Source organism: Chryseobacterium sp. FR048, from assembly GCF_056844665.1.
Genome location: NZ_JBXDSE010000015.1, coordinates 1 through 57,671, shown reverse-complemented (window position 1 = coordinate 57,671; position 57,671 = coordinate 1). Strand labels below are relative to the sequence as shown.

Here is a 57,671-nt window from a genome sequence, read left to right as displayed (position 1 = left end):
CTCCAATGATGATTGCCCACTCGTCTACTGTAATATCGTTAAGAACTTTGTGAATAACGTCAGTCATTGAGTGGTATTCACCTTTCGGGTCACGGGCTGTGATCAAACCGAAATCGTTCATGAATTTCATTAGCTTAGGAATGTTAGCCTGAGCTTTTTTATCCCAAACTGAAGCCGTGTGACATCCTGATTGGTAAGCACCGTCAACAACTGGAGAAATTACCGTAGCCGCCATAGATTCAAGCTCCTGAGAAGTCATAAGACCTGTCGTATCCTGAGATCCAACGATGTTTACCTGTACACGAACGTCAGAACCGGCGTGTAATACTTTTCCTGGTGTAGTTCCTACGGCATTTCTGTTGAAGATTTTTTCAACTGCTGTAAGACCTTGTCCTTCGTGAGAAATTTCTTTTGATGGAGCAAAAACAACCGGAGCTTCAACACCTAGAACCTGAGCAGCAAATGTCTGTAGCTTCTTACCGAATACGATAGCATAAGATCCTCCAGCTTTGATGAATTCCATCTTTTGTGGAGTAAATGATCTGGTAAGATCAATCAGTTCCTGGTCTCCGTTATATAATTTCTTTTCTTTTGTATTGATTGTTAAAACCGTTCCTGTAGCTACTGAATAAGCCTCTTCAAGAACTACCTCTCCAGCTTCATTACGAACAGGGTTTCCGTTTTCGTCTACTTTTTTCACCCAGTTTTTAAGGTCAATACCAATACCTCCGGTAACGTCAACCGTCGTAAGGAAGATTGGAGAAATACCGTTTGTACCTCCTACAATTGGAGCAATATTCACGAATGGTACATATGGGCTTGCTTGCTTACCTGTCCAAAGAGCCACATTGTTTACTCCTGACATTCTGGATGAACCTACCCCCATTGTTCCTTTTTCAGCGATAAGCATTACGCTTGCATCAGGATGTTGTGCCTGTAAAGCTTTGATTTCTTCCTGAGCTGCAGGAGTGATCATACATTTACCGTGCAATTCACGGTCTGATCTTGAGTGTGCCTGGTTACCCGGAGAAAGTAAATCGGTAGAAATGTCTCCTTCACCGGCAATATAAGTAACCACTTTGATTTCTTCAGCTACTTCAGGAAGCTTTGTGAAGAATTCAGCTTGTGCATAGCTTTCTAAAATTTCTTTAGCGATTGCATTTCCGCTGTTGTAGGCCTCTTTTAAACGGTTTGTGTCCGCTTCATAAAGGAAAACCTGAGTTTTAAGAACGTCTGCCGCTTGTTGAGCGATGGCAGAATCATTACCTAAAGCTAAGTCTAATAAAACTTCGATGGATTTACCTCCTTTCATGTGAGATAATAATTCGAAAGCAAAAGCCTGAGAGATTTCTTCTACTACAGATTCACCTAGAATGATCTCTTTTAAAAACTGAGCCTTTACACCAGCTGCGCTTGTTGTTCCCGGAAGGGTGTTGTAGATGAAAAACTTAAGAGAGTCTGCTCGATCTGCATTACCAGTGTCTTTGATTTGTGCGATGATTTCGCTTAGTAATTCAGCACCATCAATAGGTTTTGGGTGAAGCCCCTGGTTTTTTCTTTCTTCAATCTCTTTGATGTAATCCTTATAAATATTCATAATAGAAGTCTTTCAATATTAAAGGTAGAGTATTTCGCTGCTTCTTTACTGGTCTGTATAAAAATACAATTAATGACATTTTGAGATCTCGCATGTGATGCAACATTAACCCAATAAGGTCAGCATAATCTACGCTCTTTTTTAAAAGTTTTTTAAATTATTAAACAATTCAAAATGTTCCCCAAAATTACGAAATTTTACGATTTTATGAGAGTGAAATTATTTAGATTCTTTATAAATATGAATTTGATAATTTCTATTTTTGGTCTTAATTTTGCGGACAAATGATGAATATGAAAAATATCCTGAATGTTTTGTGCGTTTTTATTTCGATTTTCGTTTTCTCCCAGACCAGATCTGTGAAAAAAATCGGAGGCAAAAATGGGACGAAAACTACGATGAAAAAAGGGGCTGCGAAGACTCAGTCTAACCCTGATCTGGTCGTGATCAATAAAGATCTTCCTGTTTTGATTCCCAAAAAGAAGGGTGATCAGTTCGGGTATGTCAATCAAAACGGAAAATTCATCATTCAGCCGGAATATCACATTGCCGTATTTTTTTATGAAGACTGTAATCTTTTGAATTCACCCAACGTGAAAGTTCGGAAATTCGGAACGAAAGACTATGCTACCGTAGAAAAGGATATGATTTCGTATCGGGTAGACCATACGGGGAAAAGAGTGTATCAGTTCAAAGATTCCGATCTTGGGAAATGTAAGTTTGAAGAGTATAAACAGCAATTGTTCCAGGCTTATATTCTCAACGGATTCTACGGAATTATCGAAAAATCAAAATTCGTGAATGCTGCAGATTACAGACAATATCAGATCTATCCTCAATATCAATACCTGTACATTCTGGAAGGAGATGATGTGGCCGATCCTATGATTGTAGCATCCAATAATGATAAGTTTGGAGTGATTGATGTGAACAATAAGATTATTATTCCGTTTGAATATTCCAACATCAAGAGAAACTTCAGCTGGAAGCTCGGGAAGATGTTTGAAGTGACAAAAGATGGTAAAAACTACTATTATATTGATGCCAGTAATAAGACCTATTAGAGTAGGACGAATGATCAATGAAATACTTCAGAGGTAATTTTTCATACTTGAATATAGTGTGAAAAAGCAGTCTCTTGCTACTCCCAAACTCGGAATCCCGAAACTCGTATATTTTTTGTACTTTTGCCCCCGAAATAAAGGGGTGCTTTTACAGGCTGAGATTATACCCAATGAACCTGGAACAGGTAATGCTGTTTAGGGAATTTTGAAAATGTATCAATAGAACAGTATAACAACATACCAATTCTCATTGCTAGGCTGTTAAATCAGCAGATTGTTACATTATTTAATCCGCCCCTTTTATTCATTAAATGTAAAGATTTATAGAATGAAAGGATTATTTTTTTTAGGGCTTAGTATAGGCTCTGTAGCCTTTATCCAGGCTCAGAATAAAGATTCTCTGAAAATCAGGGAAATTGAAGCGGTCAGCTTTACCAAAAGACTTCCGGTGGCGAAGGAAATTATCAATGTTCAGAAAGATTTAGACGGAAGAAATTTAGGACAGGATCTTCCGATCCTTTTAAAGAATCAGACATCAATTATTTCCACTTCAGATGCCGGAAATGGGGTAGGGTATACAGGTTTTAGAATTCGTGGAGTTTCCGGAACGGCTATCAATGTAATGATGAATGGCGTTCCTTATAATGATTCTGAAAGCCAGGGTACCTTTTTTGTGAATGTCCCGGATTTGACAAGTTCTGCTTCGCAGATTGTTATCCAGAGAGGAGTAGGAACTTCTAATAATGGGGTTTCTGCCTTTGGAGCAAGTATCAATGTGATTTCAAGAGAGCCGGAAGAAAAGTTTTATTTTAAAACGGATGATAGTTATGGTTCTTTCAATACTTATAAATATTCGGCGGAGGTAGGTTCCGGAAAATTCTGGAAAAACAGACTGTCTGTAATGGGAAGATATACAAATATTCATTCTGATGGATATATAGACAGAGCTTCTTCTGATCTGCATTCTTATAATTTTACCGCTTTGTTTGAGGAAGGAAAAACAAAATTGCGTTTAATGGCTTTTGGTGGAAAAGAAAAAACGTATCAGGCGTGGAATGGAATCAGCAGAGAAATGTGGGAGACCAATCCAAGATTCAACAGTTCGGGGAAAATTAAAGATGCCAATGGAAATATTGCGGGTTTCTACGATAATGAAACGGATAATTACAGACAGAATCATTATCAGTTACTTTGGGAACAGAAATTCAATGACCGCTGGAACCTTGAGACCACTTTTCATTATACAAAAGGAAAAGGATATTACGAAAACTATAAACAGGCAAGTTCTTTCTCGAAATATCATCTGCCGGATATTATTGAAGGCGGACAAACCATTAAAAAATCAGATTTTATCAGAAAAAAATGGTTAGATAATGATTTCTATGGAGTCGTTTCTACCCTTTATGGAAAATTTGAAAACCTTGATTTGAATTTTGGAGCTGTAGCCAATCAGTACTATGGAAAGCATTACGGAAATGTTACCGGCGTATTTTATCCACAGATCAACGAAAGCGAATACTACAGAAACCGCTCCGTGAAGAACGAGGTTTCAGGTTTTGCCAAAGCTTTATTCAGAATGGATAATTTTGAATTCTTCGGTGATTTACAGCTTAGAAGTATCAATTACAATACGAAGATCATCATGGCAGGAGATGATGATGGTGCTGATCTGGACAAAAGCTGGCTGTTTTTCAATCCGAAAGCAGGGATGAATTATAAAATTAATAACGGGAAAATATTCCTGTCTTATGCACATGCTCAGAGAGAACCTAACAGAGCAGATATTATGGCCAATAATGATGTGAAGCCTGAAAAACTTCACGATTTTGAAGCCGGTTTTGAAAAGCAATTCGGATTTTTATCTTTAACGGCGAACGTTTATTACATGTATTATGTTAATCAATTGGTTTTGAACGGGCAACTTAACAGTGTTGGTGCATTTATCAGAACCAATTCAGGGAAAAGCTACAGACGTGGGGTAGAGATTGGTGTATTGGCCAAACTTTCAAAACAATGGGAGGTTTCTGGAAACCTGACTGTAAGCCAGAACAGAAACCAGGATTTTAATATAGAAGTAGGGAAAGTACCGGTAAGTCTTGGAAATACCCAAATCTCATTTTCTCCGAACATGATTGCTAATTTAGGCGTAAGATTTAATCCAAACAAAAATTTCCAGTTTGCATTAATGAACCAATATGTTGGAAAGCAGTACCTGGATAATACAGAAGATAAAAATTTAGAACTTAAAGATTATTTACTGACAGACTTTAACGCCCAGTATCAGTTTAAGATTGGTCATAATGATATTGCTTTAAAATTACTGGTGAATAATTTGTTCAATAAAAAATATGTTAACAATGGTTCTGTTACTGAAGATGGTAGTCCATTATATTTTTCACAGGCCGGGACTAACTTCATGTTCGGAATCAGCTGGAAAATACAGTAACAAGTAAAATGGCAAAAAGTAAAATTGTGAAAGGCCAGATGTATAAGCATTTAAATTTACAAATCAGTCTTTTTGCTTTTTAGCAATTTTGCCCTTCATTAAGCTTAAAAAAGGAGTTTAAATAAAGGTATTCCGGTTTTAGTACAGAATAATCAAAAGGCTGCTTCGGCAGTCTTTTTTTATGTACGTTAAATATCTTCAAAAGTCATGAAAAAGTTATAAATTTGCCGACAAATGAATATTTCAGCATATATTTTAGAATATTTAAAACAATTTGGAACTGCCACGGTTCCAGGCTTTGGCGTGTTTTCTCTGAAGAATTCTAAGGCAATTATCAATTCTGAAAACGGAAGCATCCTGCCGCCGGCCAGCCAGATCGAATTTGCAATTGATTATGAAGTACAGGCTGAAGAACTTACCGCTTTTATCGCTGCACAGAAACAGATGTCTTTAGAAGCTTCAAGAAGTGACCTGAAGATTCAGACTGATTTCTGGAAGAAAAAACTGCAGGCAGAGCAGGTTCTTGAAATTCAAAATCTGGGCACGGTTTTTATTGAAGAAGGGGAGACCCACTTCAAAGGAAAAAGAGTAGAAGCCGGCCATCCGGATTTTTACGGATTGGAAGAGATCAGGTTCTCAGATATTAATAATGGTGAAAAAGTAAATACATCAGAAAACAAGGAGAAAGATTACAAATTCAGTAAAACCATTCTTTGGATATTTCTGATTATGATTCCGGTTCTGGCCATTGTGTATTTCGCCTTTACTCAGGAAGAACTTCTTTTTGGAAAAAAATCTTTCACTAATGTTTCTGTACAGACTTCTACCCATAGAATCGTAAAAGATACAACCAAAATAGTAAAGCAGGAGCCAAAAGCACCTGTAGCAGATTCGTTGAAAAAAGATTCACTGGCAAAACCTGTCGGAAAAGTAACAAAACCAGCTCCGGCCGCTCCAATTAACACTAAGAATAAATGGCAAAAATAAAAACAGCGTCAGAATCCCTGACCATTATGACTAATATCGTTCTTCCGAACGAAACCAACTCTTTAAGAAATCTTTTTGGTGGTGAGCTTTTGGCAAAAATGGACCGATGTGCTTCTATTTCTGCAGCAAGACACTGCGAAAGACGTGTTGTTACCGCTTCTGTAAATCACGTTTCCTTCAATCACCCGATTCCGGAAGGCGGAGTAGTGGTATTGGAATCTAAAGTTTCCAGAGCATTCTCTACGTCTATGGAAGTATATGTAGATGTATGGTCAGATGATCCCATTAATCAGAAAAAAATTCATACAAACTCAGGAATCTATACTTTCGTTGCGGTAGATGAATTCAACCGACCGATTCCTATTCCTGATATGGTACCGGAAACAGAAGAGGAAAAAGAAAGATACGCTGCTGCATTCCGCAGAAAAGAACTTTCATTAATCCTTTCCGGAAGAATGAAACCACTGGAATCTGTAGAGCTTAAGAAATTATTCCAGGAGCCACAGGAACCAGAGGAACCGAAGAAAAATAAAAAGTAAAAATCTTATAAAACACAAATAGCACAAATGTCCGGCACAAATTTCCACAAATGATTGGTGCCCGATAGGATGGAAAAAATGAATGTTTCAGAAAATGAAATATCAAAAATCGTTTATGAGGCAGGTTATCTGGTTCATAAAGCTTTAGGTCCAGGACTTTTGGAAAGCGCCTATGAAGAATGTTTATTTTATGAGTTGAATAAACATGATATATTGGTAGAAAAACAAAAGTCAATGCCTCTGGTTTATAATGAAATTAAATTGGATGTTGGCTATAGACTTGATTTTTTGATTGAGGAAAAATTTGTGTTAGAAATAAAATCCGTTGAGTCATTAAATGATATTCATATGGCTCAAATACTTACTTATCTTCGTTTAAGCCATTGTAAACTTGGAATGTTGATTAACTTTAATACACTTCAATTCAAAAATGGTGTAAAAAGAGTAATCAACGGAACGTTATAATTTGTGTTATTTGTGAAACCATTAGTGTCATTTGTGTTTAAAAAATGAAAATTCTCCTTTTAGATAAAAACCACCCCCTTATCACCGAACAGCTTTTAGCAAAGAACTTTATATTGGAAGAAGACTTTACTTCCTCTTATGATGAGGTCTGTGATAAAATCGAAAATTATGACGGAATTATCATCAGAAGCCGTATTCCTTTAGATCAAAACTTTCTTGAAAAAGGAAAAAAACTGAAGTTTATTGCAAGAGTAGGTGCGGGAATGGAAAATATTGATATTCCTGTCGCTGAAAGACTGGGGATCCAACTGATCAATTCCCCGGAAGGAAACAGAGATTCCGTAGCTGAACATGTGGTAGGAATGCTGCTTGTCATTATGAATAGACTTTTTATTGCCTCTCAGGAAGTGAAAAACGGGATATGGAAACGCGAAGAAAACAGAGGCGATGAACTGTTGGGCAAAACAGTAGGGTTAATAGGGTATGGAAATATGGGGAAAGCTACAGCTAAAAGGCTTTCCGGATTTGGATGCAGAGTGATTTTCCATGATATTCTTCCCGGTCTTTCCGATGAATTTGCAACACAGGTTACGTTAGACGAATTAAAAGAATCTGCTGAGGTTTTAAGTTTGCATATTCCTCTGACTTCAGAAACTCATTATCTTATTGATGAAAAGTTTATTTCTGAGATGAAAAATGACTTCTATTTTGTGAATACAGCGAGGGGGAAAAATGTGAATACTAAAAGTTTAGTAGAAGCATTAAAATCAGGAAAGGTAAAAGGAACTTGTCTTGACGTTCTGGAATACGAAAAATCTTCTTTTGAGAATATAGAATCCGAGAATGAAGATCTGAAATACCTATTAGGTTCTGAGAAAGCCATTGTGACTCCGCATATTGCTGGCTGGACTCATCAGAGCAAAGAAAAGCTGGCACAGTTTATTGTGGATAAGATTGTAGCTACATATTGCTAATAAATAAAGCAGGAAAGAATAAAAAGGCAAATTTACAGAAAGTGAATTTGTCTTTTGTTTTCTATACTTCGCGCTCATTATGTTAAATTATTCATAATATCACCTTCATATTTATAATTTACTTTTGACTTTTACTAAATTGCCGCTCATTTTTGAATCTTATGAAGATGCGTAATTTAGTACTTGCTGTAACGGTCGCCTTATCCCTTTTTTCCTGTAAAAATAAATCTGAAGCCAAAGAGACTTCAGCTGAAAATACCACGAATCTTCCGAATTACGGGAATGTGGATTTAAGTCATGTTTTTACAAAAGAAGATGGGCAGCTTTCCAATAAAGAATCATTGGCTGGTTATATAGACCAGTACTATAAAAAAGTATGGGAAGGAGGAGACCTTAGCGGGGGAATTTTAGTAGCTAAAGGCGACGAAATTTTATATGAAAACTACAGAGGTTTCGGAAGGGAAGGCAATCAGATGCCAATCGATAAAAATACGCCGCTTCACGTAGCTTCAGTTTCAAAAACACTTACGGCTATGGCGATGATGAAGTTGGTGGAAGCTGGGAAAATAAAGCTGTCTGACCATCTTTCTCAATACTTCCCGGGGTTCCCTTATCCTAATGTTACAGTTCAGACTTTGCTGGACCAAAGAAGCGGGCTTCCGAAATACGAATACTTTATCACCAAAATACAGCCTGCACCGGCAGAACTTTCAAAACCGTTCATCACCAATCAGGATGTTCTGAATATGATCATCAAATACAAGCCTGATCTGGCAAGAGATACCGATACAGGTTTTATGTACTGCAATACGAATTTTGCTTTACTGGCATTGTTGATTGAGAAAGTAACAAAAACACCGTTTCCGCAGGCGATGAAAGAAATGGTTTTCACGCCGCTTAAAATGACCAATTCCTATATTTTCCAGGAAAAAGATATTCCTACCGCTTCACAGTCTTTCTATTACGGTGGAAATAAACTATACCCGTTGGATAGATTGGATCTGATCTATGGAGATAAAAATGTGTATACAACCCCTAGAGATCTATACAACTTTTCAAAAGCGATGTTCTCTAAGGATTTCCTGAAACCGGATCTTATGCAGATGGTTTTCACACCTTATAGCAATGAAAAGTCGGGAATGAATAATTACGGACTGGGATTCAGAATGAAGATATTTGATAACGGAGAAAAGCTAACCTATCACAACGGATGGTGGCATGGAACCAACTCAGTATTTGCGCACCTTCTCAAGTCTAAAGTGACCATTGTAGCGATCGGGAACAAATATTCAAACAAAGTATATACAGCATTGGCATTATCCGGATTATTCGAAGATTTCCCTTTACAGAAAGATAAACTTCATACGGTGATGAATGACAATAAAGATAGTTTGAATTCCGGACAGGAAGTTTTTGGAGAATAATGTTTACTTTTGCTTAAACATTTTCATGAAAAGGTTTCTTTTATTATTCGTTATCAGTTTTCTTGTACACTCCTGTGCAAGAGTAGGATCGCCTGTGGGTGGACCAAAAGATACACTGGCACCAAAATTTTTAAGTTCAAACATTGATACCACAAGGATTAATGTCAAAAGAGATATTCACGAACTCCGTCTGGATTTTGATGAGTATGTTACTTTAAAGGATATTAATAAAAACTTGATCATTTCGCCACCCATTAAAAATATCAAGAGGATTCTTCCGTCTAATATTGCCAATAAATTTGTCCTTATCCAATGGGCAGATACTCTTCAGGCTAATACAACCTATAATTTCAATTTTGGAAATTCAATTGTGGATAACAACGAGGCGAATATCCTCCGTTATTTCAATTTTGCATTTTCTACAGGAGATAAGCTGGATGATATGTATGTGAGTGGGGAAGTAAAAGATGCTCTGGCGATTAAAAAGAAGTCCGGAAATAACGAGAACAAACTTGTAGTAGGTCTCTATCAGCTGAAAGATACCATGAACTATAGACAAAAGCCATATTATATCACCAAAGTTGATGACGATGGCTATTATGAGCTGAATTATCTGTCACCGGGAAAATATAAGATCATTGCCTTTGACGATGATAATGGGAACTCGGTTTACGATCCAGGAAAAGAAAAAATAGGATTCCTGAAAGAGCCTATTGATGTTCAAAAATCGATCTCAGGATTGAACTTAAGTGTTTATCCTTCCAAAAAAGCCCTGAAATATTCTGAAATGAAAGAAACTGCAGGTGGAGTTGTAATGCTTTTTGAAGGCCATCCTGAAGAAGTGAAGGTGAAATCGCTGAGTGAAAAGCTGAAGGATATAAAAGTGACCCATAATCCGAAATCAGACTCTGTGAGAATATGGTTTGATGCGGTGAAAAGTGATGTAGGGCAGACCGCGAACGAGAAACTTATGTTCAGCCATAATATTGGTCCAAAAAAAGACAGTGCTTACAGTGTCTCTTTATTTTACAGGTATAACAAGAAGAATGTAATGGACCTTGACAGTGACAATGGTGGTGCTTCATTGCCTCCCAAAACAGATTTTAAAGTAGTGTCAAGCTATATTATTGATAAAATTGATCCGTCAAAATGGAAATTAAACGTTAAAGGAGACAGTTTAAATACAGTACCGTTTAAAGCCATTATTTCAGAAACCAATCCTTATCAGATTCAGGTTCAGTCAGACTTTATTATTGGTAAGAGTTATCAGTTGACAATTCCTAAGGAAACTGTATCTTCATTCTATACCAAAAATGTACAGTCAAAACGTTTTGATTTTGATATTGCTAAGGCAGATGAATTCGGAAGTCTAGAATTTACGCTGAAAAATGCTCCTGCTACCTATTACTGGATCCAGCTTCTGGATGATTCTGAGAAGGCTGTTTATCAGAAATATACAAAAGGGAGTGACGTGAAATTCAGTATCCTGAAGCCAGGTGAATATATTGTAAGAATACTTGTAGATAATAACGAAAATAAATATTGGGACGAGGCAGACTTTGCCAAAGAAACTTTTGCAGAAGATGCTTTTGTTTTCTATAAAAAAGCAGTGGTAAGAGGATTATGGGAAACCAGAGAAGAATGGGATCTGAAAGATACAAGAACATTTGATAATCCAAAAGGAACCCCTCCTCCCGCACCTGCAGTACCTCCGGCTGAGACTTCAAAAGAACCGGAAACAGTGAAGCAGGAAGCTAAAAAAGAACTGAAATCCAATACTGCAGTAATAACTCCGGTAAAATAAGTATAAGTAGATGAAGATGGTAAAAAAAATAATACTCTGGACTTTGGTAGCTTTCGCTCTGATCCAGTTTATACCTATTGACAGAGTGAATAAACCGGTTGATTCTGCCGTGAATTTCGTTGATTCGAGAAAAGCTCCGGAAAAGGTAAGGACCATGCTTAAAAATGCCTGTTATGACTGCCATTCCAATGAAACGGTTTATCCTAAATATGCTTTTGTAGCACCTATTTCATGGTCTGTAAAAAGCCATATCAATGAAGGGCGGGAGCATCTCAACTTTTCTATTTGGGGAACTTATAATAAGGAATTAAAAGAGAATATGCTGGATAGATCTATTGAGGCTCTTAAGCATAAGACAATGCCATTGCCAGGCTATATTGTTTATCATAAGGAAGCTAATCTTTCGGAAGCGGAAAGAACCTTGCTGATCCAGTATTTTGATGAAATGCTGAAGAACAAAACGTACTAGCTGTAAAAACAGTTTTTCTATTCCGAAAAAATAATAAATAAAACTCCCGCAGGATCTTCAGATCTGCGGGAGCTTTTTATTTACAAAAATTATTTCTTTATATACCCTTCAAAAAACCTCTTCTGAGAGTCAAAAGCAATCTCATCAAGGTCAAGTTCCTGTAAAGGGATCCATACCGCTTCTGAGATCTCTGAAAGTTCAAGATTGACCTCAAACTTCTCAGCAACATTATACTCGTAAAAGAGATCAATTGTGTTGTAATCAATTTCCTTATACTGGTAAACATTTGGAAGGCTTGTAAGGTATTTTAGGTTTGAAATATCAATATTCAGCTGTAGTTCTTCAAAGAGTTCTCTTTTGCAGGTTTCTTCCGCACTTTCTCTGGGATCAACAAATCCCCCGGCCAGATCCAGTTTTCCTTTTTTAGGATCTCTGTTTCTTCTGGTAAGGTAGATTTCATCACCACATCTGATGACAACGGCTACAGCACCTGCCACATTGTTGTACAAGGTAAAACCACATTCAGGACAGCTCCATTTCTTTTCACCGTCCCAATGTAAAGACTCTTTGCCACAGCTTGGGCAATATTTCAATAATTTCATCTGTTGATAGTATTTCTCAAAGATAAGACGAAACTTATCTTATTGAGCAATATTAATATTTCTAGGGTGATAACTCAAGATAACATCCCTTAGTTCTTCTGTCTTAAGATGCGTATAGATTTCCGTTGTGGTAATACTGGAATGTCCCAGCATTTCCTGAATATAACGAAGATCTGCCCCATTTTGCAGCAAATGCGTGGCAAAAGAATGTCTGAATGTATGTGGAGATATTTTTTTATTGACCCCTGCCTTATCAGTAAGTTCTTTAATAATAAGAAATACGATCACTCTGGACATGGAAGTTCCACGGCTGTTCAAAAACAGGGTGTCTTCATATTTCTTGTTGATCTTACCTTTGGAGCGTACCTCTTTAATATAGCTTTCTAATAATTCAGCTGTATAATCTGCCAAAGGAACAAAACGGGTTTTGTTTCCCTTTCCGTGTACTTTGATGTATTGCTCCTTGAAGTTGATATTGGAGATCTTCAGATCAATAAGTTCAGACACACGGAGTCCGCAACCATACAATACCTCGATAATGGATTGGTTTCTTTTTCCGAGATCTGTATTGACCTCAATGGCAGCAATAATCTTGTTGATATCAGGAAGGCTTAAGGTATCCGGTAAGTATAATCCGAGCTTAGGGCCTTCGAGTAGAGCTGCAGGGTTGTCTTCACGATATTCGTCCTCCAGCAGAAATTTGAAGAAGGCTTTGATGGAAGATATCCATCTTGCTTGCGATCGTTCACTGAATTTCTGTTTAGAAAGATTGAAGATATACTCCTGCAGGTTTTCGTAACCTATAGAATCCGGACCGACGTTTTCCAGATCCTCTTCTGCGTAATCTTTTAGTTTTTTAATGTCCCGAACGTAGGCGTCGAGCGTGTTGTCTGAAAAATTTCTTTCGAAACGAAGAAATATTTCAAAATCTTTGATCTTTTCATCCCAAGTCATTTGTGCTTATTTTTTTAGTTCACAGTCCGATATTTGTTCTATTTCAATATTATGGTTTCTCAGGAACGATATTCCATCGTCATCCGAATACTCATTAATGTACACCAGTCTTGTAATACCTGCCTGCAGGATCAGCTTGCTGCATTCCTTGCAGGGTGACAACGTCAGATATAACGTTGCACCTTTTGCAGATTGTGTGGAAGCGGCCAGCTTCAATATAGCGTTGGCTTCCGCATGCAATACATACCAGTGCGTTTTTCCCTCTTCATCTTCACAGCAGTTTTCGAACCCCATAGGAGTACCGTTATAACCATCTGAAATAATCATCCTATCTTTTACGATAAGAGCCCCTACCTGTTTTCTCTTACAGTAGGAGAGTTGTGCCCATTCCTGGGCCATTTTTAGATAAGCTTTGTCAAACTTATTCATACCGCAGCATTAGTTTTTTCGAAATAATTTGGATTAAAATCTTTTGAAAGATTAGAAGTTTGGCTTTCTTTTCTCAAGGAAAGCAGTCACTCCTTCTTTCTTATCTTCCATTTCAAAAAGCTCGCCGAAATACTTGATTTCAGTTTCAAAACCTTTATCCGTGTCAGATAAATTAACGGCATTAATAGCCTTGGATATTGCCATTGGTGAATTGTGGGCAATCGTGTTCGCTAATTCTTTCGTTTTGGTTAATAATTCTTCAATAGGGTATACTTCATTCACCAGGCCGATCTCTTTTGCTTTTTGAGCAGGGACCATTTTGGCAGAGAAGATCATTTCGTTGGCAATACCTTTTCCTACAAGCTTTGGAAGCCTTTGTGTTCCTCCGTATCCCGGGATTAATCCCAATGTTACTTCAGGAAGACCCAATCTGGCGTTTTCCGATGCATATCTGATATGGCATGCCATAGCAAGCTCTAAACCTCCTCCTAATGCAAAACCGTTTACGGCTGCAATGACAGGCTTAGATAGATTCTCAATTTTGTTGAACAATATATTCTGTCCGTTTCTTGCAAGTTCCTCAGCTTTTTCTTGTCCGAAATCACTGAATTCTTTAATGTCAGCTCCTGCTACAAAAGACTTTTCTCCGCTTCCGGTAAGGATAATTACCCTACAGGAATTGTCAGAAGCAAGCTCATCCAAAGCAGTACTGATCTCCTGAATTGTTTTTGCATTCAATGCATTTAAACTCTCAGGTCTGTTTATAGTAATGATAGATAATTTATCTTCCTTTTTTAATAATATATTTTCGTAACTCATTTTTCCACTTTAAAATATCATCCTTTGCAAATTATGAATTTTTTACAAAAAAAAGGAAAAAATATTATTTTTTTTTCCTTTTTTTTTATTTATTGTTCAATATGATTATTTGGAATGATTCATCATATTTGCATCAATATTCACGTTTAGCTGAGAAGCCACTTTCATGCCAAGCTCAATGTTGGCGCGGAAAAAGTGACATAACTGACGGTTGATAATTTCATCTTTTTTAGGCCCACTGATGCCTTTCATGCTTCCTACAATGTTTTGAATAAGTCTCTCTCTGTCTTCAGAATTCATTGCTTTTGAGTAAAGAAGCCCTGGTTGAGTGTAATGATCACTGTCGTTGTCATTCCTGTTGTAGTTGGCTACATGCGCACTGTCAAGCTCATATTCATAGTTTTTATAAGATGAATCCGGCTTGATGTCATCGAAACTGTTGGGGTAGTAATTCGGTTTATCCTGATACTCGCTGGAATCTGCCATATATCCGTCTCTCTGATAATTGTTAACAGCGAAAGGACATCTGTTTACTTCCAGTTGGTGAGCATTTACTCCTACTCTGTATCGGTGAGCGTCAGGATAAGAGAATAGTCTTCCCTGAAGCATTTTGTCCGGCGAAAAACTGATTCCATTGATCAGGCTGCTCGGTGAGAACGTAGATTGCTCTACGTGGGCAAAGTAGTTGACTGGAATTTCATTCAGTTCCATTTCCCCCACTTCAATCAATGGAAAATCATCGTGGAACCATACTTTGGTCACATCGAAAGGATTCCATCTGAAATCTTTGGACTCTTCTTCTGTCATCACCTGGATGTACATGGTCCATTTCGGGAAATCTCCGTTTTCGATTGCATTGCATAGATCTTCCTGAGCGAAGTCAGGATTTTCTCCTGCCATTTTTACCGCTTCTTCATCCGTAAAGTTTTTTACGCCCTGTTTGGTTTTAAAATGGAACTTTACCCATATTCTTTCGTTTTTATCATTGATCATAGAAAACGTATGAGATCCGAAACCATGCATGTGCCTGTAGCCGTATGGCGTTCCTCTGTCTGACATTAATATAAGAACCTGGTGAAGAGATTCAGGATTTAAACTCCAGAAATCCCACATCATGGTGGCGCTCTTCAGGTTGGTTTTCGGAACTCTTTTCTGAGTATGAATAAAATCCGGGAATTTTTTAGCATCCTTAATGAAGAAAACCGGAGTGTTGTTTCCTACAAGATCCCAGTTTCCATCCTCTGTATAAAATTTCAGTGCGAAACCTCTCGGGTCTCTTGCCGTATCTGCGCTTCCTTTTTCTCCGCCTACTGTAGAGAAACGGGCAAACATTCTGCATGAGTTTCCTACTTTTGAGAAAAGTTTTGCCTTGGTGTATTGGCTGATGTCATGCGTTACAGTGAAGGTTCCATAGGCTCCGCTTCCCTTGGCATGTACAATTCTTTCAGGAATTCTTTCCCTAACGAAATGTGCAAGATTTTCCTGAAGTACAAAGTCCTGCAGCAATACCGGGCCTCTTGGTCCTACCGTCTGGGAATCCTGATGCTCAAAATAAGGTGCACCGTTGCTTAACGTTAATTTTTTAGAATCCATATAATTGATGATTTGAATAATTGTTTTCTTTTTCTAAATCCAAGTGTAAAGGTAGTGAATATCAAATTTACCTGAATTTTTAATTGCTAATAACAAAAACGTTATATCTTTGTAATAGATAATATTAATCAAATGAACATTCAGCAACTGGAGTATCTTATCGCTGTAGATAAGTATAAACATTTTGGTAAAGCGGCTCAGGCCTGCTTCATTACCCAACCTACGTTAAGTGCCATGATACAGAAATTTGAAGATGAACTGGATGTGAAAGTTTTCGACAGAACTACTCACCCCATTCGTACTACAGATGTGGGGCTTCAGATCATTGATCAGGCGAAGGTGATCATAGAATCTGTCAATGAACTGAAAAACAAAGCCAACCTGTTGAATAATATTTTAGGAGGAACCATCAATCTGGGAATCATTCCTACCGTTTCTTCTTTCATTCTGCCTACGGAGATCTTTAAATTCCTTGAAGAAAATCCGAAGATTCAGATGAATGTAAAAGAAATGACAACGGATAATATTATTAAAGCTTTGAAAGCCGGGGAACTGGATGCAGGAATTATCTCTACTCCTTATGATACGGCTGACGAATTTTATCAGGACTTCCTTTTCAACGAAGAGCTGATGATCTATAGCTCCAATACTGAGGCGAACAAAAAGAATGCTTATATAATCCCTGAAGAGCTGAATGTAGAAAAGGTATGGTTACTTGAAGAAGGAAACTGCCTGAGAAATCAGTTTGAAAATATCTGTCATCTGAAAGAAAATACACTGAAACCTAAGAATTTAGATTTCCTGGCTTCCAATATCCAGACTTTGGTACATATGGTAGATAAAGTAGGAGGAATCAGTATTCTGCCTGAGCTTGCACTGAGCCAGCTTTCAGAAGAGCAGAAGAAGAATGTCTTCAGATTCAAAAAACCTTTCCCTTACAGAGAGATCAGTATTATTTATTACAAGCCTACCTTCAAGCAGAAGATCATTGATGAATTGGCACATTCTATCAAAAATTCTTTAGAGCTTAAGTTGAATTACCACGAAAGTCCGAAAGAATTTGTGAGCATCAAGCCACAATAATCAGAATGCTTTAAAGTGATATAAATCATTAATTTAAAGAAAAAAACAATTAGTAAACAAAAATTTTGAGTATTACAAAAATAGTGCTTAAATTTGCTGACGTTTATTACGAGGAAAAATTTGACCTGATTGCAACCTCTATAAAAAAATGCTAAAACAGTATTCTTTTTTCTGGGCAATTTTATTCATATTTTTCTTCAACACTATTTTTTTAATCTAAACAAAGAATAATATGTCTTATTTATTTACATCTGAATCCGTTTCAGAAGGACATCCGGATAAAATTGCCGATCAGATTTCCGATGCATTAATCGATCATTTTTTAGCATATGACAAGGATTCAAAAGTAGCTTGCGAAACTCTTGTGACTACTGGTCAGGTTGTATTGGCTGGAGAAGTAAAATCTGATGCTTACCTTGATGTACAGACGATTGCCAGAGAAGTAATCAACGGAATCGGGTATACAAAAGGAGAATATATGTTCAATGGAGATTCTTGTGGAGTAATCTCTGCGATCCATGAGCAGTCACCTGATATTAACCAGGGGGTTGACAGAGCTGTAAATGATGAGTCTTTTGAAGCGAAAGCAAATGCACAGGGAGCAGGTGACCAGGGGATGATGTTCGGGTATGCAACCAATGAAACGGCAAACTATATGCCTCTTGCTTTGGATCTTGCTCATACCATCCTTAAAGAGCTTTCTGCAATCAGAAGAGAAAATAAAGAAATCACTTACTTACGTCCTGATGCAAAAAGCCAGGTAACGATTGAGTACTCAGATGATCATAAACCAATCAGAATCGATTCTATCGTAGTTTCTACTCAGCATGATGACTTCGGAACAGAAGAAGAAATGCTGAACAAGATCCGTGAAGACATCAAGAACATCCTTGTTCCTAGAGTGGTTGCTTTACAGACAGAAGAGATCAAGGCGTTATTTAACGATCAGATCAAATATCACATCAATCCTACAGGTAAATTTGTAATCGGTGGTCCTCACGGAGATACCGGTCTTACAGGTAGAAAGATCATCGTTGATACTTACGGTGGTAAAGGAGCTCACGGTGGTGGTGCTTTCTCTGGAAAAGATCCTTCAAAAGTGGACAGAAGTGCTGCCTATGCAACAAGACACATTGCTAAAAACCTTGTAGCAGCAGGTGTTGCTGATGAAGTGTTAGTACAGGTTTCTTATGCGATTGGTGTGGCTGAACCTTGTGGTTTATACATCAATACTTACGGAACTGCAAAAGTTGATCTTCACGATGGTGAAATCGCTAAAAAAGTGTCTGCGATCTTTGATTTAAGACCTTATGCAATTGAGCAGAACTTAAAATTGAGAAACCCTATTTATCAGGAAACAGCTTCTTACGGACATATGGGTAAAGAGCATTATGTAGCTGATAAAACATTCAACAAAGGGCATAAGAATGAGCTTACGTTGGAAGGTCTTGAATTCTTCACATGGGAAAAATTAGACAAAGTAGAAGAAATTAAAGCCGCTTTCGGAATTTAATTTTTTCTTCTGAACAAATATTATGAACTGCTTTACCTTCCGGTAAGGCAGTTTTTTTTAATTTTACACCTTAATAAATTGAGAGATGATGAATTTTCGAACAGCAGTTGTAATTCTTTCCGTATTTTTTCTGAGTACGCTGGCAAAAGCCCAGTATACAATGCATAAAATGATCAGTGTAGGGTATACCTATCAGAATCAGAGTTTCGGTGAAATAGGCGGTAAATTGCTATTTCTTAAAAATGATGATGTCATTTACAGATTGGGGGGCTCTGCCTTGATGGGCTCTGCTGATTCCAAATTTGCCATTATGCCGAAGCTGCAGGCAGATGTATTGCTCAATTTTGAAAAGAATGTAGACTTCTATCATTCCTATTACTTCCTGGCAGGAGTAGAAGGGACTAATAAATACATTGCACCGAAAATAGGAGTTACCCTTTTTGGAATGCTGGACCTTACCGGAGGCTATGCTTTTCCTATCGGAGATACCCGATTGAACGGAAAAGAAATGAAAGGTCTGAATATTAATTTTACATTAAATATCCCTACTGTGTTTATTCATGACATGTTTAAGTGATTTTTTTTAAATTTTTCTTGTGAAAATTTAATAATAGGTTAACAGTTATTAAAAAATTATTATATTTACACCATAATATAAGTGTACCGCCTATTGATGAGACTCTACTCTGAAGAACTGTTTTGTATATACAGCAAAAGCCAGATGAAATATCTGGAGGAATGCCTGTCTGCAAATATTTATATTGAGAAGAGTTATGAAATCAAAATCGGATAGTTTACTAATTTCGCTTTACCAGAAAGGCGACGAGGGCGCATTGTCAACCCTTATTCATCGCCATCAGAGAGAACTTTTTACATTCATTTTTTACAAAATTAATGATGAAGATTTAGCCAACGATATTTTTCAGGATACCTTCATGAAAATTATTGTAATGCTGAAAGAAGGGCGTTATAACGAAGAAGGAAAATTTATTCTTTGGGCAAAAAGAATTTCCCACAATCTGATCATCGACCATTTCAGATCAAAAGCCAAAAATATCAAAGTTTCGGAAACAACATTTGAGACAGATGAATATTCTATTTTTGATCTGATCAGAGAGCCTTCAGAAAATATTGAAGATCAGTTGGTGAGTAACCAGATCCAGGAAGATCTGTTGAGGATGCTTCAGTTTCTTCCTCTGAATCAGCAGGAAGTAATCAAATTAAGATTTTTTGACGGGCTGAGCTTCAAAGAAATTGCGGACCATACGGATATGAGCATCAATACCACCTTGGGAAGAGTACGCTATGCTCTTATAAACCTGAGAAAAATCATGGATGAAAATAACATAATATTAACAAGATAGATAATATTTCGTAAAATTTCACGTTTTAAGGAAAACATACTTCGCTTATGAAAAAAAATGACTCCTTAAAAGTGAAAACTTTGAAACCTAAAAAACAAACAATTGATTTTTTGCTGAATTTTTCCAAAAGCCTTGAAATTGTGAAAAGCAAGAGCAAGAATTATCCTATTTCAAAAAATTAAAATGACTAACTTTGTGCTGTATGAAAATGCAGCACGTTTTTTTTGACCTGGACAACACGCTCTGGGATCATCGCAGAAATGCCTATCTCACCATCAAAGATCTTTTTGAGAAACAGGAAATCAGTTCGAAGTACCATATTGACTTCGAAGAATTTCATGCTGTTTATCACGATATAAACGAAGACCTCTGGGAGAAGATAAGAGATGGAATAATAGGCAAAGAGTATTTGAGAGAACACCGTTTTTATGATTCCTTCATGCATTTTGGAGTGGATGACAAGGAACTGGCACTTTATTTTGAAGAAAATTTTCTGGATAATATTGTCAGTCATAATGAATTGGTAGAAGGGGCAGAAGATGTTCTTGAATATCTGAAAGCTAAAAATTATACACTTCACATTATTTCCAACGGCTTTCAGGAAGTAACGGAAAGGAAATGTACCTTATCCGGTATTGCACCTTATTTTGAAACCATTACCAGTGCAGATGCAGTAGGCGTAAGAAAGCCAAATCCAAAGATTTTTGAATATTCACTTGGGTTATCTGATGCTAAAAAAGAAGAAAGCATCATGATTGGTGATGATTGGATTGCTGATGCTCTGGGAGGAAGAGATTTCGGTATGGAGTCTATTTTCTTTGATGTCTATAAAGAAGACAAAAAAGAAGTCGGCTTAAAGGCCATTACCCATCTTCAGCAGATTAAAGAATATCTGTAAACATTGAAGAAACAGTAAAGCTTGAATTAAAGCTTCAAAAATATTCTTATCCAGACAAACCACTAAAGAATGTACTTTGGTGGTTTGCTTATTTTTATAAGTATAGGTTTAAAGTTCTGATAGGTAGAAAAATTTTTGATGATTTTTAAGAATATTGATAAATAAAGCTATTTTTGAAAAAATCAAAAACTAATGCTATTTCTTTTCGGGACTGGAAAGTCCGTTTTAAAAAATCAATACCCATTACAGGGATGTACCTGCCCTAATTGTCATCAGACAAATACCATGACTGCAGGGACTATTGCAAGGTATTTTCATTTCTTTTTTGTTCCTGTTTTTTCAACATCTAAAGATAATATGGCGGTGTGTAACCATTGCAACGCTACATTTTCTTTTAATCAGTTTACAGATGGAATGAAAAACAGTTTCGAGTCACAGCATAACCTAAATCCGAACTCCCGACCTGTATGGCATGGCTGCGGATGTTTTATTATCCTTATTGCAATTCTCGGCTTTATCGGTTTGTTGATTGTAGGATGGTTTAAATCAAAAGATGAACCTGAAAAACCCAAAGATAAAAGAGAAGCGTATCTGAAGGCCGATATGGAAAAGCTGACCAATGATCCTAAAATGGAAACAGACAGTACTTCATTCCATATCAAAAACTATATGAATGATATTTTAGAGGGCGAGCTGGACAAAAGAAATATTAAATATTTTTCCAGAATTAATGGGAATAAGCTTCTTGTTATTCTTGATATAGATGATATTAAAAGGATCAAAGCGTCGGAAAGATATTATATTTTAAATTTTGTACAATCGGCTCTTGAGGAGCATGATGGATATAAAGATATGGAGAAATATATAGGTGTTGATGGGCAGTGGAATATGGTTTTGGCTATGGCACCTCATTATATGGATATTGATGGGAAGTTTGCAGATGAGAAAATTTTATATCCATTTTACGATACCCCTAAAAATTACAGTGAACCAATAGAATTAAAAGTAAAAGCCAATGATACTCATAGGAAAGGGGAGAAGTAGAAGGATTTCAGAATTGGTTAATCATATAAGATGTCCTCATTGTGGTGAAAACGGAAGTCTTCTAATGGAGGGGTATCAGGAATATCTGATTTTTGGATTACCGGTTTTTCCGACCTCTAAAACAGTAACAGTAACCTGTGCTGCATGTAAAAAATATTTCCGTCCCAGTGAAATTTCCAATAAAGTATTTGAAGGAGTTCAGTATATTAAAAACAAGATAAAACCTGCTGTCTGGATGTTTTTGCTACCCATTGTAATAGGAACAGTAATCTTTCTGAAACTGATGTCTACTTCAAATCCTGAACCTGAAAATGTTGATACAATTGATAATATACAGATAGGAGATATTTATACCCTGAGAATTGATGATCATCGTTATAACAAAATGAAAGTGCTTGATGTGAAAGACGGAGCTGTCGTTTTTCACAAAAGTGGTCATGCTTCTGTCAAATTAAGAAAGCTAAATCATATTGACAGCTTTGATGGGGATACGATTGTGTATTCAAAAGAAGATCTTATGAAATTGAAATCTGATTATAAGATTATAGATATTGCTAAAGAATAAGTCGTAGAAGTAAAAACAGACTATAGATTAAACCACTAAGATGATTCTTGGTGGTTTTTTGTATTGAATAAATGGGTATATATTTTCAAGCCAACTTTTTCCTGAAATAGTTTTTCCCAATTCTTTCCCAAATTGATTAGGAACTTTGCCTCATAATCATAACAGAGAAATATAATAGTATGAGAAATGTAAAGAAAATCACAGGAGTATTTATTTTAATGTTCTTATTAGCAGGAAATCTGATTCTCGCACAGGACAGAGCAATACATCCCAATCAATTACCCAAAACAACCAAGAACTTCCTTGCTTCCCATTTTAAGGGATTACCGGTAAGTTCAGTGATCGAAGATAGAGAAATCTACGGCGTTGATGAATATAAAATTTATCTGAATAACGGGATGAAAATGGAATTTGACAGTAGCGGGAACTGGAAGGAAATAGATGGCAAACGACAGAAACTGCCTTATGGCTTTATTCCGGTTTCAATCAGAAACTACGCTACAAGAAATTTTCCTAATACCTATATCACAAAGATTGAGAAAAAGAGATGGGCTTACAAAGCTGAACTTTCCAACGGTCTTGAATTGGAATTTGACAGAAACGGAAACTTTAAAAAAATTGATGACTAACAGATCATCGTAGTTTAACAATAAAAATTAGCATTATGGTTAACTGGAATTTAATAAGAAGCAGCGGAGGAACAGTTTCTTCTGCCGGGATTAGAAAAAATATTGTATCCTTTATTACAAGGCGTCATCCATGCAGTGTGGTTGAGTCTATTGAAAGAAAATATAACGCTTATAAAATCTGCCTGATGAACGGATTATGTCTGGTCTTTGATGCAGAAGGGCGCTATGTGAAAACCCATTAAAAACTGATGGAGAAAAACAGAAGAACTGAAGTCAGAGGATACCTATATATCATCGATATATTATGGGTTTTGTATCATATCAGTCTTGTATTGATCATATGTTTTTAGTCCTTTGGCTCTGTTTCTTTCCTTATCATTCCTCTATAATTTTATATATTTGATATAGCCTAAATGATATAACGGGCGAATAAAAGCAGCAGGTATGAAGATTTTAATCGTAGAAGATGAACCGGCATTAAAGGATACTGTACAGAAATTTCTGGAAGCAGAACATTTTATCGTAGAATATGCTCCTGATTATAGTTCCGGGCTAGAGAAAATTATTTCCTACGAATATGACTGTATCCTTCTGGATATTATGCTGCCCGACGGAAATGGAATCGATTTACTGAAAGAGATCAAGAAAATGCATAAAAAAGATCCTGTGATCATTCTTTCTGCAAAAGACTCTGTGGATGATAAAGTTGCCGGGCTGGAAATAGGGGCGGATGATTACCTGGCAAAACCTTTCCACCTTGCGGAGCTGATGGCAAGAATCAAATCTGTGATCAGGAGAAATCAACAGGACGGAGAAAATATCCTTAAGTATAAAAATATAAGCATTGACCCGGAGAACAGAATAGTAAAGGTAGGAGAAGAAGAACTTGCCCTGAACCGGAAAGAATATGATCTGCTGTATTATTTTGTGATCCACCCGGAGAAAACGTTGCAGAAAACGACGCTTGCAGAAGCCATCTGGGGAGATTATATCGATCAGGCAGACAGTCTTGATTTTATTTATTCACAAATTAAAAATCTTCGTAAAAAGTTAAAAATAGCGAATGCTGAAGCAGACTTTCAGGCTGTTTATGGAATAGGTTATAAATTTGTCTGATGAAAGTTTCGTTAAAATATTACACCATCAAATATTTGATCATGGTTCTGCTGCTGATTATTGCGGTATGGGCAGGGCTATTTTATGCTTATATTCTGGACGAAGTACACGATAATGTAGATGATGGATTGAGAAACAGAAAGATACAGATCATCAAAGCAGTATATCTGAATCCCCAGCTTTTAAATAATAATGATTTTGGATTTAATGAGTTCAAAATCAATCCCATTACAGCAAAAGATTATCAGAATAAAAGCAGGCTCTATCATAAAATGTATTATATGGAGTATGATGATAAAGACCAGCCTTATAGAGTCCTAGAAGCAGACTTTATCGATCAGTATAAAAATCACCAGAGACTTGTCATCAGAACTTCCACTGTAGAAGAAGATGAATTGATCTATGACCTTACCACAGCCTTGATTGTTCTTTACCTGTTTTTGGTGGTCAGTATTGTCGTAGTGAATGGCTATCTGCTCAATAAAGCTATGCGCCCGTTTTATAAGATTCTTGATAAGCTTAAAAAATATCAGTTTGGGGTTCCGGCCAATGAGCTTGAACAAAAATATCTGATCAAAGAATTTGATGAGCTGAATGTGGAAATAAATGAAATGATTGAGCGTAACGAGCTTGTTTTCTACCAGCAGAAACAATTCATTGAAAACGCCTCTCATGAACTTCAGACCCCTCTCGCGATTGTCATCAATAAGATAGATCTGCAGATTCAAAATGAAGAACTTGATGAAAAGAACATGAACTTGCTTTCTGAAGTGAAAAATGACCTGCGGAGAATGGTAGGACTGAACAAATCTTTATTAATGCTCTCCAAGATAGAAAACAGTCAGTTTAATAAAACAACCGGGGTTGATTTCAACACTATGATCACTAAGCTGGTCCAGAACTATGAAGATTTTATTGATTTTAAAAAAGTAACGGTCAACATCATAGAAAAAGGATATTTCATAGCAGACTTTAATCAGGATCTTGCCGATATTCTGCTCTCTAACCTTCTGAAAAATGCTGTGAAGTACAATCATGAAGACGGAACATTGAATATTATGATTGAAAACGACAGGATAACGTTTCAAAACAGCGGATCATCTGTAGCTTTAGATAAATCCCGAATCTTCAACCGTTTCTACAAACAGGGATCAGATCATACTTCTACCGGTCTGGGATTGTCTATCATCAAAACGATTATCAAACAGTATCCTGGCTGGGACATCAGCTACGAATTTGACGGAATGCATTATTTCATCCTTACAAAGAACAAAATATAATATTAGCCTCCAATTATAAAAATCACCAATCAAAAAAATCGTGCATTCGTGGCGATTATTTTTTTGCCACGAATACACGAATTTTTCACTATTCTAAGTTTATAAAAAATAACGGCTATCCCAAATGAGACAGCCGTTTTCTTATGTATATAACTCAGGATTAGAATCCTAAGCTTGTTCTTACTCTTTTAAGTGTTTCCAAAGCAATAGGTCTGGTTTTCTCAGCACCCTGCTGTAGTTTCGCTTCCAGTTCTTCAAGATTGTTCATATAATAATTGAAAACCTCTCTTTCCTTTTCAAAACGAGTCAGAATAAGATCTAAAAGTTCTTTCTTAGCATGTCCGTATCCGAAGTTTCCGGCAAGATATTTAGCTCTTAATTCTTCTGTCTGCTCAGGCGTAGCAATCAGTTGGTAGATGGCAAATACTTTATCCGTTTCAGGATCTTTAGGATCTTCTAAAGATTTCGAGTCTGTTTCAATGCTCATCACCTGTTTTTTCAGTTCCTTTTCAGGAAGGAATATGTTGATGATATTTCCTCTTGATTTTGACATTTTCTGCCCGTCTGTTCCGGGAACATATTTGGTGTCTTCCTGAAGCTCAGATTGTGGCAATACAAGAATTTCACCCATTTGGTTATTGAACCTTGAAGCGACATCTCTTGCAAATTCCAGATGCTGAAGCTGATCTTTTCCTACAGGAACGATCTCTGCGTCATATAATAAAATATCTGCTGCCATAAGGATAGGATAGGTGAATAAACCTGCATTCACATCCTGAAGACGGTCTGCCTTATCCTTAAAAGAATGGGCCAATGTTAATCTTTGATAAGGGAAAAAACATGATAAATGCCAAGATAGTTCACAGGTTTCAGCGATGTCACTTTGTCTGTAGAAAAATGTTTTTTCGGTATCCAATCCACAAGCAAGCCAAGCCGCAGCAATCTCGTAGGTATTCTGTCTTAAGGTCTGCGCATCTTTGATCTGGGTAAGCGTGTGAAGATTCGCAATAAATAAAAATGATTCATTTCCTTCCTGCTTAGATAATTCGATAGCAGGAATAATTGCCCCTAGTAAATTTCCAAGATGGGGGGTTCCGGTGGCTTGAATGCCGGTAAGAATTCTTGACATTTGTTTAAAATTTATATTTAAAAATTAATGAATTGCAAATTTACGAGGTTTGACGGGAATAATGAGTGAAAAGATCAAAAGATTATGGACTAAATTTCAATAGATGCACAGCTATATCAATAGAGGTGGGCTTTAGCCCGCCTTACCATAGAAAACTTTTTCCATCGGCTTTAGCCAAAACCTATCTTCCACACTCATCTGTAAAATTAAAGTGATTTGAAAGGTATAAAACTATGGAATCACAATCTTCTCCCCACCAAACTTAGGTTCTACTCCGAGAAGAAGATCCCAATATACTTTAGCCTTTGCGAAGTATTCCCTCAGATTGGTCTTTAAACCCGCATATTTATTCACATCTTCTGCATTATACCCAAAGGCATTCATGCCGTTTTTTCTGGCCAGAAATACCGCTCTTTCATGGTGGAATTTCTGTGAAATGATGATCAACTCAGTTTGCCCGAAAATGTCCTTGGCTCTTACTACAGAATCCAGTGTTCTGAAACCTGCATGATCCAGAATAATTTTGTCCTGAGGAATACCCTGCTGGACTAATGCTGCCTGCATATCTTCCGGCTCATTATAGTCTTTTGAGCTATTGTCACCACTTACGATGATATATTGAACCTTTCCGCTTTTATAAAGGTCTGTTGCGGCTTTAATTCTGTTATCAAAATAAGCATTGGGCATACCATTGCTCAGGGTTTTACCTGTTCCGAGCAATAAAGCTGTTTTAGCTTTGGGTACCTCAGCAATATGATAAGAAACATAGGCCTCGCTGTCTTTTTTGATGCTGTAATTTGCCCACGCTATAAAAATAATTCCTGCAACCAGAAGAAGCAGGAAAAATTTAAAAATATTTTTGATTATTTTTTTCATCCGAAAAATAGATCTTTTAAAATTCAAGGCCGTTCGGGAATGCTTTTTTTCTGAAAATTAACAGAAGTGCAGCCCCCACGGTAATCGCTGAATCGGCAACATTGAAGATATATTTGAAGAACTCAATATGTTTGCCTCCAATTAAAGGCCAGCTGTCTGGAACATACCAGTCTACAACCGGGAAGTGAAGCATATCTACTACACAGCCTTTCATAAAGGTAGAATATCCATGTCCGAAAGATACCAGTTTAGAAATTCCGCCATAGCCAATCCATCGGTCTGTACTTTCGTCATATACGGTTCCGCTATCGAAGATCATTCCATAGAACATCCCGTCAATAAGATTTCCTATAGCTCCGGCAAAGATGATCGCCATGGGTACTAAAAGATAATTGGAAGCGCCCTCTTTCAGCCATTTTTTAAACATATAGACCATTCCTCCAATCAGGAAAACCCTTAAGATCACCAGGAAGTATTTTCCGATGATGCCTCCGAAGTGAAAGCCATAAGCCATTCCTGGATTTTCAACAAAAGTTTTATTAAAAAAACCTTCGATCACAGGAACACTCTCGTTCAGCTCAAAGTGGGTCTTAACATAGATTTTTGAAGCCTGGTCTATTAACAATACCAAAAATGTGATAGCTAAGATCTTTTTCATTACTGCCCTTTAGGTTTTGACGGTTTCGAAGCTGGCTTTACATTTTTATTATCGCTGGCTTTCTTAACTACTTTCTGTCCATTATATGAACTTTTAACGTGAGCCTTTTCAAATTTAATGTTCATTTCTTTTAATACACTTTTCAGTGCGCTCAGCTCCATAGAATTTTTAGGATGTACTATGATAGATTCCATTTCTTATATTTAAATTTTACATTTTAGACAATTCATCAAGTCTTTTTCTGTCTTTTGCAGAAAGGTCATTGATGCCGTTCTTGCCCATCTTACTCAAAAGTCTGTCTATTTCTTTCTCCCTGTCACGTTTATCAGAATTAAACTGATCATCGATGGTGTAGTGGGTATGTTTCTCGGGAAAGAATCTGTTTTTGATCCATTCTCTGTTGAAAAATGCCAAAACTGCTGCAACGATGATGATTAAAATGAATACTTCGCTCATGGGTATACATTAAAAATTAGGTTTATAAAGTATCCGAGGATACCATATAAACCCAATATTATTTTACAAACCTTACGGTTATTTCTGCATATTTTTCGCTTCGATGCTCAGCGTAGCGTGAGGAACGGCTAAAAGTCTTTCCTTAGGAATAAGTTTCCCTGTTACTCTGCAAACACCGTACGTTTTGTTTTCGATTCTGATTAAAGCATTCTTAAGATCACGCACGAATTTTTCCTGTCTTCCTGCCAAAATAGAGTTCTGCTCTTTACTCAAGGTTTCTGCTCCTTCTTCAAATGCTTTGAATGTAGGTGAAGTATCATCCGTTCCATTGTTCTGGTCATTGATGAAACTTTCTCTGATCAGCTGAAGATCTTTTTCCGCTTTTTCTATTTTTTCTTTAATAATCGCTCTAAATTCCTGTAAATCAGCATCGCTGTATCTAACTCTTTCGTCTGACATATTCTTTCTCTTTTTTAATAAAATTATGAAATGGAATTTGAAATTCAATAACTACATGTTAATTTTTTTCAATATTTATCTTAAAATTAACCTCATCTATTTCGATTTCGTTAAAATTTAAAAGTGAAGATACAATTTCTATTTTATTTGACAAGACTTCAGAAGAAATATATTCCTCATTTTTCTTAATATCTTCAATAAATGGTGAATTCTCATCAATGGAGATATTGATTCTGTCTGTCAACTCAAAATCCTTCTCTTTTCGCAGATTCTGAATCCTGTTGATGAATTCTCTCGCGATTCCTTCAGATTTTAACTCATCGGTTAACGTCAAATCTAATGCCACAGTCGTTTTTCCATCAGAAGTCACTGTCCATCCCGGGATGTCTTTTGTTGAGATTTCCACATCATCAAGAGTGATCTCATATCCCTGAACATCCAGTTTTCCTTCTTTTTCAAGACTGGAAATCTGCTCGGCAGTAAGATTGGCGATCTCGGCGCCTACCACCTTCATGTCTTTTCCTAATTTAGGACCAAGCGCTTTGAAGTTCGGTTTTATCTGTTTTACAATTAAATGTGATGCTTCCTCAGCATTGATCAATTGTAGTTCTTTCACGTTGACTTCCTGCTTGATAAGATCTGCAACAGCAACAATCTGCTCTTCTGTTTTAGAATCCAATACAGGAACCAATACTTTTTGTAACGGTTGACGAACTTTCACATTCTCTTTTTTTCTTAAAGAGAAAACCATACTTGTGATGTTTTGTGCCAGATGGGTTTTTTCAACCAGATCCTGGTCGATTAAACTTTCATCAGCAACCGGGAAGTCTGTAAGGTGTACAGATTCATAGTTTTCTTTTCCTGTCACTTTATTTAAATCCTGATACAACTGATCCATAAAGAACGGAGCGATTGGCGCAGATAATTTAGCAACAGTTTCCAAACAAGTATATAGAGTTTGGTAAGCAGAGATTTTATCATCAGAGTAATCTCCTTTCCAGAAACGTCTTCTGCACAATCTTACGTACCAGTTACTCAAGTTGTCGTTCACGAAGTTACTGATGGCTCTTGCTACTCTTGTTGGTTCGTAGTCTTCATAGAATGCCTTTACCTCCTTGATCAATAAGTTCAGTTCAGAAAGAATCCATCTGTCGATTTCAGGACGGTTTTCCACTTCTTTTTCAGAATAATTGAATCCATCAACGTTTGCATATAAAGCAAAGAATGAATAGGTGTTATAAAGGGTTCCGAAGAACTTTCTTCTCACTTCATCAATTCCATCACTGTCAAACTTCAGATTTTCCCAAGGGTTTGCATTGGAGATCATGTACCAACGCGTAGCATCCGGTCCATACGTAGAAAGCGTCTGGAATGGATCCACTGCATTTCCTTTGGATTTTGACATTTTCAGACCGCTTTTATCCAGAACAAGACCGTTACTCATTACATTTTTATACGCAACAGAGTCAAAAACAGCCGTTCCGATGGCATGAAGCGTATAGAACCATCCACGGGTCTGGTCAACACCTTCTGCAATGAAGTCAGCAGGGAATGCTTTATGATTGTCAATTAATTCTTTATTTTCAAAAGGATAGTGCAGCTGTGCATAAGGCATAGATCCTGAATCGAACCAAACGTCGATCAGATCGCTTTCACGCTTCATTGCTTTTCCTGAATCAGAAACCAATACGATTTTATCCACTACATTCTTGTGAAGGTCCACAAGCTCATAGTTGGATTCAGCCATATTTCCTATTTCAAAACCTTTGAAAGGGTTTTCAGCCATCAATCCTGCAGCAATCGATTTCTCGATTTCGTTGTATAGCTCTTCTACAGAACCAATGATCTTTTCTTCCTTCAGATCCTCTGTTCTCCAGATTGGTAACGGGATACCCCAATATCTTGAACGGGATAAGTTCCAGTCGTTCACATTCTCCAGCCAGTTGGCAAAACGGCCGTCTCCTGTAGATTTTGGCTTCCAGTTGATTTCTTTATTCAGCTCTACCAATCTGTCTTTTACGGCAGTCATCTTTACAAACCATGAATCCAGCGGATAGTACAATACAGGTTTGTCAGTTCTCCAACAGTGTGGATAGGAGTGAACGTATTTCTCTACTTTGAAGGCCTTGTTCTCTGTTTTCAGCACAATCGCAAGTTCTACATCCCATGATTTTTCAGGGGCAGTTCCTTCATCGTAATATTCGTTCTTGATATATTTTCCTGAGAATACTTCAGGAACATTTTCTCCCTGAATAAATCTTCCCTGTAAATCTACCAATGGAACAAGACTGTCATTTTCGTCTTTTATCAACATTGGAGGAATCTCAGGTTGAGCCATTTTAGCAACTCTCGCATCGTCAGCACCAAAAGTAGGCGCTGTATGCACAATACCTGTACCATCCTCAGTAGTTACGAAATCCCCTAAGATTACTCTGAACGCATTTTCAGGGTTATCGTTCGGTGTAAACCAAGGAACTAATTGCTCATATCTTGTATCAATAAGTTTTTCTCCTGTGAATTCTTTTAAAATTCTGAACGGAATTACTTTTGTTTCCGGAGTATAGTTGGCAAAATCTTCATCTGTACCTTCAGCATATTTCTTACCGAATACTTTAGGTAAAAGTACTCTGGATAATACTACAGTTATCGGTTCAAATGTATATTGATTGAAAGTTTTAACCAAAACATATTCAATGTCTCTACCTACCGTTAGTGCAGTGTTGGATGGCAACGTCCAGGGAGTCGTCGTCCATGCAAGGATATGTACATCTCCATCAATATCACTGAATAAAGCAGATGAATCTTTTTTCACTTTGAACTGAGCTACAACCGTAGTATCAGAAACATCGTGATAAGTTCCAGGCATATTTAATTCCGCAGAAGAAAGTCCTGTTCCTGCTTTTGGAGAGTAGGGCTGAATCGTATAGCCTTTGTACAACAAGTCTTTGCAGTATAATTGCTTCAACAACCACCAAACCGTTTCCATATATTTTGACTTGTACGTAATGTACGGATCATCAAGGTCTACCCAATATCCGATTTTCTCCGTAAGGTTATTCCAGACATCGGTATAACGCATTACTGCCTCACGACAAGCTTTGTTATAATCTTCAATAGAAATTTTTTTGCCAATATCTTCCTTAGTGATTCCTAATTCTTTTTCTACGCCTAGCTCTACAGGAAGTCCGTGTGTATCCCAACCCGCTTTACGGAAAACCTGTTTCCCGTTTTGGGTCTGATAACGACAGAAAATATCCTTCAACGCTCTGGCCATTACGTGGTGAATTCCAGGCATACCGTTTGCTGAAGGCGGACCTTCATAAAAAACAAACTCAGGTTGCCCCTCACGAATCTCAACACTCTTATTGAAAGTTTTATTTTGTTTCCAAAATTCCGCTACATTCTCTGCTACGTCAATAAGGTTGAGGTTTTTGTATTCTTTAAATTGGCTCATTGTAAATATCTCAATATCGTTGATTAATTAAGTCTGCAAATTTACTAAATTTTGTCGGTTTATAATATATGTTTTTCTGTGGATATTTCTATTAAAAACTTCAATTTCAGAAATATAAACCGATAAAGTGTTAAAATGGGAGTGGAGAGTAGAGAATAAATGAGTTTTCGGTCTCTTTTTTATACCTGTTTTTGATCCTGTTTCCCGATTTATTCCATTCAATAGGAGCGGGCTTTAGCCCGCTTGAAAAATAGATTCAAAATCCATTGGCTTTAGTCAAAACCTAAATATAATCTCTCCCAGGTTTTACAGACCTCTTTTCCACAATCATCCGCGGTTAAAAATAAAAACACAGCCAATGATAGCAAATTAGCACGATCATTGCTAGAATTCTGTAGACATAAAACCCAAATGCTGTATGAAAACTTTCTCCAAACTGATGGTTGCGATCTGCCTGATAACGGCCATTATCACACAGGCTCAAAATTATCCCCAAAACTATTTCCGTAATCCACTGAATATTCCCATGCAGCTGGCCGCCAACTTTGGTGCAGTAAGGACGAATCATTTTCATATGGGGCTGGATCTGCGGACCAACAGCCAGGAAAACTTACCAGTAGTTGCAGCAGCAGATGGGTATGTAAGCCGAATCAAGGTTGAACGATATGGGTTCGGAAACGCCGTTTATATTACCCACCCGAATGGATATACCACAGTTTACGCCCACCTGAATAAATATTTCGATAAACTTGATGAATATGTAAAAGAAAGACAATACAAAGATGAAAAATGGGAGCAGGATATTACTTTCCAGCCAGGGCAATTTCCTGTAACGAAGGGACAGCTTATTGCATTGAGTGGAAATACGGGAGGCTCGGCAGGACCTCATCTGCATTTCGAGATAAGAGATACCAAAACGGAAGAATGCATCAATCCGTTGTTTTTTGGATTTAATATTCCGGATAATGTTGCTCCGGTTATCAGCGGACTCTATTGGTACGACAGAAGATTCAGTACCTATCAGCCCGGCGCGAACGGAATTGCCGTTAAAAAGGCAGGAAATACTTATACTACTGATGTTGTCAGAGTCAATTCTCCCATGATAAGCTTTGGAATTAAAGCAGTAGATAAAGCCAATCAGGGATTTAATCTTGGAATATATAAAGCGGAGTTATTAATGGATGGAAAGCTGGTATATGGTTTTTCAATTGATAAGGTGAGCTATGATGATACCCGTAATCTCAATGGCTGTATAGATTATACGAAATTCAGCAGAGATAAAATGAGCATTCAGCATTTGTCTGTTTTACCGGGGATGAAGCTTCAAAACTATAGTGTTCCCAATCTGACGGGAATCATCAATCTTCAGGATGAAGACATTCACAATATTGAAATTATTCTAAAAGATGTAAAAGGAAATACAAGCCATCTGGTCACAAAAGTTCAATTAACCAAAACAACGGACAAAGTTTCAACTACAGATAAGATTGTAATGCCTAATGAAGGAAAAACGATCAACACTGAAAATGCAGAGATCAGTTTCAGTAAAAACGCAGTGTATGATGCTGTAAATTTTAATGCTTACGAAAAACCGGATACAGATGCTAATGCCGCTTCCAATGCTATTGTTTTACATAGTCCATACATTCCTGTACATGATGATTATACTTTGAAGATAAAACCCAACAGAAAATTAACCAATGAAGAAAAGAATAAGGCTGTAATCATCCTTGACTATGGAAGTGACAGGACTTCCGTAAAAGGAAATTGGAATGGTGACCGTGTAGAAGGCAAGTTCAACAGATTGGGCACCGCAAAATTGGTCATTGACAATACCCTTCCATCAGTTTCACCAAACTGGAAAGAAGGAAATTTGATAAATGGATATTCATTACGCTTTAAAGGTGCCACTAAAGTAGGTGATATTGTTTCATTCCGTGCGGAACTGGATGGGAACTGGCTGCGGTTTGCCCGTGTAAAAGATGATTTTGTCTACGTTTTTGACGAAAAATGTTCCAAAGGTTCAGGAGAACATAGCTTAAGAGTAACCACAATCAATACTGCTGGAAATATAAATACTCAGACTTTTACATTCCGCAGATAGAACTGTAACCGAAATCATGCATACATTTTACATGAATACCTCCTACAATCGTGTAATTTTAAATAAATTTGCCTTTTAAAAATTAAAATCATTGGAATTTCATCCGTCAATAGAGAAAGCAGAGATTCAGGAAATCAAAAAATTTCAGGAAGAAAAACTTCATGAGCTTTTGGCTTATCTGGAAACCCATTCACCTTTTTATCAGAAACTCTTCAGAGAACATGAGATAAGGATCGGGGATATTCGTACGTTGGAAGATCTTCAGAAGATCCCGACTACCACGAAGAATGATCTGCAACAGCATAATCATGATTTTTTCTGTATTACACCGGATAAGATTGTCGATTACAGTACCACTTCCGGAACATTAGGAGATCCGGTGACTTTTGGGTTGTCAGACAGTGACCTTGAAAGACTGGCTTACAACGAAGCCATATCTTTTGCCTGTGCAGGAATTCAGAAAGGAGACGTTGTGCAGATGATTACTACGATAGACAAACGCTTCATGGCAGGACTTGCTTATTTTTTAGGCTTAAGAAAAATGGGTGCGAGTGTGGTCAGAATGGGTCCGGGAATTCCGGAGCTTCAATGGGACTCTATCTTCAGATACAAACCCAAATATCTGATTACCGTTCCGTCATTTTTACTGAAAATGATCGATTATGCCGAAAAGCATGGTCTTGACTATAAGAATTCAAGCGTTTATGGAGCAGTGTGCATCGGGGAAAGTATCAAAAATCAGGATTTTACAGATAATATCCTTTCGCAGAAGATCAAAGAAAAGTGGGACATAAAACTCTTTTCTACGTATGCTTCTACCGAAATGAGCACAGCCTTCACGGAATGCGAATTTCAGGTGGGCGGGCACCATCATCCTGAGCTGATCATTACAGAAATTCTTGATGACGACGGAAATCCTGTGAAAGAAGGAGAAAGTGGAGAACTGACGATTACCACTCTGGGGGTCGAAGCAATCCCTTTGCTGAGGTTTAAAACCGGGGATCTCGTAAAAGCACACTATGAACCATGTGAATGTGGAAGAAATACAATGAGGCTGGGGCCTGTAGTGGGTAGAAAACAGCAGATGATCAAATATAAGGGGACAACACTGTATCCACCGGCAATGAACGATATTCTGAATGATTTCAACAATATTTTATGCTACCAGATCGTTATTCAGGCAAATGAAATCGGTCTTGATGAGATCATCATCAAATTGAGTACAGAAGCTGAACAGGAAAGTTTCGTCAATGAGGTTAGAGATCACTTCCGTGCAAAATTGAGAGTAAGCCCTAAAATTGAAATCATAGACTTTGATGTGTTGTCTAAAACGGTTTTCAATCCGAACAGCAGAAAGCCGATTACATTTATCGATTTAAGATAAAATTAAATTCAAAAAGAAAAGAAGCGAAGTCCTGCTTTTTTATACGATCAAGGCATTAAAAAAACTAATAAACTATGAAAAAATTATTATTGTTGTTCTTCATGATGATGATAACAGCAGCTTTCGGACAGGAGAAGATGAAACTTGTTTCGGGAGATTTCGGAGTATTGAAAGATCAGTCTGTGGTGAATGTAGAGCTTAAGTTTGAGAATGTATTATTCATGAAAGAAAATATTACGGAAGCTCAATACCTTGAAAACAGAAAGAAGCAGGTGCTGGACAACCCTAAAAGAGGAGAAACAGCATGGAAGGAGTGGAGTGAAGAATGGGAAAAGTATAAAAGGGAAGACTATATAGATCGCCTTCTGAAGGGGTTGAATGCGTCTTCCAAACAGATTTCATTTAAAAAAGAAACTCCTGCGAAATATACATTGATCCTGAACACAAAATGGATATTCCCGGGCTGGCATGCCGGATTGATTGCAATGCCTACCGCAATGAGTGGAGGCATACAGTTAGTAGAAACAGAGAATCCTTCCGTGGTTCTGGCGACCGTAGAACTTAATAAATACGACAGATTTTCCGGGATGGATGTAACGGTGATGGAATATGGAAGGCTTGCGGCTGCTTATGAGTCTATAGGGAAAGTTTTATCAAGACAAATCAAAAGGAATTTAAAATAGAAACAAAAACGATCTGAATTTCAGGTCGTTTTTTTGTGTTCAGTCTCTCCATTTGAAGAGAGAATAAAAAATAATATTTACTATTTCTGTTGAATGGCTTTTAGTCTATATTTGCCGCAGTAAAATTTAAATAAAACAATCCATGAAAAAATTATTTTTGCTATTCTTTATGGCAATTGCAACGACAACGTTTGCTCAGGATCAGATTAACTTTGAATCCGGAAATTTTAATTTTCTGAAAGATCAGACCGAAGTGAACGTTCAGTTCATATTTGAAAATGCTACTTTCCACGAAAAGAACCTTACAGAAGCTCAGTATCTGGAAAACAGAAAAGCGGATATTACCGCTAAAAAAGGAGAATCTACCTGGGTAGAATGGAATTCTCAGTGGGGAATATTCAAATCTTCGAGATATGCTGACTTTTTTCTTAAAGGCTTGAATGAAAAATCAAAGAAAATTGCTTTCAAAACAGATGCTCACACAAAATATACCCTGATCGTTGATGCAAAATGGATCTATGCAGGATGGTATGGCGGAATGATCGGTTCTCAGCCCGGAAAATTAACGGCAGATCTGACATTTGTAGAAACTGATAATCCTTCAAAAGTAGTGATGAAACTGCATGCAGATAAAGTAGAAGGTAACAAAGGGAATAAAGAATTTGGATGGGAATACGGAAGAATCGCTGCAGCCTATGAAGTTACCGGTAAAAAGCTGGGAAAAGAAATCAAAGCTGCTTTGAAATAAAAACAAAAAACGGTCTGAATTTTCAGACCGTTTTTTTTATAGTTGATTTTGCTGTTCCTGTTTTTCCAGTTTGATCAGGTTCGCAAGATTCTTAATCACCGTATCGTGCTTTTTCACAAAAGGATTGTCTTTGTTCCATACATATCCTGCTAATACGGCACATATCTTTTTCTTTACATCCGGGTTTTCCGGCTGATGGAAGAATAATTCCTGAAGATTTCCGGTGTACCATTCTTTCACATAAGTGGTGAAAACATCTACACCATATAGAATATAGTCGGTATACTCTGTCTGCCAGTCTATCTTTTCTCCGTTCAGTTGTCTTAAAGCCAGTTTGGCTGCCAGCATTCCTGATTCTGTGGCAAAAGCCATTCCCGAAGAGAAAACAGGATCAAGGAACTCAGAAGCATTTCCTGTCAATGCAAAACCGTTTCCAAACAGACTTTTCACAGAACATGAATAATCTTTCAGGTGTTTAGGTTCAAAAAGAAAATCTACATTGCCGAAACGCTTTACATAATAATCCGAAAGTGAGATTGCTTTTCTTAAAGCTTCCGTAGTATCTCCATTTTCAGATAGTTTTTCGATATAGTCGGTAGGCCCTACAATTCCTAAACTGGTATTTCCATTAGAAAAAGGAATTACCCATAGCCATACCTCCGTTTCAATGATGTCAAAAGAAATTAAAGTTCCCTCTTCCCCCGGTTCTCTGTTGAGATCATTTACATGAGAGAAAATGGCAGAGTGAGGAGAAAGTTTTGAAGGTTTTTCAAGATCCAGTAAACGGGGTAAAACTCTTCCATATCCACTGGAGTCGATCACGAATTTAGCATGGATCTCTTTGGTTTCCCCATCGTTATTTCTTACCGTTGTTACAGAATCAGTTCCATCAAATCGGATGTCGATTACTTCTGTTTCAAATTCAAGATCAATTCCTTTATTGATAACCTCCTGAGCAAGAGTATTATCAAAATCAGCTCTCGGTACCTGCCAGGTCCAGTCCCAGCCCTCTCCGAATTTATTGCTGAAATCAAAAATGCAGACCTCGTCGCCACGAAGGAAACGTGCTCCCAACTTTTTTTCAAAGCCCATTTTGTCTAGTGCAGGAAAAAGTCCGGCTTCGTCAAAGTGGTCCATTACCCTCGGTATTAAGCTCTCACCAACTACCAGTCTGGGGAATTTTGTCTTTTCGACTACTTTTACGTTGACGTTGTTCTTCTTTAAGTACGAAGAAGACACGCATCCGGAAGGTCCAGCCCCGATTACAAGAACGTCAACAAATTCTTTGCTCATCTTTGATTTTTTATTTTAATAATAACTTTTATCTTTGCCGCAAAATTAGTGACAAATAATTAATATTTTACAAAATTATCAACTATTACTTTTAATTGATGAAAATAAATAACTTTTTAGAGCTGAAAGACTTTCAAAAAATTATCATTGGAAATGAAAAAATAGAACTGGATGAATCACTTTTATCAAGAGTGGATAAGAGTTTTCAGTTTTTAAAAGAATTTTCGAAAAATAAAGTAATATACGGTGTGAATACCGGTTTTGGACCGATGGCCCAATTCAAGATCAGTGATGAAGATACCCACCAGCTTCAGTATAACCTGATCAGAAGCCACTCTTCAGGAATCGGAAACCCTTTGCCTGCACAGGAAGTAAAAGCTTGTATGCTGGCAAGACTCAATACCCTTTCATTAGGAAACTCAGGAGTACACCAGTCTGTTATTTACCTTCTTCAGGAACTGATCAACAGAGATATTACCCCATTGATCTTCGAACATGGCGGAGTAGGGGCAAGCGGTGACCTTGTTCAGCTGGCTCACCTTGCTTTGGTATTGATTGGAGAAGGAGAAGTCTTTTATAAAGGAGAAAGAAAATCTACGAAAGAAGTTTTCGAAGCAGAAGGGTTGGAGCCGATACAGGTAGAGATCCGTGAAGGTCTTGCTTTGATGAACGGAACTTCCGTAATGTCAGGAATTGGTATTGTAAATGCTTATAAAGCTAATCAGCTTACAGATATTTCCCTGAGACTTTCCTGTGCGATTAATGAGATTGTTCAGGCTTACGATGATCATTTATCAGAAGCTTTGAACGGAACGAAAAAACATTACGGTCAGCAGGAAGTGGCAAGAAGAATGCGTGCTCACCTGGCAGACAGTAAACTGATCAGAAAGAGAGAAGATCACCTTTATACTCATTTCGAAGAACAGGAAAAGGTATTTAAAGAAAAAGTCCAGGAGTATTATTCTTTAAGATGTGTACCTCAGATCTTAGGTCCGGTACTCGATACATTAGAATATACAGAGAAAGTTCTTGAGAACGAAATCAACTCTGCGAATGATAACCCGATCATCAATGTTGAAGACCAGCATGTTTATCACGGAGGAAACTTCCACGGAGACTACATCTCTCTGGAAATGGACAAGCTTAAAATTGTTGTTACCAAGCTGACAATGCTTGCAGAAAGACAGTTGAACTATCTTTTGAATGCTAAGATCAACGAAATTTTGCCTCCTTTTGTCAATTTAGGTAAATTAGGTTTTAACTTTGGAATGCAGGGCGTACAGTTTACAGCAACATCTACTACGGCAGAAAGCCAGATGCTGTCGAATCCTATGTATGTACACAGTATCCCGAATAATAATGACAATCAGGATATTGTAAGTATGGGAACCAATGCTGCGGTTATCTGCAGAAAAGTTATTGAAAATGCTTTTGAAGTATTGGCAATCGAAGCCATTACGATTATCCAGGCCATTGAATATCTTGGGTTCCAGGATAAGGTTTCATCATCTACAAAAGAGCTGTATGACGCCATCAGAAAAATTATTCCTGCCTTCTCTGATGATATGGTGATGTATCCATATCTGGAAGAAGTGAAGAAATATTTCAAAGCAATGTAATTATTAGCAGTAATAAATTGTCTAATAAAAAAGACATTACAAGCTTACTAAAAAAAACTAAAAACGAAATAAACACTAACGCATGAAATGTGCAATTGTAACAGGAGGCTCCAGAGGAATCGGCAGAGCCATCTGTATAAAACTGGCAGAAGAGAAAAACTACCATATTCTGATCAACTACGCTTCCAATGAGACCGCAGCCAGAGAAACTTTGGCTAAAGTGAAAGAATTGGGTTCTACAGGAGAAATTCTTAAATTTGATGTAGGGAATACAGAAGAAACACAGACTGTTTTAACGGCATGGCAGGAGAATCATCCGGATGCTGTGGTAGAAGTGATCGTCAATAATGCCGGAATCACGAGAGACGGACTGTTTATGTGGATGCAGAAAGAAGACTGGAACAATGTAATCAATACAAGTCTGGACGGATTTTTCAATGTAACCAATTTTTTTATTCAAAAGCTGCTTCGTAATAAGTACGGAAGGATCATCAATATGGTTTCTGTATCCGGAGTAAAAGGAACAGCCGGTCAGACGAATTATTCTGCCGCAAAAGGAGCTTTGGTAGGCGCTACAAAAGCGCTTGCTCAGGAAGTGGCCAAAAGAAATGTTACAGTGAATGCAGTAGCTCCGGGGTTTATCAAAACAGATATGACTCAGGAATTTAATGAAGAAGAACTGAAGGCGATGATTCCTGCCAACAGATTCGGTGAGGCAGAAGAAGTGGCTGATCTTGTTGCATTTTTAGCATCTAAAAAATCTTCCTACATTACAGGAGAAGTCATTAATATTAACGGAGGAATTTATTCATAATAATCTAACAATATACCAATGTACCAGCGTACCAATGTGGGTTGATCTCAATGAAAACATTGTTACATTGCTAGACTGATACATTGTTAAATTCAATATAAACAAATGGAAAATAGGGTTGTAATTACCGGAATGGGAATTTATTCCTGCATCGGGACGTCTTTAGAAGAGGTCAGGGAATCCCTATATCAAGGAAAATCCGGTATTGTTTTAGATCAGGAGAGAAAAGAATTCGGTTTCAGATCAGGCCTTACAGGGGTTGTTCCAAAACCGGACCTTAAAAATCTCTTAAACAGACGCCAGCGCATCAGTATGGGAGAAGAAAGCGAATATGCTTATCTGGCTACCATTGCTGCATTGAAGCAGGCCAATCTTGACGAAACATTTATGGATTCCCATGAAGTGGGAATTCTATATGGAAATGACAGTGTTTCCCAGGCAGTCGTAGAATCTATTGATATTGCAAGGGAAAAGAAAGATACTACATTGATGGGATCGGGTGCGATCTTTAAATCAATGAATTCAACCGTAACGATGAACCTTTCTACTATTTTCAAACTGAAAGGGATCAATCTTACGATCAGTGCTGCATGTGCAAGTGGTTCGCATTCCTTAGGGCTTGCCTATATGATGATCAAAAACGGTTTTCAGGATATGATCATCTGTGGCGGAGCGCAGGAAACCAACAAATATTCTATGGCCAGCTTTGATGGTTTAGGCGTATTCTCAGCACGAGAAGATGAACCTGCCAAAGCATCCAGACCTTTCGATGCAGAAAGAGACGGACTTATTCCGAGCGGAGGAGCGGCTACATTGATTGTTGAAAGTCTGGAATCTGCCCAAAGAAGAGGCGTTCCTATCATTGCTGAGATCATTGGCTATGGTTTTTCTTCAAACGGAGGGCATATTTCCACTCCTAATGTAGATGGGCCGGCTTTAGCGATGGACAGGGCGTTGAAACAGTCGGGATTGAAGGCTTCAGACATCGATTATATCAATGCTCACGCAACTTCTACACCCATTGGTGATGCCAATGAGGCAAAAGCAATTTATGAGATCTTCGGAAGTGAAGTTCCGGTGAGCTCTACCAAATCCATGACAGGACATGAGTGCTGGATGGCAGGTGCCAGTGAAGTTATTTACTCTATTCTGATGATGCAGAATGATTTCGTAGCACCTAATATCAATCTGGAAAATCCTGATAATGAGGCTCAAAAGATAAATTTGATCTCGAAAACAAAAAATCAAAAAATTGATGTATTTTTGTCGAATTCTTTTGGGTTTGGGGGAACCAATTCTGCACTAATAGTTAAAAAATTTGATTAAAAACATGGAAAGGGAAAAGATTGTTGCCATCGTTAATGATTTTCTGGTAAATGAATTCGAGGTAGACAGAGATGAAATCAGTAATGATGCTAACCTTAAAAATACACTGGGCTTAGACAGCCTTGATTATATCGACATGGTAGTGGTGATCGAATCTAATTTCGGAGTGAAATTAGGAGAAGCCGACTTCAAAAAAATGGTGACATTTGATGATTTCTACACAACGATTGAAAATAAGATTGCTGAAAAAAACGCTTAGTTACTCAGTAGTCTTTATTCTATAAAAAAGTACCAATGTAATAATAACGGTGTCCTGGCGGCACTAAAGGTATTATTACATTGGTATACTCTTATTATATTGGTAAATTATAACTATGAACAAATGGAAAGGTAAATCTAAAGGGACGGTACTGGGCTACAGAATTTTCGTCTGGTGTATTAGAAATATCGGGATCAGGAGTTCGTATGGGGTACTTTATTTTGTAGCCGCCTATTACTCGCTGTTTCAGAAGAAGAGCAACCAATATATTCTTTACTATTTTCAGAAGAGGCTGAATTATGGATATTGGAAGGCCAAGTCTTCCATATTCAAAAGTTATTTCACCTTCGGAAAAGTCCTTATCGACAAAACTGCTATTTCTGCAGGGCTAAGGAATAAATATACTTACGAATTTGACGGAATTGAAAACCTCAGGAACCTTTTAGCAGCCAAAAAAGGAGGAGTTCTGATAAGCGCTCATATCGGGAATTTTGAGATTGCCGAACATTTTTTTGCCGATATTGATTTCGACTGTCAGATCAATCTCGTAACTACAGATCAGGAAGTTACCGTGATTAAGGAATATCTGGAAAGTGTTTCTGTTAAAAAAAGTAATATCAAGTTCATTTTTGTAAAAGAAGACATGTCTCATATCTTCGAAATCAATCAGGCATTATCCAACAATGAACTGATCTGCTTTACAGGTGACCGCTATTTTGAAGGATCCAAGTACCTTGAGGCTGACTTGCTGGGGAAAAGTGCAAAATTTCCTGCCGGCCCGTTCCTTATTGCTTCAAGACTAGGCGTTCCAGTAGTCTATGTGTATGTAATGAAAGAAAATAACCTTCATTACCATTTGTATGCAAGAGTGGCTCAGAATATTAAAAACCGTGACTCACAGGGTCTTTTACAATCGTATGTTCAGAATCTTGAAACAATGGTGAAAAAATATCCCCTTCAATGGTTTAATTATTTTGATTTTTGGGATGATGTTGATTAATTTTTCTATTTTTATCCCCTAAAAACTAATAAAAAACTCAAAACCATTAAGATTTACTGAGAATTAAAGTAATTAAATAGTATTATCCGAATAGGATTTCTTTGTTTACGGTACCAAAGTAATATCTGAATTTCTTAATTTCTCAATCTCTTAATTTAAAAGCACATTCTCTTTTGAAGAAAGAATATGACATACTTGTAATCGGCAGCGGATTGGGAGGTCTTGTTTCGGCTCTTGTTTTGGCAAAAGAAGGCCTGAAAGTTTGCGTGCTGGAAAAAAACAACCAATATGGCGGAAATCTGCAGACCTTTTCACGGGATAAACTTATTTTTGATACGGGAGTTCATTACCTTGGAGGGCTTTCAAAAGGGCAGAACTTAAACCGTTTTTTTTCCTACCTGGAAATTATGGAGGATCTGGAACTTCAGCAGATGGATGAAGACGGATATGACAGGATAAGTTTTGGAGATGACACTGTTGAATATCCACATGCACAGGGCTATCAGAATTTCGTAGAGCAGTTGTGTAAGCATTTTCCGGATGAAAAAGAAAATCTGGAAAACTATTGTGAAGAGATTCAGTATGTGTGCAGCCAGTTTCCAAGATATAATGTCGTAGGAAAAGACAATTACAATGAAGAGATCCTGCATCTCAATACCAAAAGATTTATAGAATCCGTTACCCAGAATACAACACTTCAGTCGGTTTTGCTGGGATCCAATTTTTTATATGCCGGGGATTCTGAAAATGTTCCTTTCTATGTGCATGCTTTGACGGTGAATTCTTATATTCAGAGTGCCTATAAATGTGTAAAAGGAGGAAGCCAGATTTCTAAACTGCTGATCAGAAAGCTGAGACAATATGGCGCTGAGGTGCATAAACATTCGGAAGTGTCTAACTTTGTTTTTGATGAAAATAATGTTTTAACATCAGTAAGAACAAAAGAAGGAAAAGAATATGCCGCCAAACAGTTTATCTCTAATATTGAAATCCGCGCCACAATTAAACTGATTGGAGAGGAGAGATTAAAAAAGTCTTTCCTGAACAGAGTTCTGAGCTGGAAGCCGGTTTCATCATGCTTTAGCATATATATCGTTTTAAAACCCCATAGCCTTCCCAATTTCAATTACAATATCTACCATTATTCATCAGAAGAACAGGTCTGGAATGCATTTCGATACAGAAAAGCAGCATGGCCGGAAACCTATATGCTTTCATCAACGGCCTCCAAGCATCATCCGGAATTTGCAGAAAGCCTTACAGCAATCACCTATATGGATTTTGATGAGGTGAAAGAATGGAAAAATACATTCAACACAGTAGCTGATGAACATGAAAGGGGAGAAGGATATGAAAAGTTTAAGTTTGAGAAAACAGAAAAAATGCTGGAAGCTTTGGAAAAGAGAATTCCCAATCTGAGACATGCCATCAAAAGGATTTATACCTCTTCTCCGCTGTCATATCGGGACTATATCGGAAACTTTGAAGGAAATATGTATGGATACATGAAAAGTTCGGAGAATCCTCTTAAAACAATGGTTTCTCCCCGTACTAAGATTGATAATCTGTTTCTGACAGGCCAATCTGTAAATATGCACGGAATTTTGGGGGTAACGATCGGAGCTTTCAATACCTGTGCGGAAATTTTAGGAAAAGATACCATCGACAACCGCCTGAAGAAAATTATTTAACTGAACCGAAGTGAAAAAAACTATTACCAATTTCCCATCTTATAAAAGACTTTTCCTTTACTCTTTTTTTTCTGTTATTCTGATTTCGTGTGGAATTTCAAAATCGGTTCATCATATTCCTGATGCCAGTCAATACTCATTGGAGGTACCAAAGCCTATTAAGTTTGATGATTCAACCTTCTTTTACAACCAGAATGTTCTTACCAAAAATAAGCAGCAGCTATGGGAACTTTACATTAAAGGAAATCCTCTGCAGTTAGGCTATAATAATGGCGCTCTGACTCGGAGTTTAATGCAGAAACAGGAAGAGATTTTCTTTTCCAAAGTAGAAGGATTTGTCCCTTCAAAATTCAAACAAAGACTTCTGAGAGGCTTTCTGAAGTGGTACAACAGGAAAATGTATCTGAATGTAAGAGAAGACTATCAGGTAGAATTATATGGTCTTTCACAATATTCATCTGACGATTATGATTTTATTGCTCCCAAATATTTAAGAAGCCTTTATTTGCACGGCGCTCATGATATAGGACATGCGATGCAGGATCTGGCGATGGTAGGCTGTAGCTCCCTTGCGGTATGGAACGAAAATACAGAAGATGGCGATCTGCTGATCGGAAGAAATTTCGACTTTTATGTAGGAGATGATTTTGCCAAAAATAAACTCGTAGAATTTGTAGAACCTGAAAGCGGAATACCTTATATGTCGGTAAGCTGGCCGGGAATGATCGGGGTAGTTTCCGGAATGAATAAAGAAGGAATCACAGTGACCATCAATGCTGGGAAATCAAAAATTCCTTTGACTGCGAAGACTCCGATTTCCCTTGTGACACGGGAAATTCTGCAGTATGCGAAAAATATTGATGAAGCCATCGCGATCGCCAAAAAAAGAAAGGTTTTCGTTTCAGAATCTATTCTGGTGGGAAGTGCAAACGATAAAAATGCAGTAATCATAGAGGTTTCACCTAAGAATTTCGGCGTATACAGAGTGCAGAACACCAGCCGTGTGCTTTGTACCAATCATTTTCAGTCTGATGCCTATAAAGACGACAAGAGAAATCAGAAACATATTGAAGAAAGTCACTCAGAATACCGCTATGAGAAGCTTCAGGAGCTTTTACAGGAAGAAAAAAAACTTACTCCTGAAAAAATGGCTTCTATTTTAAGAAATACCTCAGGTTTAAAAGATGAAAAGATTGGTTACGGTAATGAAAAAGCATTAAATCAATTGCTGGCTCATCATGCTGTTATATTTTCACCACAGAAAAAACTGGTTTGGGTCTCTTCCAATCCCTATCAGCTTGGCGAGTTTGTATGCTACAATCTGAATGAAATTTTTTCCGGGAAAAGACCAGAGCCCAATGTTTTCTCCACACCGGAACTGAATATTGCCAGAGATCCTTTTGCCGATTCTCCGGACTTTAAAAAATATGAAGAATACAGAAAGGTAAGTATGGCAGTCAACAATGCTATTGACAACAAAGAAGCTCTTACAGACGAGTTCCTGAGTCATTATCAATCTTTAAATCCTGATTTCTGGAAAGTATACGATCTTGTCGGGAAATATTATTTTTCAAGGAAAGACTATTCAAAAGCCAAAACAGAATTTGAAAAAGCCCTTACGAAAGAAATCACCACGGTTCCTGATAAAAAAGAGATCGAAAAGTACCTTAAGAAAACTGTAAACAAACTGAAATGATTCCGAAACATATAAAACTATTATTCTGTATCCCTTTTGTAATCATTGTAGCGTATTCTGTCTACCTGTGCATGGTGTATAGCTCGATTCCTGATACGATTCCTATCCATAGTTACGGAAATAATAAGGACAGCTATGGCAGTAAACTCTTTCTCTTTTTACCGATACTGCTCAATCTGGTTATTCTTGCTTTTATCTGGAGAATTATCAGCAGACCGGATAAGATCAATTTTACTTTTGAAATCGCTGAAGAAGATAAAGAAAAAACATACCACACTACCCAATTGGTCCTGATCATTCTTGCTATATTTGTTACGGTGATGATGGGGCCGCTATCATTCTCAGACGTTGTCTATAAATAAAGTACCATGAAAAAACTTTTAACCCTTTTTTGTATTACCGGCTCATTATTTTCATTTTCTCAGGATAGAAAAGAGATTGGTAAAACGTTTATCCAAACTCTGTTTGTTGAGAAGAATGCAGATAAGGCACATACCTATTTTGATTCTTCAATAGCATCTCAACTTCCCGTAGAACAACTTAAAGCCGTTACTGATCAACTTCAGGGGCAGCTGGGGAACCTTAAAAACATTCTTGAAGTCAATAACGAAGGAAGTGTTTATTACTTCTATTCCGAATTTGAAAAATCTAAGCTGGATCTTCAGGTGACTTTTAATGAAAATAATAAATTGCTAGGTTTCTTTTTAGTCCCTCACAAAACATTCGATCAATGGGATGAAAAGACGGTTTTAAAAATAAAAAGTGACGATATAGAACTGAATGGGACATTGCTGATTCCACCTTCCAACAATAAAAAGAAACTGGTTATTTTTGTTCATGGTTCAGGGGCCAGCAACAGAGATGAAGCGATTGGAGAAAACAAACCGTTCAGGGATATTGCAGAATACCTTTTCAATAATGGGATCGCTTCCTACCGATATGACAAAAGAACCTATTCCAATCCGGAAACTTTTAACGAGCAGTCTACCGTAGAACAGGAAACCGTGAATGATGCGGTGAATGCAGCGAATTATTTCAAAAATAATAAAGATTACAAAGACTATCAAATCATCCTGTTGGGACATAGCCAGGGTGCTTATGTGATGCCTAAAATTGCTGAAAAGACACAGGCGGCAAAATATGTTTTCATGTCAGGAAACGCTAGACCATTGCAGGATCTGTTAGTTGAACAATACGAATATCTTCACGCTCAGGACCCGTCTAAAGTTCCTGCTGAAGAAGTTCAAAAAGTCAAAAAGCAGGTTGCCTTTCTGAATTCTTCCCAATTTAACCTAAATACGCCGGCTGCAGAACTTCCTTTAGGCCAATCTGCCGCCTATTGGAAATACTTAAAAGAATATAATCAGCTTAATGAAGTAAAAAAGATCAAAGCTCCTATGTTTTTTGCCCAGGGTGGGAGAGATTACCAGGTTACTGAAAAAGACTTTAATCTCTGGAAGAATGATTTGAAAAACAATAAGGCTGCAGAATTTAAATTTTACCCATCCCTAAGTCATTTATTCATTTCAGGATCAGGAAAGCCATCAGCGAAGGATTATGAAGTAAAAGGAAAGGTAGATGAGCAGTTTTTAAAAGATCTTACGCAGTTTATTCTGAAATAAATCTGGTCATACTAACTGAACATAAAAAAATCCCCGGAATCATGAATTTCGGGGATTTTATTTTTATATACTATTTTCGTACTTAATCATTTTCCGGACTTAGCTTATTCAGAAACAGAAAAGTAATCACTCCGGAGAGCGCAGACAATGTAGTGCTTAGAATAAAGCTTCCGATGATATATTGCAGGAGATTGTTCTTGATCAGTTCAAAGTTCAGATCCTGGCTCAGAATATTACTGTCACCCTGTACAAATGGAGCTCCCAAAAATAAAGAAGCCGCAATAATGAAAGGGATAAACGGAGGCAGACTCACATTGGAGGCTACAAAAGCCAGCACCTTATTCAGTTTAAAAAGAACGGAAAGACTGATGACCAATAAAGTCTGAAATCCCCAAAACGGGGAAAGCCCGATGAAAACTCCCAAAGCAATGGAAAAAGCCTTTGTACGGTTGCTGCCGTCACTTTCTAAGACATCTTCCTGGATGAACCTTTTAAAGCTTTTTTTTTTGAAGTTATTCACGAAATTTCTCGGAATAATGTACAAAAGGGTTATCGTTACCAGAATCGTATTCAGAATACTGATCCTTGTAAAATCCTTGAAGGGCCTGAAATGAGAAACCCTTTCTGCAGGATCATAGAGCACCTTTATGGGGACATTCTTTACCAGAATGTGCCTCCAGGCTGTTCTTACGATAATCTCGATTTCAAACTCAAATTTGGGTGTAAAGTATTTCTTTGGAATTTTATGCAGCGGATAAAGTCTGTAGCCGGATTGGGTATCTTCCAGTTTGATACCGGTCTCGAACCAGAACCAGAAGTTGGAAAACCTGTTTCCGAAACTGCTTTTCTTGGGAATACCATCCTGAGACATATTCCTGTTTCCGATCAGAAGAACGTCTTCTTTTTCCTGAAGAAGAGCCTCTACAAATACAGGAATATCATCAGGGTAATGCTGCCCGTCAGAATCAATGGTGATGGCATAGTTATATCCCAATTCCTTTGCCTTTCTGAAGCCTGTTTTAAGCCCGTTCCCTTTTCCCTGGTTCTCAGATAAGGTGATCACCGTGATCTGCGGATATTGGGTAAGGATTTGTGGGGTAGAATCGGTAGAGCCGTCATTGACCACAATAATGCTTTCGGTGTAATGTAAAACACCGTCTATGACTCTCTTCAGAGTCTTTTCATTATTATAGGTAGGTATTAAAACACAGATCTTCTTTTCAGAAATTGCATTTTGTACTTCAGCAAGGAACATGGTTTTATTTTAAAGTAGCTCTTTCAGCTTCTGTAATGGTTTTGGATTGCATTGCAAACCTTTTGATATAGTTTTTCAGCGCAGCATTTTGTTTGCTGTAGTTGGTCAGCAGAAATGCCTTATCATCTTTCAGACTGCCACGGTATCCTACAATTTTCGGGATGTTTTCCTGAACGCTTAGTCTGATCAGACGAAGCTCTGCATTATTCGGGTTGCTTTTGATGATACTTTCAAGACTTGTAGCGCCTGTTTTTACCAGGGCTTTTCTGTTGCTCTTAGAGACTTTAGCTTCCATGATCTTGGCTGCCGCTTTGTAGCCTAAAGTGACTGCATCAGATCCGGATTGTTTTTCAGCTGCTTCAATGAAGCTTTCTGTATTGGCATTAGACTCGTTAGCTTTGGCATAGCTGCTTCTCAGAGTTTCTATGTCAGACTGAAAGAAAAAAATAAATGCCGCTACGAATGATAAAATAAGTTTCATAATGGTAATTTTTTATAGCTTACTGACAATTTCAATGCAATAGTCTCGCCAAAAGAAGTGGTATTTTTTACTTTAACATCCTCACCATTTTCATTAATGTCCAGCTGAAGCAAAAGATCCGGAGTTTCAAAAGGATTGATAATCGCCATAAACTTTACGTTTGATGCCGTTTTCAAAAATAGTTTTGAACCTGTAAATTCCTCAGTAAGCTCTTTAATGATCTGCATCATACAAACCCCTGGCGTTACAGGATTTCCTGGGAAATGTCCTTTAAAGATGTCATGATCTTTATTCAGGTGAATGTGAGCAGTAAACTTTCCGTCTTCTGTCTTTTCGTAGGATGTTAATGTATAAAAATCTGTAAGAATGGTCTGCATGATCTTATTTTTTAAGATTAAATGTATAATAGACTCCCGCCTGGAATGTTACATTGGTCTGATCAGTAAAAAAAACATTTCCAAATCCTTTTTTGATTCGGGCTTCTACACCGATATTTTTGTTGATGTCATATCCGGCACCCAGTATACCTGCTATATCAAAATTGGAAGGTGATGGTATATTTTTGCTGTCCGTAAGAACTTCTAAAGCAGGGCCTACCTGAATATTGAATTTATTAAAATAAAATTTATTCACAACAGCAGCTCCTATGTAAGAAAGACTTACTGTCTTGGATTCCTGAGATGGGCCTTGTTTTTCTAATTTTGCTCCCTGGCGACTGTAGTAGATTTCGGGCTGAAGAGCATAGAATTTAGCAAAGCGTATATTACCTTGAAAGCCGATATAAAAATCAACTTTTGATTTAACATTAACTTTTTCCGGACTAAATTGATAGTAGCTCTGCTCATCATTATACCAATAGCTTTTATCACCGTTGGTAAGGTGTGAGATATTAGCACCTAATCTGATTCCTGGGTTGAAAGTTACTTGTGCAAAAGATAGCCCTGAGATAAGAGCAAAAAGTAAGAAATATATTTTTTTCATGTTGGAAATTATTCCGTTTCGGTTATTTGAAATAGTTTTATATTGATCTTAAAGTCCCTGTGCTGGAGGTTTAAGCTGTCCGCGAAGATAGGTTTTTTTGCATCAAAAGTAAAATCGATTTTTTCCTTGTTGTTTTTGGTGTATACTACCTGTTTCAGCAGGTTATTTTCTTTGTTGAAAAACAGATAATAGCCTTTATTATCTATTTTGGAAAGATATATTCTGGAATTCTCATTTTCAAAGCTTTCGCTCACCGGATATTGTCTTTTCAGAAGGTGCTGGAAATCATTTTTCAGAAAATTGATCACTATTTTTTTATCCAGATCAGGAAGTACATAGTTCAGTTTGAAATCATGGTCTGAAACTTCAAAATCGATCAGTTTATTCCCAAAATCGGAAGTCAGAGCGACACGGTGAGTTGTTTCACTGATTTTTTTGATGATCAGAATACCGCTCACATGGTTTTTATAAATATCCATCTGGCATTTGTAAACATAATCGTCAGGAGAAGAAAAATAGAGGTTTTCAACCGTTTTCTCCGTCGTAGAAACAGGTTTTGCACCCGTAAGCTGGTAACTCTTGCATGAAACTGCCAGGATTAGGATCAGGCTACAAAGTAAATTCTGACGCAGGAATTGAAGCATTAATCTTTGTATTTTTGAAAACAATATTAGTAGTATCTCCGGAAGCTTCCGTCATATTCACCTGAGAAACAGTCGACTGATTCTTTGGGAAGTAGAGTTCTATCTGTTTGATGTACTTCAGCAGTTGGGAGGTCTTCGGAATGAATTTCGCCACATTATAATTTCCGTTTTTGAAATAAGTTACGGTAAATTCAGGGTCGTTGAACATCGTTCCGTTTGAGCTTCCAACAATTAATTTATTGATTTTCTCAAAGGTTTTACTCTTAGCATCTACAGAAGATTTTTTCCCCTGATCATTGATGTAGATTTTGTTGCTTTTGAAAACAATACTGTACTGATAAGGTTTGGTATACTTCCAGCTCAGCATATTGGGCGTCTGTAATGACATTTTTCCGTAAGTAACGATGCTCTTATCCAGAAAGTCCATTTTTTTGGTCTGGGTAAAATCACTCTGAAGGGTTTTGATCTCTTTGGTATCTGCCGAAACCTTAGAGACGAATGCTTTGGATTCTGCTCCTGTCATTGCCGTATTTTGGGCAAAAAAGAAACCGGAAACCAGTAGAAATGCTCCGAAAGGAATATTTTTAATCATTTTTTCTTTGAATTTGTAATTGAATCCACTGTAAAAGCCGAATACTTTTTATCCTCCAAAAATACTAATAAATCTACCAGTACACGATACGTTTTTTCCGAAGTGTCATGGAGAAGGATAATGCTTCCTTTTTTCAGATTTTTGGTGATTCTGTTGTAAATTTTCTTTTCATCATCGATGATAGTGTCCAAAGAGCGGACATTCCAGCCGATGCTTGTTTTGTGCGTTCGTTTGATCGCCTTTGCAATATTGGGATTGGTCACCCCGAAAGGAGGTCTGTACAGGTCTGTTTCTATATTTCCAATCTTCTTCATAATTGTGTCGCAGTTTTCAATCTCTGCAATCATTTTTGTGGTTGATAAAAAACCTGTTGAATTGGAATGGGATAGCGTATGATTTCCGATAGTATGGCCTTCCGCAATAATTCTTTGAAAGGTTTCCGGATATTTTTCAATCTGTTTCCCGATACAGAAGAAGGTCGCTTTTACCTGATGTTTCTGAAGCAGATCCAAAAATTTAGGGGTAAATTCTGTAGGTCCGTCATCGAATGTCAGGGCAACTTCTTTGGTCTTGGTCCGCTTATGGGTAATACTGTTGACGAAATATCCCAGTTCAATCGCAAAAGCGCCCCAGACTACCACTGCCGAGAAAGCCATAAAACAAGCCACATACACCCAAAAACTTCCATGAAACGCATAAATAAAAGCGTTACAAAAAAGATAGAATAAGATGAATGAATAATGTTTCATTGCCGGATATTTTTTATGTTGAACAGATCCTTAAGACTCATCTTCTTTTCTCTGAATGGCTAAGCAATTTTGCCATTTTGCGAATTTGCCTTTTCACCATTTCACCCCACTAAGCCTTCTCCAATAATACCAAACTATGATCGCTACCAGCCAGATGATTATAAAGCAGTACATTTTTCACTCCTTCTTTTTTCACCGGATTGATCATCATCACACCTGGAATCTGCTGTTCTTTAAGAATATGGCAGGCAATAAAGGTAGAAAAACCACTGGCTGTATTGAATTCACCACTCAAATGCTTATAGTACAATAAAGCAGAGTCCGGAAACAGATCCATTACTTTTGTATAATAAACATCAGAATCAGCATCGCCGCTGAATCCTAAGATCACCGCATCAATATCTTGCATAGAAAGACTGTTTTTTGCCAGGAAATCCTTGATAAAATCTGACGTTTCATTCAGGTCTAATCTGTTGCTGATCTTAATGTCTGTAAGTTTTGCGTAAGAGTTTTCTGTTTTCTCTTTGCCCACGACAAAGAAACTGGCTCCTTCACCCCAGATCACTCCATTCGTTGTAGAATGCAGATAATCAGCAGGAAGATCTGTTTCTTTTTTGATCGTATTATTCAGGCAGTAAAGTTCCATGGTTCTGTCTGTCTGCTCATCCGTAGAACCCACAAGAACATTTGCAGCTTCTCCGTCATTGATCTGCAGTTTTGCATCTAGAAATGAAAACTCCAGGGATGAAGAGGTGTTCACATAGGTGAAATTATAGGCGTGGCATTGCAGCCCTAATGCAATTTGACCTGCTACCGTATTGTGGGTAGACTGGATAAAATAGGTAGGAGTAAGAAACTCTTCCTGGTTATCGATCACATTTTTCAGGAACTTTTCAGAATCCTGAGAGCAACCCATTCCGGTCCCTATAATAATGGCATCCGGCTGTTCGATGCCTGCTTCCTTTAAGGCATAATGAGAGGCAACGGAGCTCATTTTTACAGTCTTCGACATCCTTCTGATCATGGCAGGAGGAATGAATTCCTTATAATTAGGCTCTATTGCTTTTATAATCTGTTTAGAATTTTCAGCGTTAAGATTCTGAAAAATATTTTCGTTTAAAGTGTCCTGTACAGAGATGCAGGATGCACTGTTGATGTATACTGCGCTCATGATTTTGAGAAAATTAAGGTTGAACAGTTTCCTCCGAATCCAAAAGAATTGGAAAGGACATGGTCAATATTCTTTTCTTTCAGTTCAGTAACCGGAGTTAAGTCAAACTCTTCCATTTTCGTTTTGAAATTCAGGTTCGGGAAGATAAGACCATGCTGCATGGCTAAAATTGAAAATACGGCTTCAATTCCTGCGGCTGCAGCCAGTGTATGTCCTGTAAATGCTTTTGTAGAACTGAATTCAGGGACATTGTTTTCTCCAAAAATCCTGATCATGGCAATTCCTTCTGATAGATCATTATTAGGTGTCGCCGTACCATGAACGTTGATGTAATCAATATTCTCTTTTGCTAATCCTGAGATTTTTAGTGCTTGCTGCATGGCTAAAAAGGCTCCTTGTCCGTTTTCTGAAGAAGCCGTCTGATGGTGTGCATCATTGGCATTTCCATATCCGGAAAGGTAAGCTAAAACGGTTTTGTTTTCCTTTTTAACGATTTCCTCAGATTCAAGAACCAAAAATGCAGCGGCCTCACCCAGATTCAATCCCTTTCGGTTATTATCGAAGGGGGTATTATAAGAATCCGTGAGAATCATCAGCGTATTGAATCCGTTCAGGGTAAACTTTGAAAGAGAATCTGTTCCGCCAACAATGACACGGTCCAATACTCCGTTTTTGATCAGTTTGGCTCCCATCATGATGGCATTAGCTGCAGAAGAGCAAGCCGTACTGATGGTGGAAACCATGCCTTTCAATCCCAAATGATCGGCAATGGCCAATGAAGAATTTCCGGCATCATGAGCGTCAATGTATTTTTGCTTTTCAGGAAAGTCTTCATAAGAATAGAAGTATTTTTCAGTAATATCCATTCCTCCGACACTGGTAGAAGAGATCAGACCGGTTCTGTAGGCATTGATGTCTGAGATTCCGGCACTTTCTACAGCTTCTTTTGCAGCGACCATTCCCAATAAAGATGTTCTTGTGACATTATTGTCTTCATCAAGCTGAAGCTTCTGTACAAGTTCCTCATTGGATAATTTTATTTCTCCCGTTTTGATGGCGCCGGTATGACGGGTTTCAAACATCTGTATATCTGAAATTCCGTGTTTTCCGGATTGTAATGAAATAAAATTTTCCTCCACATTGTTTCCGATGGAGGAAATGATGCCCATTCCTGTTATGGCAATTTTTTGACTCATTGTATTGAATAATGTAACAATGTAGCAATCTAACAATTTACCAATAATTGCGACATTGGTAAACTGTTAGATTGTTATATTAATTTATTTCGTTCTGTTGTCTTCGATGAATTTAGCCATAGTCTCAATAGACTGGAAAATTTCTTTTCCTTTCTTAGGATCGGCTAATTTTATTCCATAGTCTTTGTCAAGAAGAACGATAAGCTCCAATGCATCGATAGAATCAAGTCCTAATCCACCTCCAAATAATGGATCTGTATCTTTGATTTCCTCTACAGAAACGTCTTCAAGGTTTAGTACTTCAATAATTTTGTGTTTCAATTCTGTTTTTAAGTTTTCCATAATTTAATTAATTTACCAATGCATCAATGTACCAGTTTATCAATTGCTAAAATTGTTACATTTCTACATTGTTATATTGTTACATTTTTACAAGGTCAGCAAATATACAAAAGCTTTATAATTTTCCTGATATAATTCAACCCAGCCACACAATACTTTGTCAGCTTTTCCTGACTGGAGAATCTGTTCGGAATAATCGTTTAAAAATTGTTCATCAAATTCATCCAAAACGAAAAATGCATTCTCTGTCTGCATTTTGTGTTTAATGCTGATTTCGCCTACACAAATATTGGGTAAGGTGTATACAAAGACGGCTGGACTTGGGAAATAGTTTTCCTGATTGTTGATGCTTTCCTGGTATTTGAAATCAGTATCCAGACTTGATGATCTGTTGGCAAAAACCAAAGCGGTTCTGCTGTGATCTTCCTCTTTCAAAATCATTTCTGAAGCCAGGAACGCCAATTTACTCAGACTGTCCATTTTGTGAAACTTCGGATAGCTGATTTCTAAACTTTTATAGGCCTCTTTTGCAAATTCCTGAAAGGTTTCGCTCTGGTTTTCAAAAACAACATCTTCGTTGACGGTTATTTTTGAGTGTTCTATGGTGCAGGTGTCTGTTTTCTTCATTAATGGTATTTCCATTATTTCTTCAACAGGTTTTCTATTAACTTATTCTGAGTTTCAATAAGTTTTGACATCTGCTCCTGGTTTTTCAGTATACTTTCAATAATTTCAGGAGATTGCATATTGATGGTGGAGTCCTTAGGATATACAATATTTGATGTTTCAAATGTGTTATTAGAAATTATTACAGTTGAATCATTATTAAATAAATCCTGTATTTCAATTTCAAAAACCTCAGCAATTTTTCCCAGTTTATCTATATTGGGCTTAGCTTGATCTGTTTCCCATTTGTTATATGCCGGTTGTGAAATATCTAATCGATAAGCAGCATCGGCTTGCGACCAGTTTTTATTTTGTCTTAGCTGCTTTAGTTTGGTTCCTAAGCTCATGGAGGTATTTTTTACAAATATAAAATAATTTGAAATGATAACTGTTGGTTATTCATTTTATAACTTTTAGTTGTTGTACGGAACTAAAATTTTGAATATTATTGTATTAGTTATCACGAAATAGTGATAATATTGTATTCACAACCAAAAAACAAAAACAAATGAGAAAAAAAATGATTCTCAGGCTGTCCGTTCTGGCAGTCTTTCTCGCTCTGCTATGGTCATGCCGGAGTGAAGATTTCGTAAAAACGGAGACCAATCCTCAAAGAAACAATGCAGATTTCTTTAAACACAAATCTTCTTTGAGTGCCAAAAACA

The 57,671-nt window shown here is 37.3% G+C and carries 59 protein-coding genes (1 of these 59 running past the window's edge); 33 read left to right on the top strand and 26 right to left on the bottom strand.

What is annotated here, in order from left to right; translation table 11 throughout:
- Positions 1-1,597, bottom strand: the 5' portion of a protein-coding gene (locus AC106K_RS27075) for a bifunctional aconitate hydratase 2/2-methylisocitrate dehydratase (protein WP_482448729.1). Its footprint begins 1,187 nt before the window's first position; 1,597 of the gene's 2,784 nt are visible here — the first part of the coding sequence; its start codon is at positions 1,595-1,597; its stop codon lies off the left edge, out of view.
- A gap of 293 nt (positions 1,598-1,890) precedes the next feature.
- Here AC106K_RS27075 and AC106K_RS27070 point away from each other — a divergent pair, with 293 nt between their 5' ends.
- The 9 genes from AC106K_RS27070 to AC106K_RS27030 all read left to right on the top strand — a co-directional run bounded on the left by AC106K_RS27070 (position 1,891) and on the right by AC106K_RS27030 (position 11,769).
- The gene (locus AC106K_RS27070; protein ID WP_482448728.1) at positions 1,891-2,661 is read left to right on the top strand and encodes a WG repeat-containing protein; all 771 of its coding nucleotides are present in this window, start codon (positions 1,891-1,893) and stop codon (positions 2,659-2,661) included.
- A 328-nt stretch (positions 2,662-2,989) separates the two neighbouring features.
- Positions 2,990-5,107 (top strand): TonB-dependent receptor, encoded by a 2,118-nt coding sequence (locus AC106K_RS27065; RefSeq protein WP_482448727.1) that lies wholly within the window; start codon positions 2,990-2,992, stop codon positions 5,105-5,107.
- A 234-nt stretch (positions 5,108-5,341) separates the two neighbouring features.
- On the top strand, positions 5,342-6,094 hold the full coding sequence (locus AC106K_RS27060) for a hypothetical protein (RefSeq protein WP_482448726.1): 753 nt from the start codon (positions 5,342-5,344) through the stop codon (positions 6,092-6,094).
- On the top strand, positions 6,082-6,633 hold the full coding sequence (locus tag AC106K_RS27055) for an acyl-CoA thioesterase (protein WP_482448725.1): 552 nt from the start codon (positions 6,082-6,084) through the stop codon (positions 6,631-6,633). The genes AC106K_RS27060 and AC106K_RS27055 overlap by 13 nt, the downstream gene beginning before the upstream one ends.
- 78 nt (positions 6,634-6,711) lie before the next feature.
- Positions 6,712-7,098 carry a GxxExxY protein gene (locus AC106K_RS27050; RefSeq protein WP_260446513.1) on the top strand — a complete coding sequence of 129 codons (387 nt, stop codon included), beginning with the start codon at positions 6,712-6,714 and terminating at the stop codon, positions 7,096-7,098.
- A gap of 44 nt (positions 7,099-7,142) precedes the next feature.
- On the top strand, positions 7,143-8,072 hold the full coding sequence (locus AC106K_RS27045; RefSeq protein WP_482448724.1) for a 2-hydroxyacid dehydrogenase: 930 nt from the start codon (positions 7,143-7,145) through the stop codon (positions 8,070-8,072).
- 161 nt (positions 8,073-8,233) lie between these two features.
- Positions 8,234-9,496 carry a serine hydrolase domain-containing protein gene (locus tag AC106K_RS27040; RefSeq protein WP_482448723.1) on the top strand — a complete coding sequence of 421 codons (1,263 nt, stop codon included), beginning with the start codon at positions 8,234-8,236 and terminating at the stop codon, positions 9,494-9,496.
- Positions 9,497-9,521: 25 nt separating this feature from the next.
- Complete coding sequence (locus AC106K_RS27035) at positions 9,522-11,300, top strand: Ig-like domain-containing domain (RefSeq protein ID WP_482448722.1); 1,779 nt, start codon at positions 9,522-9,524, stop codon at positions 11,298-11,300.
- Positions 11,301-11,310: 10 nt separating this feature from the next.
- On the top strand, positions 11,311-11,769 hold the full coding sequence (locus AC106K_RS27030) for a heme-binding domain-containing protein (RefSeq protein ID WP_482448721.1): 459 nt from the start codon (positions 11,311-11,313) through the stop codon (positions 11,767-11,769).
- 89 nt (positions 11,770-11,858) lie between these two features.
- Here the strand turns inward: AC106K_RS27030 and AC106K_RS27025 are convergent, their stop codons facing one another.
- The 5 genes from AC106K_RS27025 to AC106K_RS27005 form a co-directional block, all read right to left on the bottom strand.
- Positions 11,859-12,371, bottom strand: coding sequence for an NUDIX hydrolase (locus tag AC106K_RS27025; protein ID WP_482448720.1), 513 nt, complete (start codon positions 12,369-12,371; stop codon positions 11,859-11,861).
- Between the two features lie 39 nt (positions 12,372-12,410).
- Complete coding sequence (xerD, locus tag AC106K_RS27020) at positions 12,411-13,325, bottom strand: site-specific tyrosine recombinase XerD (protein WP_047097138.1); 915 nt, start codon at positions 13,323-13,325, stop codon at positions 12,411-12,413.
- Positions 13,326-13,331: 6 nt separating this feature from the next.
- Positions 13,332-13,754 (bottom strand): deoxycytidylate deaminase, encoded by a 423-nt coding sequence (locus AC106K_RS27015; RefSeq protein WP_047097137.1) that lies wholly within the window; start codon positions 13,752-13,754, stop codon positions 13,332-13,334.
- 51 nt (positions 13,755-13,805) lie between these two features.
- Positions 13,806-14,573, bottom strand: coding sequence for an enoyl-CoA hydratase/isomerase family protein (locus AC106K_RS27010; protein WP_482448719.1), 768 nt, complete (start codon positions 14,571-14,573; stop codon positions 13,806-13,808).
- Positions 14,574-14,678: 105 nt separating this feature from the next.
- Positions 14,679-16,166, bottom strand: a complete 1,488-nt coding sequence (locus tag AC106K_RS27005) for a catalase (RefSeq protein ID WP_482448718.1) — start codon at positions 16,164-16,166, stop codon at positions 14,679-14,681.
- A gap of 132 nt (positions 16,167-16,298) precedes the next feature.
- Between AC106K_RS27005 and AC106K_RS27000 the strand changes: the two genes are divergently transcribed.
- From AC106K_RS27000 to porY, 11 genes are all read left to right on the top strand, one after another.
- The gene (locus tag AC106K_RS27000; protein ID WP_047097134.1) at positions 16,299-17,249 is read left to right on the top strand and encodes a LysR substrate-binding domain-containing protein; all 951 of its coding nucleotides are present in this window, start codon (positions 16,299-16,301) and stop codon (positions 17,247-17,249) included.
- A 232-nt stretch (positions 17,250-17,481) separates the two neighbouring features.
- Entirely contained in the window at positions 17,482-18,762 is a 1,281-nt protein-coding gene (metK, locus tag AC106K_RS26995) for a methionine adenosyltransferase (protein ID WP_482448717.1), read from the top strand.
- A gap of 85 nt (positions 18,763-18,847) precedes the next feature.
- Positions 18,848-19,339, top strand: a complete 492-nt coding sequence (locus AC106K_RS26990) for a hypothetical protein (protein ID WP_482448716.1) — start codon at positions 18,848-18,850, stop codon at positions 19,337-19,339.
- Between the two features lie 196 nt (positions 19,340-19,535).
- On the top strand, positions 19,536-20,126 hold the full coding sequence (locus AC106K_RS26985) for an RNA polymerase sigma factor (protein WP_047097132.1): 591 nt from the start codon (positions 19,536-19,538) through the stop codon (positions 20,124-20,126).
- 202 nt (positions 20,127-20,328) lie between these two features.
- On the top strand, positions 20,329-21,024 hold the full coding sequence (locus tag AC106K_RS26980) for a YjjG family noncanonical pyrimidine nucleotidase (protein ID WP_482448715.1): 696 nt from the start codon (positions 20,329-20,331) through the stop codon (positions 21,022-21,024).
- Positions 21,025-21,216: 192 nt separating this feature from the next.
- Complete coding sequence (locus tag AC106K_RS26975; protein WP_482448714.1) at positions 21,217-22,068, top strand: zinc-ribbon domain-containing protein; 852 nt, start codon at positions 21,217-21,219, stop codon at positions 22,066-22,068.
- On the top strand, positions 22,040-22,633 hold the full coding sequence (locus tag AC106K_RS26970) for a hypothetical protein (RefSeq protein WP_482448713.1): 594 nt from the start codon (positions 22,040-22,042) through the stop codon (positions 22,631-22,633). Before AC106K_RS26975 ends, AC106K_RS26970 begins: the two co-directional genes overlap by 29 nt.
- Before the next feature lie 179 nt (positions 22,634-22,812).
- Positions 22,813-23,262: a PepSY-like domain-containing protein gene (locus tag AC106K_RS26965; RefSeq protein ID WP_482448712.1), complete on the top strand. Its 450-nt coding sequence runs from the start codon at positions 22,813-22,815 to the stop codon at positions 23,260-23,262.
- Positions 23,263-23,297: 35 nt separating this feature from the next.
- On the top strand, positions 23,298-23,504 hold the full coding sequence (locus tag AC106K_RS26960; protein WP_482448711.1) for a hypothetical protein: 207 nt from the start codon (positions 23,298-23,300) through the stop codon (positions 23,502-23,504).
- A 202-nt stretch (positions 23,505-23,706) separates the two neighbouring features.
- Positions 23,707-24,378 (top strand): response regulator transcription factor, encoded by a 672-nt coding sequence (locus tag AC106K_RS26955; protein WP_185288736.1) that lies wholly within the window; start codon positions 23,707-23,709, stop codon positions 24,376-24,378.
- Positions 24,378-25,658, top strand: coding sequence for a PorY family sensor histidine kinase (gene porY / locus AC106K_RS26950; protein WP_482448710.1), 1,281 nt, complete (start codon positions 24,378-24,380; stop codon positions 25,656-25,658). Before AC106K_RS26955 ends, porY begins: the two co-directional genes overlap by 1 nt.
- Before the next feature lie 160 nt (positions 25,659-25,818).
- Here porY and trpS read toward each other — a convergent pair whose 3' ends face one another.
- The 7 genes from trpS to ileS all read right to left on the bottom strand — a co-directional run bounded on the left by trpS (position 25,819) and on the right by ileS (position 32,690).
- Positions 25,819-26,787 (bottom strand): tryptophan--tRNA ligase, encoded by a 969-nt coding sequence (gene trpS, locus AC106K_RS26945; RefSeq protein WP_482448709.1) that lies wholly within the window; start codon positions 26,785-26,787, stop codon positions 25,819-25,821.
- Positions 26,788-27,018: 231 nt separating this feature from the next.
- On the bottom strand, positions 27,019-27,663 hold the full coding sequence (locus tag AC106K_RS26940; RefSeq protein ID WP_482448708.1) for a SanA/YdcF family protein: 645 nt from the start codon (positions 27,661-27,663) through the stop codon (positions 27,019-27,021).
- Between the two features lie 16 nt (positions 27,664-27,679).
- Positions 27,680-28,321, bottom strand: coding sequence for a lipoprotein signal peptidase (locus tag AC106K_RS26935; protein WP_482448707.1), 642 nt, complete (start codon positions 28,319-28,321; stop codon positions 27,680-27,682).
- The gene (locus AC106K_RS26930; protein ID WP_047097121.1) at positions 28,321-28,515 is read right to left on the bottom strand and encodes a DUF2683 family protein; all 195 of its coding nucleotides are present in this window, start codon (positions 28,513-28,515) and stop codon (positions 28,321-28,323) included. Before AC106K_RS26930 ends, AC106K_RS26935 begins: the two co-directional genes overlap by 1 nt.
- A gap of 16 nt (positions 28,516-28,531) precedes the next feature.
- Positions 28,532-28,777: a DUF6576 domain-containing protein gene (locus tag AC106K_RS26925; protein WP_482448706.1), complete on the bottom strand. Its 246-nt coding sequence runs from the start codon at positions 28,775-28,777 to the stop codon at positions 28,532-28,534.
- A gap of 78 nt (positions 28,778-28,855) precedes the next feature.
- Positions 28,856-29,236, bottom strand: a complete 381-nt coding sequence (locus AC106K_RS26920; RefSeq protein WP_045501318.1) for a TraR/DksA family transcriptional regulator — start codon at positions 29,234-29,236, stop codon at positions 28,856-28,858.
- 58 nt (positions 29,237-29,294) lie between these two features.
- Entirely contained in the window at positions 29,295-32,690 is a 3,396-nt protein-coding gene (gene ileS, locus AC106K_RS26915) for an isoleucine--tRNA ligase (protein ID WP_482448705.1), read from the bottom strand.
- 418 nt (positions 32,691-33,108) lie between these two features.
- Between ileS and AC106K_RS26910 the strand changes: the two genes are divergently transcribed.
- The 4 genes from AC106K_RS26910 to AC106K_RS26895 all read left to right on the top strand — a co-directional run bounded on the left by AC106K_RS26910 (position 33,109) and on the right by AC106K_RS26895 (position 37,609).
- Positions 33,109-34,794 carry a M23 family metallopeptidase gene (locus tag AC106K_RS26910; RefSeq protein WP_482448704.1) on the top strand — a complete coding sequence of 562 codons (1,686 nt, stop codon included), beginning with the start codon at positions 33,109-33,111 and terminating at the stop codon, positions 34,792-34,794.
- Between the two features lie 91 nt (positions 34,795-34,885).
- Positions 34,886-36,178 carry a flexirubin biosynthesis putative acyl-CoA ligase FlxY gene (gene flxY, locus AC106K_RS26905; RefSeq protein WP_482448703.1) on the top strand — a complete coding sequence of 431 codons (1,293 nt, stop codon included), beginning with the start codon at positions 34,886-34,888 and terminating at the stop codon, positions 36,176-36,178.
- A 74-nt stretch (positions 36,179-36,252) separates the two neighbouring features.
- Positions 36,253-36,861 carry a hypothetical protein gene (locus tag AC106K_RS26900; protein ID WP_482448702.1) on the top strand — a complete coding sequence of 203 codons (609 nt, stop codon included), beginning with the start codon at positions 36,253-36,255 and terminating at the stop codon, positions 36,859-36,861.
- 142 nt (positions 36,862-37,003) lie between these two features.
- Positions 37,004-37,609 carry a hypothetical protein gene (locus tag AC106K_RS26895; RefSeq protein ID WP_482448701.1) on the top strand — a complete coding sequence of 202 codons (606 nt, stop codon included), beginning with the start codon at positions 37,004-37,006 and terminating at the stop codon, positions 37,607-37,609.
- 36 nt (positions 37,610-37,645) lie between these two features.
- On the opposite strand, the gene AC106K_RS26890 is transcribed toward AC106K_RS26895, so the two are convergent.
- Positions 37,646-38,902: an NAD(P)/FAD-dependent oxidoreductase gene (locus AC106K_RS26890; RefSeq protein WP_482448700.1), complete on the bottom strand. Its 1,257-nt coding sequence runs from the start codon at positions 38,900-38,902 to the stop codon at positions 37,646-37,648.
- 98 nt (positions 38,903-39,000) lie between these two features.
- Here AC106K_RS26890 and flxA point away from each other — a divergent pair, with 98 nt between their 5' ends.
- The 9 genes from flxA to AC106K_RS26845 all read left to right on the top strand — a co-directional run bounded on the left by flxA (position 39,001) and on the right by AC106K_RS26845 (position 48,929).
- Complete coding sequence (gene flxA / locus AC106K_RS26885) at positions 39,001-40,521, top strand: flexirubin biosynthesis tyrosine ammonia-lyase FlxA (protein ID WP_482448699.1); 1,521 nt, start codon at positions 39,001-39,003, stop codon at positions 40,519-40,521.
- An 82-nt stretch (positions 40,522-40,603) separates the two neighbouring features.
- Complete coding sequence (gene flxB, locus AC106K_RS26880; protein ID WP_482448698.1) at positions 40,604-41,335, top strand: flexirubin biosynthesis SDR family reductase FlxB; 732 nt, start codon at positions 40,604-40,606, stop codon at positions 41,333-41,335.
- A gap of 105 nt (positions 41,336-41,440) precedes the next feature.
- Positions 41,441-42,661: a beta-ketoacyl-[acyl-carrier-protein] synthase family protein gene (locus tag AC106K_RS26875; protein ID WP_482448697.1), complete on the top strand. Its 1,221-nt coding sequence runs from the start codon at positions 41,441-41,443 to the stop codon at positions 42,659-42,661.
- 4 nt (positions 42,662-42,665) lie between these two features.
- On the top strand, positions 42,666-42,920 hold the full coding sequence (locus tag AC106K_RS26870) for an acyl carrier protein (RefSeq protein WP_185288751.1): 255 nt from the start codon (positions 42,666-42,668) through the stop codon (positions 42,918-42,920).
- A gap of 115 nt (positions 42,921-43,035) precedes the next feature.
- On the top strand, positions 43,036-43,920 hold the full coding sequence (locus AC106K_RS26865) for an LpxL/LpxP family acyltransferase (RefSeq protein ID WP_482448696.1): 885 nt from the start codon (positions 43,036-43,038) through the stop codon (positions 43,918-43,920).
- Between the two features lie 173 nt (positions 43,921-44,093).
- Positions 44,094-45,611: a phytoene desaturase family protein gene (locus tag AC106K_RS26860; protein WP_482448695.1), complete on the top strand. Its 1,518-nt coding sequence runs from the start codon at positions 44,094-44,096 to the stop codon at positions 45,609-45,611.
- Between the two features lie 10 nt (positions 45,612-45,621).
- A complete protein-coding gene (locus AC106K_RS26855; RefSeq protein WP_482448694.1) occupies positions 45,622-47,307 on the top strand; it encodes a C45 family autoproteolytic acyltransferase/hydrolase in 1,686 nt (561 codons plus the stop codon).
- Positions 47,304-47,669 (top strand): hypothetical protein, encoded by a 366-nt coding sequence (locus AC106K_RS26850; protein WP_482448693.1) that lies wholly within the window; start codon positions 47,304-47,306, stop codon positions 47,667-47,669. Before AC106K_RS26855 ends, AC106K_RS26850 begins: the two co-directional genes overlap by 4 nt.
- 6 nt (positions 47,670-47,675) lie before the next feature.
- Positions 47,676-48,929: an alpha/beta hydrolase gene (locus tag AC106K_RS26845; protein WP_482448692.1), complete on the top strand. Its 1,254-nt coding sequence runs from the start codon at positions 47,676-47,678 to the stop codon at positions 48,927-48,929.
- 82 nt (positions 48,930-49,011) lie between these two features.
- Here AC106K_RS26845 and AC106K_RS26840 read toward each other — a convergent pair whose 3' ends face one another.
- The 12 genes from AC106K_RS26840 to AC106K_RS26785 all read right to left on the bottom strand — a co-directional run bounded on the left by AC106K_RS26840 (position 49,012) and on the right by AC106K_RS26785 (position 57,353).
- Entirely contained in the window at positions 49,012-50,184 is a 1,173-nt protein-coding gene (locus AC106K_RS26840; RefSeq protein WP_482448691.1) for a DUF2062 domain-containing protein, read from the bottom strand.
- Positions 50,185-50,188: 4 nt separating this feature from the next.
- On the bottom strand, positions 50,189-50,665 hold the full coding sequence (locus AC106K_RS26835; protein WP_482448690.1) for a hypothetical protein: 477 nt from the start codon (positions 50,663-50,665) through the stop codon (positions 50,189-50,191).
- Positions 50,662-51,042 carry an ApeI family dehydratase gene (locus AC106K_RS26830; protein WP_082126197.1) on the bottom strand — a complete coding sequence of 127 codons (381 nt, stop codon included), beginning with the start codon at positions 51,040-51,042 and terminating at the stop codon, positions 50,662-50,664. Before AC106K_RS26830 ends, AC106K_RS26835 begins: the two co-directional genes overlap by 4 nt.
- Before the next feature lie 4 nt (positions 51,043-51,046).
- On the bottom strand, positions 51,047-51,646 hold the full coding sequence (locus AC106K_RS26825) for a porin family protein (RefSeq protein WP_482448689.1): 600 nt from the start codon (positions 51,644-51,646) through the stop codon (positions 51,047-51,049).
- Between the two features lie 8 nt (positions 51,647-51,654).
- Entirely contained in the window at positions 51,655-52,290 is a 636-nt protein-coding gene (gene lolB2, locus AC106K_RS26820) for a flexirubin biosynthesis protein LolB2 (RefSeq protein ID WP_482448688.1), read from the bottom strand.
- Complete coding sequence (gene lolA2 / locus AC106K_RS26815; RefSeq protein WP_482448687.1) at positions 52,256-52,882, bottom strand: flexirubin biosynthesis/transport protein LolA2; 627 nt, start codon at positions 52,880-52,882, stop codon at positions 52,256-52,258. Before lolA2 ends, lolB2 begins: the two co-directional genes overlap by 35 nt.
- On the bottom strand, positions 52,879-53,631 hold the full coding sequence (locus AC106K_RS26810) for a polysaccharide deacetylase family protein (RefSeq protein WP_482448686.1): 753 nt from the start codon (positions 53,629-53,631) through the stop codon (positions 52,879-52,881). Before AC106K_RS26810 ends, lolA2 begins: the two co-directional genes overlap by 4 nt.
- 109 nt (positions 53,632-53,740) lie before the next feature.
- Positions 53,741-54,802, bottom strand: a complete 1,062-nt coding sequence (locus tag AC106K_RS26805; protein WP_482448685.1) for a beta-ketoacyl synthase N-terminal-like domain-containing protein — start codon at positions 54,800-54,802, stop codon at positions 53,741-53,743.
- Positions 54,799-55,998, bottom strand: coding sequence for a beta-ketoacyl-[acyl-carrier-protein] synthase family protein (locus AC106K_RS26800; protein WP_482448684.1), 1,200 nt, complete (start codon positions 55,996-55,998; stop codon positions 54,799-54,801). The genes AC106K_RS26805 and AC106K_RS26800 overlap by 4 nt, the downstream gene beginning before the upstream one ends.
- Before the next feature lie 84 nt (positions 55,999-56,082).
- Positions 56,083-56,340 (bottom strand): phosphopantetheine-binding protein, encoded by a 258-nt coding sequence (locus AC106K_RS26795; protein ID WP_149835517.1) that lies wholly within the window; start codon positions 56,338-56,340, stop codon positions 56,083-56,085.
- Positions 56,341-56,427: 87 nt separating this feature from the next.
- Positions 56,428-56,967 carry a 3-oxoacyl-ACP synthase gene (locus AC106K_RS26790; RefSeq protein ID WP_482448683.1) on the bottom strand — a complete coding sequence of 180 codons (540 nt, stop codon included), beginning with the start codon at positions 56,965-56,967 and terminating at the stop codon, positions 56,428-56,430.
- Between the two features lie 14 nt (positions 56,968-56,981).
- Positions 56,982-57,353, bottom strand: a complete 372-nt coding sequence (locus AC106K_RS26785) for a helix-turn-helix domain-containing protein (RefSeq protein WP_482448682.1) — start codon at positions 57,351-57,353, stop codon at positions 56,982-56,984.
- Between the last annotated feature and the right edge of the window lie 318 nt (positions 57,354-57,671).

Coding starts and splice junctions, on each gene's coding strand:
- AC106K_RS27070 (WP_482448728.1), top strand. CDS start 1,891: ATGAAAAATATCCTGAATGTTTTGTGCGTTTTTATTTCGATTTTCGTT.
- AC106K_RS27065 (WP_482448727.1), top strand. CDS start 2,990: ATGAAAGGATTATTTTTTTTAGGGCTTAGTATAGGCTCTGTAGCCTTT.
- AC106K_RS27060 (WP_482448726.1), top strand. CDS start 5,342: ATGAATATTTCAGCATATATTTTAGAATATTTAAAACAATTTGGAACT.
- AC106K_RS27055 (WP_482448725.1), top strand. CDS start 6,082: ATGGCAAAAATAAAAACAGCGTCAGAATCCCTGACCATTATGACTAAT.
- AC106K_RS27050 (WP_260446513.1), top strand. CDS start 6,712: ATGAATGTTTCAGAAAATGAAATATCAAAAATCGTTTATGAGGCAGGT.
- AC106K_RS27045 (WP_482448724.1), top strand. CDS start 7,143: ATGAAAATTCTCCTTTTAGATAAAAACCACCCCCTTATCACCGAACAG.
- AC106K_RS27040 (WP_482448723.1), top strand. CDS start 8,234: ATGAAGATGCGTAATTTAGTACTTGCTGTAACGGTCGCCTTATCCCTT.
- AC106K_RS27035 (WP_482448722.1), top strand. CDS start 9,522: ATGAAAAGGTTTCTTTTATTATTCGTTATCAGTTTTCTTGTACACTCC.
- AC106K_RS27030 (WP_482448721.1), top strand. CDS start 11,311: ATGAAGATGGTAAAAAAAATAATACTCTGGACTTTGGTAGCTTTCGCT.
- AC106K_RS27025 (WP_482448720.1), bottom strand. CDS start 12,371: ATGAAATTATTGAAATATTGCCCAAGCTGTGGCAAAGAGTCTTTACAT.
- xerD (WP_047097138.1), bottom strand. CDS start 13,325: ATGACTTGGGATGAAAAGATCAAAGATTTTGAAATATTTCTTCGTTTC.
- AC106K_RS27015 (WP_047097137.1), bottom strand. CDS start 13,754: ATGAATAAGTTTGACAAAGCTTATCTAAAAATGGCCCAGGAATGGGCA.
- AC106K_RS27010 (WP_482448719.1), bottom strand. CDS start 14,573: ATGAGTTACGAAAATATATTATTAAAAAAGGAAGATAAATTATCTATC.
- AC106K_RS27005 (WP_482448718.1), bottom strand. CDS start 16,166: ATGGATTCTAAAAAATTAACGTTAAGCAACGGTGCACCTTATTTTGAG.
- AC106K_RS27000 (WP_047097134.1), top strand. CDS start 16,299: ATGAACATTCAGCAACTGGAGTATCTTATCGCTGTAGATAAGTATAAA.
- metK (WP_482448717.1), top strand. CDS start 17,482: ATGTCTTATTTATTTACATCTGAATCCGTTTCAGAAGGACATCCGGAT.
- AC106K_RS26990 (WP_482448716.1), top strand. CDS start 18,848: ATGATGAATTTTCGAACAGCAGTTGTAATTCTTTCCGTATTTTTTCTG.
- AC106K_RS26985 (WP_047097132.1), top strand. CDS start 19,536: ATGAAATCAAAATCGGATAGTTTACTAATTTCGCTTTACCAGAAAGGC.
- AC106K_RS26980 (WP_482448715.1), top strand. CDS start 20,329: ATGAAAATGCAGCACGTTTTTTTTGACCTGGACAACACGCTCTGGGAT.
- AC106K_RS26975 (WP_482448714.1), top strand. CDS start 21,217: ATGCTATTTCTTTTCGGGACTGGAAAGTCCGTTTTAAAAAATCAATAC.
- AC106K_RS26970 (WP_482448713.1), top strand. CDS start 22,040: ATGATACTCATAGGAAAGGGGAGAAGTAGAAGGATTTCAGAATTGGTT.
- AC106K_RS26965 (WP_482448712.1), top strand. CDS start 22,813: ATGAGAAATGTAAAGAAAATCACAGGAGTATTTATTTTAATGTTCTTA.
- AC106K_RS26960 (WP_482448711.1), top strand. CDS start 23,298: ATGGTTAACTGGAATTTAATAAGAAGCAGCGGAGGAACAGTTTCTTCT.
- AC106K_RS26955 (WP_185288736.1), top strand. CDS start 23,707: ATGAAGATTTTAATCGTAGAAGATGAACCGGCATTAAAGGATACTGTA.
- porY (WP_482448710.1), top strand. CDS start 24,378: ATGAAAGTTTCGTTAAAATATTACACCATCAAATATTTGATCATGGTT.
- trpS (WP_482448709.1), bottom strand. CDS start 26,787: ATGTCAAGAATTCTTACCGGCATTCAAGCCACCGGAACCCCCCATCTT.
- AC106K_RS26940 (WP_482448708.1), bottom strand. CDS start 27,663: ATGAAAAAAATAATCAAAAATATTTTTAAATTTTTCCTGCTTCTTCTG.
- AC106K_RS26935 (WP_482448707.1), bottom strand. CDS start 28,321: ATGAAAAAGATCTTAGCTATCACATTTTTGGTATTGTTAATAGACCAG.
- AC106K_RS26930 (WP_047097121.1), bottom strand. CDS start 28,515: ATGGAATCTATCATAGTACATCCTAAAAATTCTATGGAGCTGAGCGCA.
- AC106K_RS26925 (WP_482448706.1), bottom strand. CDS start 28,777: ATGAGCGAAGTATTCATTTTAATCATCATCGTTGCAGCAGTTTTGGCA.
- AC106K_RS26920 (WP_045501318.1), bottom strand. CDS start 29,236: ATGTCAGACGAAAGAGTTAGATACAGCGATGCTGATTTACAGGAATTT.
- ileS (WP_482448705.1), bottom strand. CDS start 32,690: ATGAGCCAATTTAAAGAATACAAAAACCTCAACCTTATTGACGTAGCA.
- AC106K_RS26910 (WP_482448704.1), top strand. CDS start 33,109: ATGAAAACTTTCTCCAAACTGATGGTTGCGATCTGCCTGATAACGGCC.
- AC106K_RS26900 (WP_482448702.1), top strand. CDS start 36,253: ATGAAAAAATTATTATTGTTGTTCTTCATGATGATGATAACAGCAGCT.
- AC106K_RS26895 (WP_482448701.1), top strand. CDS start 37,004: ATGAAAAAATTATTTTTGCTATTCTTTATGGCAATTGCAACGACAACG.
- AC106K_RS26890 (WP_482448700.1), bottom strand. CDS start 38,902: ATGAGCAAAGAATTTGTTGACGTTCTTGTAATCGGGGCTGGACCTTCC.
- flxA (WP_482448699.1), top strand. CDS start 39,001: ATGAAAATAAATAACTTTTTAGAGCTGAAAGACTTTCAAAAAATTATC.
- flxB (WP_482448698.1), top strand. CDS start 40,604: ATGAAATGTGCAATTGTAACAGGAGGCTCCAGAGGAATCGGCAGAGCC.
- AC106K_RS26875 (WP_482448697.1), top strand. CDS start 41,441: ATGGAAAATAGGGTTGTAATTACCGGAATGGGAATTTATTCCTGCATC.
- AC106K_RS26870 (WP_185288751.1), top strand. CDS start 42,666: ATGGAAAGGGAAAAGATTGTTGCCATCGTTAATGATTTTCTGGTAAAT.
- AC106K_RS26865 (WP_482448696.1), top strand. CDS start 43,036: ATGAACAAATGGAAAGGTAAATCTAAAGGGACGGTACTGGGCTACAGA.
- AC106K_RS26850 (WP_482448693.1), top strand. CDS start 47,304: ATGATTCCGAAACATATAAAACTATTATTCTGTATCCCTTTTGTAATC.
- AC106K_RS26845 (WP_482448692.1), top strand. CDS start 47,676: ATGAAAAAACTTTTAACCCTTTTTTGTATTACCGGCTCATTATTTTCA.
- AC106K_RS26840 (WP_482448691.1), bottom strand. CDS start 50,184: ATGTTCCTTGCTGAAGTACAAAATGCAATTTCTGAAAAGAAGATCTGT.
- AC106K_RS26835 (WP_482448690.1), bottom strand. CDS start 50,665: ATGAAACTTATTTTATCATTCGTAGCGGCATTTATTTTTTTCTTTCAG.
- AC106K_RS26830 (WP_082126197.1), bottom strand. CDS start 51,042: ATGCAGACCATTCTTACAGATTTTTATACATTAACATCCTACGAAAAG.
- AC106K_RS26825 (WP_482448689.1), bottom strand. CDS start 51,646: ATGAAAAAAATATATTTCTTACTTTTTGCTCTTATCTCAGGGCTATCT.
- lolB2 (WP_482448688.1), bottom strand. CDS start 52,290: ATGCTTCAATTCCTGCGTCAGAATTTACTTTGTAGCCTGATCCTAATC.
- lolA2 (WP_482448687.1), bottom strand. CDS start 52,882: ATGATTAAAAATATTCCTTTCGGAGCATTTCTACTGGTTTCCGGTTTC.
- AC106K_RS26810 (WP_482448686.1), bottom strand. CDS start 53,631: ATGAAACATTATTCATTCATCTTATTCTATCTTTTTTGTAACGCTTTT.
- AC106K_RS26805 (WP_482448685.1), bottom strand. CDS start 54,802: ATGAGCGCAGTATACATCAACAGTGCATCCTGCATCTCTGTACAGGAC.
- AC106K_RS26800 (WP_482448684.1), bottom strand. CDS start 55,998: ATGAGTCAAAAAATTGCCATAACAGGAATGGGCATCATTTCCTCCATC.
- AC106K_RS26795 (WP_149835517.1), bottom strand. CDS start 56,340: ATGGAAAACTTAAAAACAGAATTGAAACACAAAATTATTGAAGTACTA.
- AC106K_RS26790 (WP_482448683.1), bottom strand. CDS start 56,967: ATGAAGAAAACAGACACCTGCACCATAGAACACTCAAAAATAACCGTC.
- AC106K_RS26785 (WP_482448682.1), bottom strand. CDS start 57,353: ATGAGCTTAGGAACCAAACTAAAGCAGCTAAGACAAAATAAAAACTGG.